The 57,140-nt window shown below is 62.4% G+C and carries 53 protein-coding genes (1 of these 53 running past the window's edge); 28 read left to right on the top strand and 25 right to left on the bottom strand.

What is annotated here, in order from left to right:
- Window positions 1-237, bottom strand: partial view of an aldo/keto reductase gene (locus RG836_RS10260; RefSeq protein ID WP_310845170.1) — the start only. 708 nt of this gene lie to the left of the window's left edge; only the first 237 of its 945 coding nucleotides appear in the window; it begins with the start codon at window positions 235-237; its stop codon lies beyond the left edge, outside the window.
- Window positions 224-1,516 (bottom strand): NTP/NDP exchange transporter, encoded by a 1,293-nt coding sequence (locus RG836_RS10255; RefSeq protein WP_310845168.1) that lies wholly within the window; start codon window positions 1,514-1,516, stop codon window positions 224-226. Before RG836_RS10255 ends, RG836_RS10260 begins: the two co-directional genes overlap by 14 nt.
- Window positions 1,517-1,653: 137 nt before the next feature.
- Between RG836_RS10255 and RG836_RS10250 the strand changes: the two genes are divergently transcribed.
- Entirely contained in the window at window positions 1,654-2,442 is a 789-nt protein-coding gene (locus tag RG836_RS10250) for an alpha/beta hydrolase (protein WP_310845167.1), read from the top strand.
- A gap of 52 nt (window positions 2,443-2,494) precedes the next feature.
- Here RG836_RS10250 and RG836_RS10245 read toward each other — a convergent pair whose 3' ends face one another.
- From RG836_RS10245 to RG836_RS10235, 3 genes are all read right to left on the bottom strand, one after another.
- Window positions 2,495-3,166 (bottom strand): ATPase, encoded by a 672-nt coding sequence (locus tag RG836_RS10245; protein WP_310845166.1) that lies wholly within the window; start codon window positions 3,164-3,166, stop codon window positions 2,495-2,497.
- Window positions 3,167-3,335: 169 nt separating this feature from the next.
- On the bottom strand, window positions 3,336-4,610 hold the full coding sequence (locus RG836_RS10240; RefSeq protein ID WP_310845165.1) for a glucarate dehydratase family protein: 1,275 nt from the start codon (window positions 4,608-4,610) through the stop codon (window positions 3,336-3,338).
- Window positions 4,611-4,638: 28 nt separating this feature from the next.
- Entirely contained in the window at window positions 4,639-5,988 is a 1,350-nt protein-coding gene (locus tag RG836_RS10235) for an MFS transporter (protein ID WP_310845163.1), read from the bottom strand.
- Window positions 5,989-6,119: 131 nt separating this feature from the next.
- Between RG836_RS10235 and RG836_RS10230 the strand changes: the two genes are divergently transcribed.
- The gene (locus RG836_RS10230) at window positions 6,120-7,022 is read left to right on the top strand and encodes a LysR family transcriptional regulator (protein WP_310845161.1); all 903 of its coding nucleotides are present in this window, start codon (window positions 6,120-6,122) and stop codon (window positions 7,020-7,022) included.
- 524 nt (window positions 7,023-7,546) lie between these two features.
- On the opposite strand, the gene RG836_RS10225 is transcribed toward RG836_RS10230, so the two are convergent.
- Window positions 7,547-8,302, bottom strand: a complete 756-nt coding sequence (locus RG836_RS10225) for an SDR family NAD(P)-dependent oxidoreductase (protein WP_310845159.1) — start codon at window positions 8,300-8,302, stop codon at window positions 7,547-7,549.
- Between the two features lie 137 nt (window positions 8,303-8,439).
- Here RG836_RS10225 and RG836_RS10220 point away from each other — a divergent pair, with 137 nt between their 5' ends.
- Window positions 8,440-9,327, top strand: coding sequence for an AraC family transcriptional regulator (locus tag RG836_RS10220; RefSeq protein ID WP_310845158.1), 888 nt, complete (start codon window positions 8,440-8,442; stop codon window positions 9,325-9,327).
- Between the two features lie 160 nt (window positions 9,328-9,487).
- On the opposite strand, the gene RG836_RS10215 is transcribed toward RG836_RS10220, so the two are convergent.
- Entirely contained in the window at window positions 9,488-10,153 is a 666-nt protein-coding gene (locus tag RG836_RS10215) for a TetR/AcrR family transcriptional regulator (RefSeq protein WP_310845157.1), read from the bottom strand.
- 139 nt (window positions 10,154-10,292) lie between these two features.
- Between RG836_RS10215 and RG836_RS10210 the strand changes: the two genes are divergently transcribed.
- Window positions 10,293-10,733 (top strand): hotdog fold domain-containing protein, encoded by a 441-nt coding sequence (locus tag RG836_RS10210; protein ID WP_310845156.1) that lies wholly within the window; start codon window positions 10,293-10,295, stop codon window positions 10,731-10,733.
- A 218-nt stretch (window positions 10,734-10,951) separates the two neighbouring features.
- Window positions 10,952-11,386: a nuclear transport factor 2 family protein gene (locus tag RG836_RS10205; protein WP_310845155.1), complete on the top strand. Its 435-nt coding sequence runs from the start codon at window positions 10,952-10,954 to the stop codon at window positions 11,384-11,386.
- A gap of 51 nt (window positions 11,387-11,437) precedes the next feature.
- Here RG836_RS10205 and RG836_RS10200 read toward each other — a convergent pair whose 3' ends face one another.
- Window positions 11,438-12,271, bottom strand: coding sequence for an SDR family oxidoreductase (locus tag RG836_RS10200; protein ID WP_310845154.1), 834 nt, complete (start codon window positions 12,269-12,271; stop codon window positions 11,438-11,440).
- 226 nt (window positions 12,272-12,497) lie between these two features.
- Between RG836_RS10200 and RG836_RS10195 the strand changes: the two genes are divergently transcribed.
- The gene (locus RG836_RS10195; RefSeq protein WP_310845153.1) at window positions 12,498-13,406 is read left to right on the top strand and encodes a LysR family transcriptional regulator; all 909 of its coding nucleotides are present in this window, start codon (window positions 12,498-12,500) and stop codon (window positions 13,404-13,406) included.
- A 93-nt stretch (window positions 13,407-13,499) separates the two neighbouring features.
- Window positions 13,500-13,940 (top strand): CBS domain-containing protein, encoded by a 441-nt coding sequence (locus RG836_RS10190; RefSeq protein WP_310845152.1) that lies wholly within the window; start codon window positions 13,500-13,502, stop codon window positions 13,938-13,940.
- Window positions 13,941-13,943: 3 nt separating this feature from the next.
- Here RG836_RS10190 and RG836_RS10185 read toward each other — a convergent pair whose 3' ends face one another.
- Window positions 13,944-14,564, bottom strand: a complete 621-nt coding sequence (locus tag RG836_RS10185) for a glutathione S-transferase (RefSeq protein WP_310845151.1) — start codon at window positions 14,562-14,564, stop codon at window positions 13,944-13,946.
- Between the two features lie 180 nt (window positions 14,565-14,744).
- On the opposite strand from RG836_RS10185, the gene RG836_RS10180 reads away from it, so the two are divergent.
- The 3 genes from RG836_RS10180 (at window position 14,745) to RG836_RS10170 (ending at window position 16,721) form a co-directional block, all read left to right on the top strand.
- Window positions 14,745-15,266 carry a DUF3455 domain-containing protein gene (locus tag RG836_RS10180; protein ID WP_310845149.1) on the top strand — a complete coding sequence of 174 codons (522 nt, stop codon included), beginning with the start codon at window positions 14,745-14,747 and terminating at the stop codon, window positions 15,264-15,266.
- Window positions 15,267-15,459: 193 nt separating this feature from the next.
- Window positions 15,460-16,005 carry a sigma-70 family RNA polymerase sigma factor gene (locus RG836_RS10175; RefSeq protein ID WP_409078072.1) on the top strand — a complete coding sequence of 182 codons (546 nt, stop codon included), beginning with the start codon at window positions 15,460-15,462 and terminating at the stop codon, window positions 16,003-16,005.
- Entirely contained in the window at window positions 16,002-16,721 is a 720-nt protein-coding gene (locus RG836_RS10170) for an anti-sigma factor (protein WP_409078071.1), read from the top strand. The genes RG836_RS10175 and RG836_RS10170 overlap by 4 nt, the downstream gene beginning before the upstream one ends.
- Window positions 16,722-16,739: 18 nt before the next feature.
- Here the strand turns inward: RG836_RS10170 and RG836_RS10165 are convergent, their stop codons facing one another.
- Window positions 16,740-17,834, bottom strand: a complete 1,095-nt coding sequence (locus RG836_RS10165) for a DUF1615 domain-containing protein (RefSeq protein ID WP_310845148.1) — start codon at window positions 17,832-17,834, stop codon at window positions 16,740-16,742.
- Window positions 17,835-18,050: 216 nt separating this feature from the next.
- Between RG836_RS10165 and RG836_RS10160 the strand changes: the two genes are divergently transcribed.
- Window positions 18,051-20,273 carry a TonB-dependent receptor gene (locus tag RG836_RS10160; RefSeq protein WP_310845146.1) on the top strand — a complete coding sequence of 741 codons (2,223 nt, stop codon included), beginning with the start codon at window positions 18,051-18,053 and terminating at the stop codon, window positions 20,271-20,273.
- A 278-nt stretch (window positions 20,274-20,551) separates the two neighbouring features.
- Here the strand turns inward: RG836_RS10160 and RG836_RS10155 are convergent, their stop codons facing one another.
- A complete protein-coding gene (locus RG836_RS10155; RefSeq protein ID WP_310845144.1) occupies window positions 20,552-21,250 on the bottom strand; it encodes a glutathione binding-like protein in 699 nt (232 codons plus the stop codon).
- Between the two features lie 323 nt (window positions 21,251-21,573).
- Here RG836_RS10155 and RG836_RS10150 point away from each other — a divergent pair, with 323 nt between their 5' ends.
- Window positions 21,574-22,245, top strand: a complete 672-nt coding sequence (locus tag RG836_RS10150; RefSeq protein WP_409078073.1) for a histidine phosphatase family protein — start codon at window positions 21,574-21,576, stop codon at window positions 22,243-22,245.
- A gap of 89 nt (window positions 22,246-22,334) precedes the next feature.
- The gene (locus RG836_RS10145; RefSeq protein WP_310845141.1) at window positions 22,335-23,390 is read left to right on the top strand and encodes a permease; all 1,056 of its coding nucleotides are present in this window, start codon (window positions 22,335-22,337) and stop codon (window positions 23,388-23,390) included.
- A gap of 114 nt (window positions 23,391-23,504) precedes the next feature.
- On the opposite strand, the gene mnmH is transcribed toward RG836_RS10145, so the two are convergent.
- From mnmH to RG836_RS10115, 6 genes are all read right to left on the bottom strand, one after another.
- Entirely contained in the window at window positions 23,505-24,605 is a 1,101-nt protein-coding gene (mnmH, locus tag RG836_RS10140; protein ID WP_310845140.1) for a tRNA 2-selenouridine(34) synthase MnmH, read from the bottom strand.
- Window positions 24,605-25,639, bottom strand: a complete 1,035-nt coding sequence (gene selD, locus RG836_RS10135; protein WP_310845138.1) for a selenide, water dikinase SelD — start codon at window positions 25,637-25,639, stop codon at window positions 24,605-24,607. Before selD ends, mnmH begins: the two co-directional genes overlap by 1 nt.
- Window positions 25,640-25,757: 118 nt before the next feature.
- Window positions 25,758-36,170, bottom strand: coding sequence for an autotransporter-associated beta strand repeat-containing protein (locus RG836_RS10130; RefSeq protein WP_310845221.1), 10,413 nt, complete (start codon window positions 36,168-36,170; stop codon window positions 25,758-25,760).
- A gap of 409 nt (window positions 36,171-36,579) precedes the next feature.
- Window positions 36,580-37,536, bottom strand: a complete 957-nt coding sequence (locus tag RG836_RS10125; protein ID WP_310845137.1) for a quinone oxidoreductase family protein — start codon at window positions 37,534-37,536, stop codon at window positions 36,580-36,582.
- A 35-nt stretch (window positions 37,537-37,571) separates the two neighbouring features.
- Window positions 37,572-37,745, bottom strand: coding sequence for a DUF1427 family protein (locus RG836_RS10120; RefSeq protein ID WP_310845135.1), 174 nt, complete (start codon window positions 37,743-37,745; stop codon window positions 37,572-37,574).
- Window positions 37,746-37,834: 89 nt separating this feature from the next.
- The gene (locus RG836_RS10115; protein ID WP_310845134.1) at window positions 37,835-38,608 is read right to left on the bottom strand and encodes an AraC family transcriptional regulator; all 774 of its coding nucleotides are present in this window, start codon (window positions 38,606-38,608) and stop codon (window positions 37,835-37,837) included.
- A gap of 142 nt (window positions 38,609-38,750) precedes the next feature.
- Between RG836_RS10115 and RG836_RS10110 the strand changes: the two genes are divergently transcribed.
- Complete coding sequence (locus tag RG836_RS10110) at window positions 38,751-38,978, top strand: DUF6555 family protein (protein ID WP_310845133.1); 228 nt, start codon at window positions 38,751-38,753, stop codon at window positions 38,976-38,978.
- A 58-nt stretch (window positions 38,979-39,036) separates the two neighbouring features.
- Here RG836_RS10110 and RG836_RS10105 read toward each other — a convergent pair whose 3' ends face one another.
- Both RG836_RS10105 and RG836_RS10100 read right to left on the bottom strand, forming a co-directional pair.
- Window positions 39,037-39,489, bottom strand: coding sequence for a DMT family transporter (locus RG836_RS10105; protein WP_310845131.1), 453 nt, complete (start codon window positions 39,487-39,489; stop codon window positions 39,037-39,039).
- Entirely contained in the window at window positions 39,486-39,986 is a 501-nt protein-coding gene (locus RG836_RS10100) for a DMT family transporter (RefSeq protein ID WP_310845129.1), read from the bottom strand. Before RG836_RS10100 ends, RG836_RS10105 begins: the two co-directional genes overlap by 4 nt.
- Before the next feature lie 111 nt (window positions 39,987-40,097).
- On the opposite strand from RG836_RS10100, the gene RG836_RS10095 reads away from it, so the two are divergent.
- Window positions 40,098-41,030: a LysR family transcriptional regulator gene (locus tag RG836_RS10095; RefSeq protein ID WP_310845127.1), complete on the top strand. Its 933-nt coding sequence runs from the start codon at window positions 40,098-40,100 to the stop codon at window positions 41,028-41,030.
- A gap of 8 nt (window positions 41,031-41,038) precedes the next feature.
- Here the strand turns inward: RG836_RS10095 and RG836_RS10090 are convergent, their stop codons facing one another.
- Window positions 41,039-42,364, bottom strand: a complete 1,326-nt coding sequence (locus tag RG836_RS10090) for an Nramp family divalent metal transporter (protein ID WP_310845122.1) — start codon at window positions 42,362-42,364, stop codon at window positions 41,039-41,041.
- Between the two features lie 97 nt (window positions 42,365-42,461).
- Entirely contained in the window at window positions 42,462-42,983 is a 522-nt protein-coding gene (locus RG836_RS10085) for a chalcone isomerase family protein (RefSeq protein WP_310845120.1), read from the bottom strand.
- A gap of 159 nt (window positions 42,984-43,142) precedes the next feature.
- Here RG836_RS10085 and RG836_RS10080 point away from each other — a divergent pair, with 159 nt between their 5' ends.
- Entirely contained in the window at window positions 43,143-43,727 is a 585-nt protein-coding gene (locus RG836_RS10080; RefSeq protein ID WP_310845118.1) for a DcrB/PsbP domain-containing protein, read from the top strand.
- A 6-nt stretch (window positions 43,728-43,733) separates the two neighbouring features.
- On the opposite strand, the gene RG836_RS10075 is transcribed toward RG836_RS10080, so the two are convergent.
- A complete protein-coding gene (locus RG836_RS10075) occupies window positions 43,734-44,450 on the bottom strand; it encodes an alpha/beta hydrolase (RefSeq protein WP_310845116.1) in 717 nt (238 codons plus the stop codon).
- A gap of 96 nt (window positions 44,451-44,546) precedes the next feature.
- Window positions 44,547-44,981, bottom strand: coding sequence for a rhodanese-like domain-containing protein (locus RG836_RS10070; protein WP_310845114.1), 435 nt, complete (start codon window positions 44,979-44,981; stop codon window positions 44,547-44,549).
- 101 nt (window positions 44,982-45,082) lie between these two features.
- Here RG836_RS10070 and ftrA point away from each other — a divergent pair, with 101 nt between their 5' ends.
- Window positions 45,083-46,075: a transcriptional regulator FtrA gene (ftrA, locus tag RG836_RS10065; RefSeq protein ID WP_310845112.1), complete on the top strand. Its 993-nt coding sequence runs from the start codon at window positions 45,083-45,085 to the stop codon at window positions 46,073-46,075.
- Here ftrA and cobF read toward each other — a convergent pair.
- Both cobF and RG836_RS10055 read right to left on the bottom strand, forming a co-directional pair.
- Complete coding sequence (gene cobF, locus RG836_RS10060) at window positions 46,041-46,799, bottom strand: precorrin-6A synthase (deacetylating) (protein ID WP_310845111.1); 759 nt, start codon at window positions 46,797-46,799, stop codon at window positions 46,041-46,043. The two genes, ftrA and cobF, sit on opposite strands and share 35 nt — an antisense overlap.
- Window positions 46,796-47,377, bottom strand: coding sequence for a histidine phosphatase family protein (locus tag RG836_RS10055; RefSeq protein WP_310845109.1), 582 nt, complete (start codon window positions 47,375-47,377; stop codon window positions 46,796-46,798). The genes cobF and RG836_RS10055 overlap by 4 nt, the downstream gene beginning before the upstream one ends.
- A 279-nt stretch (window positions 47,378-47,656) precedes the next feature.
- Here RG836_RS10055 and RG836_RS10050 point away from each other — a divergent pair, with 279 nt between their 5' ends.
- The 11 genes from RG836_RS10050 (at window position 47,657) to RG836_RS10000 (ending at window position 56,931) form a co-directional block, all read left to right on the top strand.
- The gene (locus RG836_RS10050; protein WP_310845107.1) at window positions 47,657-48,511 is read left to right on the top strand and encodes a MurR/RpiR family transcriptional regulator; all 855 of its coding nucleotides are present in this window, start codon (window positions 47,657-47,659) and stop codon (window positions 48,509-48,511) included.
- A 2-nt stretch (window positions 48,512-48,513) separates the two neighbouring features.
- Entirely contained in the window at window positions 48,514-49,158 is a 645-nt protein-coding gene (locus RG836_RS10045; protein ID WP_310845106.1) for a cysteine hydrolase family protein, read from the top strand.
- On the top strand, window positions 49,155-50,504 hold the full coding sequence (locus RG836_RS10040) for a glutamine synthetase family protein (RefSeq protein ID WP_310845104.1): 1,350 nt from the start codon (window positions 49,155-49,157) through the stop codon (window positions 50,502-50,504). The genes RG836_RS10045 and RG836_RS10040 overlap by 4 nt, the downstream gene beginning before the upstream one ends.
- Window positions 50,488-51,240 (top strand): N-formylglutamate amidohydrolase, encoded by a 753-nt coding sequence (locus RG836_RS10035; RefSeq protein WP_310845102.1) that lies wholly within the window; start codon window positions 50,488-50,490, stop codon window positions 51,238-51,240. Before RG836_RS10040 ends, RG836_RS10035 begins: the two co-directional genes overlap by 17 nt.
- A 65-nt stretch (window positions 51,241-51,305) precedes the next feature.
- Window positions 51,306-52,655: an APC family permease gene (locus RG836_RS10030; RefSeq protein WP_310845100.1), complete on the top strand. Its 1,350-nt coding sequence runs from the start codon at window positions 51,306-51,308 to the stop codon at window positions 52,653-52,655.
- 121 nt (window positions 52,656-52,776) lie between these two features.
- On the top strand, window positions 52,777-53,793 hold the full coding sequence (locus RG836_RS10025; RefSeq protein ID WP_310845099.1) for an arginine N-succinyltransferase: 1,017 nt from the start codon (window positions 52,777-52,779) through the stop codon (window positions 53,791-53,793).
- Window positions 53,794-53,854: 61 nt separating this feature from the next.
- Window positions 53,855-54,895: an arginine N-succinyltransferase gene (astA, locus tag RG836_RS10020; RefSeq protein ID WP_310845097.1), complete on the top strand. Its 1,041-nt coding sequence runs from the start codon at window positions 53,855-53,857 to the stop codon at window positions 54,893-54,895.
- A gap of 99 nt (window positions 54,896-54,994) precedes the next feature.
- Window positions 54,995-55,396, top strand: coding sequence for a hypothetical protein (locus RG836_RS10015; RefSeq protein ID WP_310845095.1), 402 nt, complete (start codon window positions 54,995-54,997; stop codon window positions 55,394-55,396).
- A 115-nt stretch (window positions 55,397-55,511) separates the two neighbouring features.
- On the top strand, window positions 55,512-55,820 hold the full coding sequence (locus RG836_RS10010; RefSeq protein ID WP_310845093.1) for a DUF2388 domain-containing protein: 309 nt from the start codon (window positions 55,512-55,514) through the stop codon (window positions 55,818-55,820).
- Window positions 55,807-55,962: a hypothetical protein gene (locus RG836_RS10005; RefSeq protein WP_310845092.1), complete on the top strand. Its 156-nt coding sequence runs from the start codon at window positions 55,807-55,809 to the stop codon at window positions 55,960-55,962. Before RG836_RS10010 ends, RG836_RS10005 begins: the two co-directional genes overlap by 14 nt.
- Window positions 55,963-56,037: 75 nt before the next feature.
- Window positions 56,038-56,931: a LysR family transcriptional regulator gene (locus RG836_RS10000; RefSeq protein WP_310845091.1), complete on the top strand. Its 894-nt coding sequence runs from the start codon at window positions 56,038-56,040 to the stop codon at window positions 56,929-56,931.
- Window positions 56,932-57,140: the final 209 nt, after the last annotated feature.

Raw genomic sequence — 57,140 nt, 5'->3', positions numbered from 1 at the left:
CGGCAACAGCTTGTACGCCGGGTCCGCAGGCGCGACGTCGAAACCGCGATAGGTGCCCAACCCGACCATCGGCAAGGGTTCGGCGCTGGAAGGGATTGGCCGTGTCTGCATGTGCGTGGCTCCGGTTACCGGTGGCGGCGTGTTGCCCGCAAGCACCGAGTCGAACGTGAACACCGCCGACATCCCGGCCGCCAGCGTCAGTAGTTGTCTGCGGCTGAAGCCGTCAGGGTCGTTCATGGTTGGCCTCCTCCTCGTTAATCACCTCGGCTTGCTCGGCCTGGCGTGCGGCCAGCCAGCCACATAGCCAGGCCCACAGCCCGACGAACGGTACGATCAGCAGCGCCACCAGGCCAAACCCGGCGCCCATGGCCGTCAAGCCGAACGACAACCAGCCACTGGCCGCATCGCCGCCGCGGTACACCAGGGTCTCGATGACGTTCTTGGCCTTGTACTTTTCCTCGCGGCTGACCACCGTCCACAGCACTTCCCGCGCCGGGCGCACGATGGCGAATTCCACCGCGCGGCGCAGCCCTTGCACCAGAATCACTGTAGTCGGCACCGGCGCCAGCGCCATGGCGGTAAACGCGACAATTGTTGCCAGTGGTAACGCGGCCAGCGCGCCACCCACACCAATCAAGCGGATCAGCGGCGCGGTCAGCAGCAATTGGAAGACCAGGGTCAGCGCCGATACGGTCAAATCCACCAGGGCAAAAAACTGCGTGCGACTGGCCACATTGGCGTAGCTGCCCTCGACGATTCGCCCCTGTTCGAAATACAGCAAGGTCGCGACGCTGGTGTGCAGCAGCATGAACAGCACCAGCCCGAGCAGGTAGCGCGAACGCAGAATCAAGGTGACCCCAGCGAGCATGCCGCCGCCCATGCGCTGTTGATCGAGCAAGTGCCCGCTGGATTGCGATTGGGTGCGCGCCAGCAACGCTCGGTAGCAACGCACCGCGACTTCCAGCAGTACCGCTGCGGCCAGCGTCAACGCCACCGGGCCGAGTCGCGTGGCCATGGTTGCTGCCAGCAACGGCCCGATGAAGGTGCCCAAGGTACCGCCGGCAGCGATAAAGCCGAACAACCGCCGGCCCTGCTCGCTGGAAAAACGGTCGACCAGCACGCTCCAGAAAATCGACACGATGAACAGGTTGTAGATGCTGATCCATACGAAGAACACCCGGCCGACCTGCACCGCTGCCACGTGATTGGCGATCAATACGCCGAACGCCAGCATCGACAGCGCGATCAGCCGGTAGATCAACGGCACGAAGCGCACCGCCGGCAGCCGTGACACTAACGCGCCGAACAATGGCACCATCAGCAGCATCACCACGAAGGTCGCGGTGAACAGCCATTGCAACTGATCGGCGCCACCCTCCAGCCCCAGCGCGTCGCGCAACGGCCGCACCAGGTAATAGCTGGCGAGCACGCAGAAGTGAAAAGCGAACCCCAACAGTAAGGCGCTGCGTTCGCCCGGCAGCAGCCTGACCCACTTCAACGGGTTGATGGAGGTCATGGGCGGTGGTTCCAGATGGCAAAGCGGGACATCGGCATCTCCCGGTAGTCGGCTACACTGCTGTTCGCCGTTGGCGCTGTTGGCTGCCGGCGTCCGACGTCGATCACGGCACCACCGCGTGTCAACCCGAGCCCTGCATGTCGCCCACTAAAGTTAGCCGAATGTCCCGTCTCTTGTTAATTGTCTTCGCCATCGTCCTCGCCCTGTACCTGGCGCTGTGCCTCGGCCTGTGGCTGTTTCAGCGGTCGCTGATTTATTTTCCGCAACCCGGCGCCCTCGACAGTTCGGCTTCGCGAATGACCCTGACGGTAGACGCGGTGCCGATCAATGTGTCGATCCGGCCACGCGATGGCCCCAAGGCGTTGCTGTATTTCGGCGGCAATGCCGAAGATGTCTCGCGCAACTTGCCTGAATTCAGCGCGACGTTTCCTGGGCATGCGCTGTATTTGCTACATTACCGGGGGTTCGGCGGCAGCGGCGGCTCGCCGTCGGAAGAAGCGCTTGCGCAAGATGCCCTGGCCTTGTTCGACGAGGTTCAGCGCACGCATCCGCAGATTGCCGTGATCGGCCGCAGCCTCGGCAGCGGCGTGGCGATTCGCCTGGCCAGCCAACGACCGGTGGCGCGGTTGGTGCTGATCACGCCCTTCAACAGCCTCGGTGAAATCGCCGCGCGCCAGTATCCGATCTTTCCGGTGCAATGGCTGTTGCGCGACCGTTTTGAATCCTGGCGCTACGCCCCGAGTATTACGGTGCCGACACGCCTGATCGCCGCGCAGCAGGACGACATCATCCCGCGCGCCAGTACTGAGCGACTGTATCGACAGTTCAAACCCGGCGTGGCTTCGCTGATCGTCCTGCCCGGCGTCGGGCATAACACGATCTCGGAGGCGCCGGAGTACCGGCGGCAACTGGCGGAAGGTCTATAAAACGCAGGCAAAAAAAAGGGCCCGATCAACGGGCCCAAAACTTACAGAGCATTCAGTTACTGGCAACGCGGTCCTTGTCACCGGCGGTCACCAGGGTTTTAAGCGAGTGGTCGAACTGTTTCAGGGCATCCAGTTGCAGCACCCGTTGCTGGTCAATCTGGGCGGCGATCTCCGGGGCCTTTTTGTCGTGCACCCAGACCGATGGCATTTGCTTGTCCACCGCGCCTTCAGCCTTGCCGATGTATTGCAGGTTGGCGTCGTAGAAGGTCGCGACGAACCGCGCTTCAACCTGATTGTTGCGTTGGGTCACCAGGCGATTGAAGGTGTCGAGCATCACCACCACGTCAGGTTTGGCCTGCACCAACTCGTCGAGACTGGCGTAGACGGTGACCGACGCGAACTGTTGCTGCAGCGAGCCGATCAAGTGGTCGATCGCCAGTTTCGGGTCGGAGCTGTTGACCAGCGCATCACGAATCCGCGAATCGAGGCCGGCATCCTTGGCGCCGTTTTGCGCCATCGAATGGTACTGCTCCAGATACTGCAAGGTAGCGACGGTGCCTTCGCTGTAGAGCACACCCACCGACTGGGTCGGTTGCAAGGCTGCGCTGCTTTCAGCGACCGGTGCGAAGTGGCACGACGCAGTGTCAGCCGCATAAGCCGGGGCGGTAACCGTAACAGTGGCAGTCAGTGCAGCGATAAAGGCCAGCAGGATAGACATTCTCATCGCCAAGATTCCTTCAAGAGCGGCTTTGGTATGTCGCTATCCTCCTCCTTTGCCGAAAAATCAGAACATGCGTTTCTTGATGGTGACTATCGACTAAACCAATGGTGGGATTCGCTGGGTTGAGCGTGTCCGTCCTCGAGGGCGCCGGGCACGCCCTCGATGACCGTAATCAGAAGCGCGGCTTGACGGTCTTCCAGTCCGGCTTGTAGCGCTGCATCTGCTTGACGTCGTCCCGCTGGCGAATGCCGCAGCTCAGGTATTGGTCGTGCAGCTTGCCCAACTGGTCGTGGTCCAGTTCCAGCCCCAGACCCGGCGCGCGGGTGATTCTCACGCAACCGTCGACGATCGGCAGCTTGCCGCCCTTGATCACTTCTTCGTCCGCTTCCTGCCAAGGGTAATGGGTGTCGCAGGCGTAATCGAGGTTGGGCACTGACGCCGCCACATGGGCCATGGCCATCAGACTGATGCCCAAGTGCGAGTTGGAATGCATCGACACGCCCAAGCCGAAGGTCTCGCACATTTTCGCCAACGCCTGGGTGTCGCGCAGGCCGCCCCAGTAATGGTGGTCGGCGAGCACGATCTGCACGCTGTTGAGCGCCACGCTGCGGCGGAACTCGTCAAAATCGGTGACCACCATGTTGGTCGCCAGCGGCAAGCCGGTGCGTTTGTGCAGTTCGGCCATGCCTTCCAGGCCCGGCGTCGGGTCTTCGTAGTACTGCAAGTCGTCGCCCAGCAGCTCGGCCATGCGGATTGCAGTGTCCACCGACCAGTTGGCGTTCGGGTCGATGCGCAACGGGTAGCCAGGAAACGCTTTTTTCAGCGCCTTGATGCACGCCACTTCATGCTCCGGCTCCAGGGCGCCGGCCTTGAGCTTGATGCTTTTGAAGCCGTAGGCCTCAATCATCCGCCGGGCCTGGGCGACGATCTGTTCTTCATTCAGCGCCTCGCCCCAGCTGTCCGGCTTGTAGGGCGAATCCACGTGCTGCGCGTACTTGAAAAACAGGTAGGCGCTGAACGGGATTTCCTCACGAATCGCCCCGCCCAACAGGTCCACCAACGGCACGTTGAGCGCATGCGCCTGCAAGTCGAGGAACGCCACTTCAAACGCCGAATACGCGTTGCTCACCGCTTTGCTCGCGTGGGAGCCCGGCGCCAGTTCGGCGCCGGCGATGCTGGTGGTTTTGTTCGCTGCCACCGTGGCTTTGACGATCGTGCGCAACTGGTTGAGGTTGAACGGGTCGAGGCCGATCAACTGGCTTTGCAGTTGTTGCTGGATCGCCAGCGCCGGGGCATCGCCGTAGCTTTCGCCGAGGCCGATGTAGCCGTTGTCGCTCTCGATTTCGATGATCGAGCGCAGCGCAAAGGGTTCATGAATCCCGCTGGCGTTGAGCAGCGGTGGATCGCGAAAGGCGATGGGGGTCACGGTGACTCTGTTGATTTTCAAACGGCTGCTCCTTGTCAGTAGCCAGGACTCAATGGGTTGCCACGGCGGCGCTGCGGGCATGGCCATTACCTTTGGGGGATTGGCTGGCCTTGGGCGTGGTGCGGGCGAAGAAGATCACGATAGCGGCCACCAGCGAGGTCGCGGCCAAGCCGTAGAGGCCACCTTCGATGGAGCCGGTGGTTTCTTCGAGGAAGCCAAACGCGGTGGGCGCGACGAAGCCGCCGAGGTTGCCGACCGAGTTGATCAGCGCAATCACCGCCGCGGCGATGCGGGCATCCAGATAGCTTTGCGGAATCGGCCAGAACAGCGCCGAGGCCGCTTTGAAACCGATGGCGGCGAAGCAGATGGCGACGAAAGCAAAGATAGGCCCGCCGGTGGTCGACATGAACATCCCAAACGCGGCGATCACCAAGGTCAGCGCAACCCAGGCTTGCTGGAATTTCCACTTGCCGGCCATTGATGCGAACCCGTACATGGCGACGATCGAGATGATCCACGGCACCGAGTTGAGCAGGCCGACCTGGAAGTCGCCGAGGTTGCCCATTTTCTTGATCATGCTCGGCAGCCAGAACGTGGCGCCGTAGATGGTCAGGGCGATGGAGAAATAGATGAAGCAGAACAGCGCGATCTGTCGGTCGGCGAGCAGCTTGAACATCGACGGCCTGACCACCTGCACGCCTTCCCGGGCCTGCTGTTCGAGAGCGATGGCGGCAATCAAGGTGTTGCGTTCTTCTTCGCTCAACCACTTGGCTTCACGCGGATGCGACTGCAGCCAGAACCAGACGAAGCCGCACAGCGCGATCGAGGCGAAACCTTCGATCAGGAACATCCACTGCCAGCCATGCAGGCTCAGGCCGCTGATGTTCAACAGTGCGCCGGACACCGGGCCGGAAATCACCGAGGCAATCGCTGAACCGCTGAGGAACACCGCCATGGTCTTGCCGCGTTCCGACGCCGGCAACCATTGGGTGAAGTAATAGATGATGCCGGGAAAGAACCCCGCCTCAGCCGCGCCGAGGATAAACCGCAGCACGTAGAAACTGGTCTCGCCCTGAACGAACGCCATGGCCATCGCGGCGGCGCCCCAGGTGAACATGATGCGGGTCAGCCACACGCGCGCGCCGTAGCGTTGCAGGAGCATGTTCGACGGCACTTCGAACAGCGCGTAACCGACAAAAAACAGCCCGGCACCGAGGCCGTAAGCGGCGGCGCCAATGCCCAGGTCGGTTTCCATGTGGCTGCGCACGAAGCCGATGTTGACCCGGTCGATGTAGTTGACGATGAACATCACCACGAACAGCGGCAGTACGTGGCGTTTCACTTTCGCGGCGGCGCGGGCCAGTACCGTGGGGTCCAGTGAGCTCTGGAGGGTATTCAAGGGGCGACTCCCGATCATTGTTTTTTTAGGGCGACTTTTAACGGTCGCGTCAGGGGTAGTCCCGATCATGGACGCCGACATTGATCCCGTCTAATCTAACTTGGCATTCGATTGATACCTGGATTAGATCAATGTTCGAACTGACGCAACTGCGCTGCTTCACCACCGTCGCCACTGAACTGAACTTCCGCCGCGCCGCCGAGCGCTTGAACATGACCCAGCCGCCGCTGAGCCGGCAGATTCAACTGCTAGAGCATCACCTCGGCGTCGAGCTGTTTACCCGCACCACCCGCAGCGTCGCGCTGACCGCCGCCGGCCGGGCGTTTTTCATCGAGGCGCAGAACCTCCTGGAGCGCGCGCAACAGGCCACGGTCACCGCCCGGCGCTTTGCCGAGGGCGACATCGGGACGGTCAATATCAGCTTCGTCGGTAGCGCGGTGTATGAATTTTTGCCCAAGGTCATCGCAGAAGCGCGGCTCAAGCAGCCGCACGTGAAAATCGACCTGTCGGAGATGAACACTTACCAGCAGCACGAAGCTCTGCGCGCCCGGCGTATCGATTTGGGCATCGTCCGCGCGCCCTTGCAGGAACCCGGCTACGCCACCGAATGCCTGGTGCGCGAACCGTTCATGCTGGCGGTGCCAAGCAGCCATCGCCTGGCCAGTGCCGAGCAAGTCACGGTCAACGATCTGGATCAACAGCCGTTCCTGATGTACTCCCACGCTGCCTATCCGCCGTTCAACGAACTGCTGACCGGCATGCTGCGCTCGGCGCGGGTGGCTCCGGATTACGTGCAGTGGCTCGGTTCGTCGCTGACCATCCTGGCACTGGTCAACGCCGGCATGGGCCTGGCCCTGGTGCCCCGGTGCGCCACCAGCGTGGTGTTCAAGAACGTGGTGTTCCGCGAGATCGATCTGGGTGAAGGGGTGCAGAGCGAGTTGCATTTGATCTGGCGCGAGAACAACGACAACCCGGCGTTTGCCATGTTGCTGGAAGGGATTCGGCGGGCGGTGAGCGAGGGTTGGGGTGGATAGGCGGATGTCCGATAACACTGTGGGAGCTGGCTTGCCAGCGATGACTTCTGCTCAGGCACTAGAGATTTGGCAGGTGTACATATCCATTACTTTGGTGATGGCCTCTATTGGTTCCGCTCTTACAGCGGGTCACTTTGAAAAGCCCAAAGTAACCAAAGGCTTTAATCCCCTCCATTCGGTGCCTCGCCTAGGCTCGGCATGCCTTCACTCCGGCCTTGCTCCGTGGGCCCGCCGCCATCGGCCATCCATGGCCGGGGGCGGCTAACCCGGCATCCATGCCGGGTTGCCCACTGCGCAAGACCTGCGTTCAGCCTCTGGTTAACGGGGCAGAGCAGATCAAGAGCCAGATCAAAAGCAGCCGAGGCGGCCTAGTAGCCGACCTGGCTTCAGGTTGTACGCCTTCGCCATGTGGGAGCGAGCCTGCTCGCGAAGGCGGCGCATCAGTCACCCAAGGTGTTGACTGGCGCACTGTTTTCGCGAGCAGGCTCGCTCCTACAAGGGTTAGGTCTGGTGTGCGGGAGTGATCAAATCCCCTGCCCGCCAGACACTTCAATCCTTTGCCCATTGACCCAGCGGTTGGCTTCCGACAAGAGGCTGGCGATCATCGGTCCGATGTCGTCCGGCACGCCGGCGCGGCCGAGGGCGGTCATGTCGGCGAACAACTGGTTGATTTCCGGGTTGTCGCGCACCGCGCCGCCGCCAAAGTCGGTTTCGATCGCGCCGGGGGCCACGGTGTTGACGGTGATGCCCCGGGCGCCCAGTTCCTTGGCCATGTACACCGAGAGCACTTCCACCGCGCCTTTCACTGCGGCATAGGCGCCGTAGCCGGGGAAGGACACGCGGGTCAGGCCCGACGACAGGTTGACGACGCGACCACCGTCAGCGATCAGTGGCAGCAGGGTTTGGGTGAGGAAGAACACGCCTTTGAAGTGCACGTTAACCAAACTGTCGAATTGCGCTTCGCTGGTTTCGGCAATCAGTGCGTAATCACCATGCCCGGCGTTGTTGATCAGGTGATCGAAGTGCTCGCGCTGCCAGGTGTCACGCAACGCTTGGCGCAGGCGTTCGGCGAAATCGGCAAAGCCACGGACGTTGCCGGTGTCCAGTTGCAGGGCCACGGCCTGGCGGCCCAGGGCGGTGATTTCGGCGACCACGGCGTCGGCGTCGGCGCTGCGGCTTTGGTAAGTGACGATCACATCGCCGCCGTGACGGGCGATGCTCAGTGCGGTATTGCGACCGAGGCCACGGCTGGCTCCGGTGACGAGGGCAATCTTGCTCATGGTGGCAACTCCTGGTGGGTGTGGCGCCCAGAATAGGACGCCAAAGCGCGAACGCCGTTGCCAGAACCTCGACGTTGTTTGCCTAATCCTCCAAGCCCAATAGCAGTAACGCGCGATGATCGACTAGCATAAGTCCCATGACCGAGACCCTGTTGACCACCGTTCGCCGCTATGTCGACCAGCACGCCGACACCAGCGGCCTTGCCCAGACGCCCATCGCAGGCCTGACCACCATCCGCTCGACCACGCCCACTGAACTGGTGCACTCGATCCCGCGGCCGCTGGTGTGCCTGGTGTTGCAGGGCAGCAAACGGGTGGCGATGGGCGCCCGCACCTACGACTTCGAGGCCGGCGATTCGCTGCTGATTACCGCCGATGTGCCGACCCTCAGCCAAGTGACCCGCGCCAGTGTCGACCAACCGTACCTTTCACTGGTGCTTGAGCTGGACGTGGCGGTAATCGCCGAGCTGAGCCTGGAGATGCAACCGGGAGCGGCGGCCGATCACGCGCCGGTGCTGTCCGAACCGACCGATGTGGAAGTCGCCGATGCGGCACTGCGCCTGATGCATTTGCTGGATCGGCCATCTGCGGTGCCGGTGCTGCACGCGCAGCGGATTCGTGAGCTGCATTACTGGTTACTGGAGGGCCGCCACGGCGCGGCGATCCGCCAGCTCGGCTGGCCACAGGGCCCGGCGCAACGAGTGGCGCGGGCCGTGGCAATGTTGCGCGAGGCGTTCACCCAGCCGCTGCCGGTCGAGCGCCTGGCCGCAACGGCGGGCATGAGTCCGTCGTCCTTCCATCAACACTTTCGCCAAATAACATCGCTGTCGCCGCTGCAATTCCAGAAGCAACTGCGCCTGATCGAAGCCCGCCGGCAGATGATGGCCGAAGGCAAAACCGCCAGCAGCGCGGCGTTCTCGGTGGGCTATGAAAGCGTCTCGCAATTCAGTCGCGAATACGGCCGAATGTTCGGCCTGCCGCCGAGCAAAGACATGGACATGGTGAAGCGCCTGGCGCAGGTTTGAAGGTGGAGTGTCAGTTGCTCATGCCCGCCAGCAAACTTCGCGAGCAGGCTCGCTCCCACAGGGTTGGCTGGTGTTCGCAGTTGCCATGAACACTGGAGCTCATTGTGGGAGCGAGCCTGCTCGCGAAAGCGTCAGTCCGGCCAACGCACCCATACCTGACTCAGCGTAATACTCCTGACTCGGCAATCGGTTCGTCGCTCACGTGCACCTCTTCCCCACTCACCGAGCGCCACGCCGCTTCGGCCAACGCATCGCGGTAATACCCCGGCCGATTGTTGACGCGACCGGACAGCCAGGCGCGGCAGTAGCTTTCCGCAGGGCCAATCATCAGTGAGGGCAGCAATTCTGCCGGCAGGCGACGCAGGGATTCGGCGCCAGCGGCGCCGACCAGCCAGTCGCGCAGTTGGCCGTTGCGGGTTTTGTTGCGCGCCACCAGTTCTTCCTTGAACGGCCCCCTGGTCACGGCGAACCGCGCGTGGTACTGGAAGCGCGCCCATTCCGGCTGGCTGTCGACCCAGTCCACGTAGCTTTGGACCAACGCGTACACCCCCGCCTGCGTGTTGTCAGCCTCGGCCAGATAACGCTCGCGCAGTTGCGCCTGATCGTCCAGCGCGGTGAAAAACAGCGCCGCGACCAAGCCTTCCTTGTTGCCGAAATGGTGGTAGATCGCGCCGACACTGGTCTGGCATTCGGCGCGGATCATTTCGATGGTGGTGGCTTCAATACCCTGCTCGTTGAACAGCGCCAGAGCCTTTCTGAAGATGTCGCGCTTGAGTTCGACGCGGCGACCGGGATAGGCGCGCTCGAGTAAATCCAAGGTTTCCATGCGGTAAACACACCCGAAGCTCAGGGGAAAAGAGAGCGCAGCTTGACAGATTTCGGGGAAACAGAATACCGTTCCGTTACAGAACATTATTCTGTTAAAGAACATTATTCGGTAATTTCTCTCTCTTACGAGGCGATCTATGAGCCAGTTTCTCAGCATGTTCAACAGCGTCGGTCCGCAAGCATTCAGCCAGATGGCCGGCCAGGTCGCGCCCTATTTCAGCACCATCAACCCGCTGGTGACGGAACTGCGGCCGGGCCGGGCGACAGTGCAAGTGCCGTTTCGCCGCGAAATCACCAACCACCTTGGCACCGTGCACGCCATCGCCATGTGCAACGCCGCTGAACTGGCGGCCGGGATGATGACTGACATATCGATCCCCGCAGGCGCGCGCTGGATTCCCAAGGGCATGACCGTGGAATACCTGGCCAAGGCCAAGAGCGATGTGACGGCCGTGGCCGAGGGTGAAGGCATGGATTGGCTGACCGAAGGCGACAAAATCGTTCCGGTCAACATCGTCGACAGCGAAGGCAAAACAGTGTGTGCGGCGCGAATCACCATGAATGTGAAATTGGCTTAATCATCACTGACCAGAGGCTGAGCTCCCCTCGGCGCCATGGCCAACACATGGCGACCGAGCCCGGCGAAACGCGTGGGCACCGGCCGATCTGTGAACTACCAGGCATTTGCACCCCGGCGGTTTATCTTTGCTTTTTTTCTATGCTAGGTTGTACGACGACCGATGAATGATCACAAAATATTTCAACAGTCGCCTCTAACAACAACAAGGAAACACCCATGAAAAAAACAACGGTACTGATTGGCTTCCTGTTTCTGTTCAGCGGCTACGTGGCCGCCGCGACGCCCGCCGCCAGCGACAAAGACGTGGCGACCGCAGTCGACCACCTGACTCAGGCCATGCTGCACAAGGACATCGCCCAGTTGAAAGCCCTGACGGCCGACAGCCTGACCTACGGCCATTCCAGCGGCAAAATCCAGGACAAAGCGGCGTTTATCTCCGACATCGAAACCGGCAAGAGCGCGTTCAAGACTCTGGAGATGCAGAACCAGACCATCACCGTGAATGGCGACGTGGCGCTGGTCCGTCACCACTTCTCCGCCCAGGCGATCAAGGGGGATGAAATCATCCCGACCGAAATCGAAAACTTCCAGATCTGGCAGAAGCTCAAGGGCAAGTGGCTGCTGGTAGGCCGCCAGGCGTTCAAGGCCTGATAAACGGCTGAAGCGTGGCGAGGGGCGCGCCCTCTCGCCACTGACAACGATCTACCCCGCCGCCGGCGTGAACCGTTCGCGCATCAGCGCCATGTAAGCCTCTTCCGACGTTTCGCGACGGGCCCGCACCAGCGGCTCAATATCTTGGGTGGCGACGTAACGCAGGCGATCGCTGCCATCGTTGGCCGCATCGATGATCACTTGCGCGACGTCCTCGGATGTCGCCAGTCGCTGCCCGCGCAGGCCTTCGAAGGTTTGCAGCGCATGGCTGACAAAAGCGTCGTAATCGCCCGGCGTCGACAGGTGCGACGCTTCGCTGGCCGAGCGCGCGCCGAACTCGGTGCTGATCACCCCGCCCGGCTCGACGATTTTCACCACGATGCCCTGGGACGCGAGCTCATACGACAGCGATTCAGAAAAGCCTTCCAAGGCGAACTTGCTGGCGGTGTAGGCCGAGATCATCGGCAAGCCAAACACCCCAGCGCCAGAACTCACGTTGATGATCACCCCGGCCTGACGCTGGCGCATGTGCGGCAGGATTTGCCGGGTAACGTCCATCAGTCCGAACAGGTTGACGTCGAACTGCTCGCGGATCTTCTCCCGTGTAGTGCCTTCAAACACTCCGAACAAGCCGAACCCGGCGTTATTGACCAGCACGTCGATCTGGCCGAAACGGGCGATGCCGGCGTTGATGGCGGCATCGATGCTGGCCAGGTCCTGCACGTCGAGGCGGGTGACCAACACGTTGTCCAAAGCAGCCAGGTCGGCGCCGGCCGCCACGTTGCGCATGCTGGCGATGACATTCCAGCCTTGAGCGGCGAATAACTGAGCGGCGGTGCGGCCGAAGCCGCTGGAGGCGCCGGTGATGAGAACGGTTGAGGTCATGGGGATTGTCTCGGTTGGATGAGTAGAGGTTTAGAGACCACTCTCTTGTGGGAGCGAGCCCGCTCGCGATGAGCCATATCTGTCAACACTGCGTTGATTGACCCGACGCCATCGCGGGCAAGCCCGCTCCCACAGGGTCAGCGGCGAATTCGAGTCCACGATAGGCCGCACTCATCATTCAAACAATCGAGCTAATATGGGATGAACTGATGCAGGAACCCGCACAATGCAGAAAGCCGGATTGCTCGAACTCAATGCCGTGGTGGCGCTGGCCAATCACCGCAACTTTCGTCGCGCGGCTGCCGAATTGGGGCTATCGCCCTCGGCCATGAGCCACGCGATTGCCGCACTGGAACAACGCATGGGTGTGCGCCTGTTCAATCGCACCACCCGTAGCGTTTCCTTGTCTGAGGCGGGCGAGCAGTTTCTGGCGCGGGTGCGGCCGGCGTTGCTGGACATTTCCAGCGCCATGGAAGCGGTCAACCAGTTCCGCGATACGCCCAGCGGCACCCTGCGCATTAACGCCTCCGAAGGCGCCGTACAAATGCTCATGAGTTCAGTGGTGGTGGAGTTTTTGCGGCGTTACCCGGACATGCGCCTGGAGATCGTCACCGACACCGCTCTGGTGGACATCGTCGCCGAGGGCTTCGACGCCGGCATTCGCATGGCCGAAAGCGTGCCGCTGGACATGATCGCCGTGCCCTGCAGCCCACCGCTGCAATTTGCCGTGGTCGGTTCGCCGGCCTACTTCGCTCACTACCCGACACCGAAAACCCCGGCCGACCTTGCCGCGCACCGCTGCATTCGCACGCGCTTCGCCAGTGGCGCGTTGTACCGCTGGGAATTCGCCAAACGCGGGCAGCAGCAGATTATCGATGTCGACGGCCCGATCACTCTCGACAGCCACCAGTTGATCGTCGAAGCCGCGCTGCAAGGAGTCGGCCTGATCTGCACCAACGAGTCGTCGATTGATGAGCATCTGGCCGCCGGACGACTGGTTCGCGTGCTGCGCGACTGGACGCCGCCCTACCCCGGCCTGTGCCTGTTTTACCCGGCCAGCCGCCACGTTCCGGCAGGCTTGCGCGCGTTTATCGAGCTGATTCGCGAGGTCAACCAGAAAAAACCGGGCAAATGACGTTTTTCGCTGGGTATCTGCCGCTTTGCGCCTTGCTCTAACAGCCACTGTCTACGATTCTTCTAGAACAACGACAACAACCGGAACACCGCCATGAAAACCGTCGCGCAACTCCTTAAGCTGAAGGACGAAAAGAATCAGACAGTCCATACCATCCAGTCCCATCAAATGGTTCTGGAAGCACTGATGCTGATGGCCGAGAAAAACGTCGGTGCGTTGCCGGTGGTGAAAAACGACGAAGTGGTGGGCATCATCAGTGAGCGCGACTATGCGCGCAAACTGGTGCTGCACGGTCGCTCGTCCGTGGGCACGCCAGTCGAGGACATCATGGTCACGTCAGTGATCACCGTGGACACGCACCAGAGCGTCGAAACCTGCCTGGGCATCATGTCTGACAAACGCTTGCGCCATTTGCCAGTGGTCGAGAATGGCAAACTGATCGGCCTGCTGTCGATCGGCGACCTGGTTAAGGAAGCGATCGCCGAGCAGGCCGAGCTGATTCGCCAATTGGAGCAATACATTCGCGGTGAGTGACGGTCAGTCCGGCCAGTGGCGGGCAAACACCGGCGCCAGGGTCGGGTGCCGGTCGATGCGCTCCAGCCAGCCGAAAAACCCCGGGCGGGCCTGGCGCAAATGCTCACGGGTGCCGGCCCAGCGGGTCACCACCGCCGCCAGCACATCCAGCGCGCCGGGGGTTTCGTCGCCCAGGTACAACTCGGCGGAGAACTGATCGGCGAATACTTCCCAACTCCAGTGCAAACGCTCGCGAGCGCCGTTGATCAAGGCCTCGCTAGCGGCTTGATCGGCAGGCAACAGCCAACGCTCCGGGTAATCGATGATGCCGATCGCCGCGTAACAGTTACTGACGATGTACACCAGGCCGCGAATCGCCTGGTCGCGCTCCGCCGCTTTTGGCGGCAACAGGCTCGATTTGGGGAAACTCAAGCCCAAGTGAATCAGGATCGCCGCACTTTCAGTAAGAACGCCGCCGTCGGGCAATTGCAGCGTCGGAATCTGCTTCAAGGGGTTGAGCTTGGCCAAGGCTTGCTCGCCATCCTCCGCCGTCACGTCGATAAAGCGATAAGGTACTTCGCACAGTTCCAGCGCCGCTTCGATGGCCGCCGCCCCCGAGTCCTTTTGTCCGTAAAGTTGATACATAGCCCCTCCTGTCTTCACCACCAGCTTAGTCAGTAGAGCCACCACCTGCCGAGGGCGTTCCCTCGGATTGTTCGTGTTCAGGCCCGTTGAATTTTTTTTGCGGTGCCTGCATCCAAAGCCGCCTCTGCCGGGTAGTACCTGTAGCAGCGCCTGACGCTGCCCACCGACGGAGAGCTTTTTATGAACGCCAAACAGCTGCTTTGCCTTGCTACCGTGCTCGTTGCCGCCCCGGCCGCGTTTGCCCAGACTAGCCTGCCAGAAACCATCCAGGTGCCCGCCGGCCACAAAGTGGCGCTGGAAACCACCGGTGTCGGCGAGATCACCTACGAGTGCCGCGACAAAGTCGACGGCGCCGGCCAGACCGAGTGGACCTTCGTGGGCCCGAAAGCCGTGCTCAATGACCGCAGTGGCAAGCAAGTCGGCACCTACTTCGGCCCGCCCGCCACCTGGCAAGCTGTCGACGGTTCGAAAGTCACCGGCACCCAACTGGCCGTAGCACCGTCCGGCGCCGGCAACCTGCCGTATCAACTGGTCAAGGCCAACCCGGCTGAAGGCAAAGGCGCGATGAGCGGCGTCAGCTACATCCAGCGCGTGGCGCTCAAGGGCGGTGTCGCGCCAAGTAGCGCCTGCACCACTGCCAATAAAGGCGCCAAGGAAGTCGTCAAGTATCAAGCGGACTACATTTTCTGGGCCGCGAAATAACGCAGAACCCTGTGGGAGCGAGCTTGCTCGCGATCGCGACCGTTCAGACGACCACTTTGTTGAACGATGCGCTGTCACCAACAAGCTCCCCCACCCTCGGGTTGTATGGTGATGTTTCACCGGCAAGCAGACCCGGGAATCTTTGCTAGATTGCAAAGCACCTGTCCTCACTTGCCACCGACGGCTGAACCGAGTGTCTCTACCCGAAACCTTTTTTGATTACGAATCCCGCCTGCTGCGCTGTGCCCACGGCGAGCGTGCGGCCCTGCGCGAATTGTATGAGCAGGAAGCGCCGCGCCTGCTGGGCGTGGCGCTACGCCTTGCCGGGGATCGAGCGTTGGCCGAAGACATCGTCCACGACGCGTTCTTGAAGATTTGGGCCGGGGCTGGCGGCTTCGACCCGGTGCGCGGATCGGCGCGGGGCTGGATGTTCAGCATCACCCGGCACCTTGCGCTAAATCTGATCCGGCGCAATGGTCGGGATGTGGCGCTGGACGAAGACCACGAAGCGCTGCTGGAAACACCTTCACCGAACGACGAGCATGACGGACCGCTGCAGGCCGGACGCCTGTTTAGCTGCCTCGATCAACTGGAACCGGCACGCCGCGAATGCATCGTGCTGGCCTATGTCGACGGCTATACCCACGCGCAGTTGGCGGAACGCCTCGGCACGCCGCTGGGCACCGTCAAAGCCTGGATCAAACGCAGCCTGGCGGCTTTGCGGGAGTGCATGGGATGAGCGACACCACCCCGGGCGAAAGCCCTGAAGCACGGGAGCAACTGGCTGGCGAGTACGTGCTGGGCACCCTCGATGCTGCACAGCGGGCGGAGGTGCAACAACGGCTTGAATACGATCAACCCTTGCGGGCCGCAGTCGACGCCTGGGAGCAACGCTTGCTGGCGCTGACCGCCCAGGCCGAGCCAGTGGCGCCTTCCGCGCTGTTATGGAAGCGCATCGAGCGCAGCCTCAATCTTCCAATCGGCCAGCAAATGCCGGGCACCATATGGTGGAATCGTCTGCCGCTGTGGCGCGGGCTGGCCGGCGCCGGGCTGGCGGCCAGCCTGATTCTTGGCACGCTGTTATGGACGCAGAGTGCGACGGTCAGCCCGCCGACTTATCTGGTGGTGTTGGTGGCGCCGCAGGACAAAGCGCCGGGCTGGGTGATCCAGGCGAGCCACGCCAACGCGCAGGAAATTCAGTTGATCCCGCTTGGTGCCTTTGAGGTGCCGGAGGACAAAGCCCTGGAGTTCTGGACCAAGGCCGATGGCTGGCAAGGACCGGTATCGCTGGGCTTGGTCAAACCGGGGCAAACCCTGTCGGTGCCGCTGGATAAACTGCCGCCGCTGCAACCCAACCAACTGTTCGAGCTGACCCTCGAAGGCGCCAACGGCTCACCGATCGGCAAACCGACTGGGCCGATTCAGTTCATTGGTCGCGCGGTGAAGGTGATTTGACTTTCGGCGTTCCATGGCTCAGGAACCCGCGCGTTTCATGCAGCGCTGATAACGCTCATCCACCCGTTTGGCGAACCACGCGGTAGTGAGCTTGCGGGTAATTTTCGGGCTCTGCAGCACGATGCCCGGCAGCAACGCACGGGGCAGCGCTTTACCCTCGGCACGCTCCGCCAGGGCAAAGACTTTTTCATAGAGTTCGGTTTGCTCGAAGTCGAGACTGTCGCCCTTCTCCAATTGACTGCGAATGGTCGGGTTGCGCAAACCTAGCGACTTGCCCAGGGTGCGCGTCGCCAATTCGGTGCTGCCGGGCATGATCGAGCCGTGGCTGATCAAGTCACCGTCCACCGCCAGGCGAATGCCCGAGGCGCGGCTTACCGCGTTCTGGAATGCCGCATTACGGCTGGCGTACCAGCCGGCATTGAAGTCGGCGAAGCGGTACAGCGGCTCGCGGTAACTCACCGGATATCCGAGCAAATGGGCGATGCCGAAGTACATGCCGCCACGTCGGCTGAACACTTCGCGACGTACGCTGCCGTCGACCGCATACGGATAGTCCTGCCCGTGCTGCTCGGCGAACGCGATGCTGACCTGCATCGGCCCGCCGGTGTGCACCGGATTGAACCCACCAAACAGCGTCTGCCCCAAGGGCACCATACCGATGAAGTCATCGAAGATCGCACTCAGCTCTTTCTCGCTGCGCGCCGCGCTCAGCCGCTCGCTGTAACTCTTGCCAGTGGGTGAGCGCACTTGCAGCGCAGCGCTGACCAACAGACCAGGGATATGCACTTTGGCCGCGCGGCGGTCGATCTCGTCACGAGCAATCTTGCCCAGGCCTGGCACAGCCGGATCGCTCTGGAAAGTCGATTCCTGCTCAGTGACCGCCAGCACAGAACAGAGATTCTGCGTCGTGGGCGAAAGTTTCTGCGCGGCGAACGCAGCATAAATATCTGCCGCCCAACCCTGGCGATCCTTGGTAGTGGCCGGCAGCAACTGGACGATTTGCGCCTTGACCTCGGCCGCCGGGCGTTCAGGTTCCTGAGGTGTGCGCTGGGTGGCGCAACCGGCCAATGCCAGCAGTGCGAGCGTGCTGGTAAATACACGTTGAACGCGCATGAATCTCCCGAAAATGACCTGATCCGTGAAGCCTGATGGACGACTACCTGAGCCTTATGACCAAAAATGTGCGCAAACGCTCGCGCTGATGACAAATTGATTGCATGTCATTACTGAGAAACACTACCATTTGCGTCTGGAGTCGCATTTGCGCAATGGATATACGCGCCGTACAGCCCATCTTACTTATCGGCGGCGCGCCGCCAGGATCGAAACATGCTCACTCCAGCCCGACTCGGCGTCCCTTTTCGTCCGACGCTACTCGCCCTCTTCTGTTCGTTGTCTGTTACCGCCCATGCTGCCACACCCGAGGCGGCCACCAACAGCAACGGTAAATCGCTGGTCCTGGACGACGTCAACATCAATGCCCAGGCCGTTTCCCCTTCCGCACTGCCCCCGGTCTATTCCGGCGGTCAGGTTGCGCGCGGCGGGCAGTTGGGCGTGCTGGGCAATCAGGACGTAATGGACGTGCCGTTCACCATGAGTTCCTACACCGAACAACTGATCCAGGATCAGCAAGCCGAAGACGTTGCCGACGTGCTGGCCAACGATTCCTCGGTGCGCCAGGCTTCCGGGTTTTCCAACCAGGCGCAGGTCTTCATGATCCGCGGCCTGCCACTGAACGGTGATGATATTTCCTACAACGGTCTGTACGGCGTCCTGCCGCGACAGATCATTTCCACTGACGCCCTGGAGCGCGTGGAAGTGTTCAAAGGCCCGAACGCCTTCATCAACGGCGTGACCCCGACCGGCTCTGGCATCGGCGGCGGCGTCAACTTGCAGCCCAAGCGTGCCGGCGACGTGCCGCTGCGCCGCTTCACCACCGACATCAGTGACGAAGGCCGCGTGGGCCAGCACCTCGATCTTGGTCAGCGTTTCGGCGAAGACAACCGCTTCGGCGCGCGGACCAACCTGGCCCAGCGCGAAGGCGACACCGCCATCGACCACGAAAACCAACGCTCAAAACTGTTCGCCATCGGTCTCGATTACCGTGGCGACGCGTTACGCGTCTCCGGCGACTTCGCCTACCAGAAACAACGGGTCAACGGCGGCCGCAGTTCGGTCAACGTCGGCACCGCCACGCACCTTCCGGACGCGCCCTCGGCCGACACCAACTACGCACAGAAGTGGGGCTTCACCGAAATCGAAGACACCTTCGGCATGGTCCGCGGCGAATATGACTTGAACGACGACTGGACGGTGTATGCCGCCGGTGGCGCCAAGCACACCCGCGAAGTCGGCAACTACGACAGCACCACCCTGGTGGGCAATGACGGCGCATCCACCACCAGCGGCTCGTTCATCCCCCACGACGAAGACAACAAAAGCGTGATGGCCGGCCTCAACGGTCGCTTCATCACTGGTCCGGTCAGTCACAAATTGAATTTCGGCCTGACCGGGATCTGGACCGAACAACGCAGCGCCTACGATTTCGACCTGACCCGCTACCCGAACAACATCGACCACCCGGTTGATACCCCGTCGCCAGTGGGCAACTTCGCCGGTGGCAACCTTAACGATCCGGGCATTCTCGGCAAAAGCTTCGCCCGCAGCGCAGCGGTCTCCGATACCTTGGGCTTCTTCGACGATCGCCTGCTGGTGACCGTCGGCCTGCGTCGCCAGCAACTGGTGGTGCAAGGTTACGGCTACGCCGCCTACGGCTCCGGCGGCCGCACCTCGTCCTACGACGAATCCATCACCACCCCGGTGTACGGCGTAGTGTTCAAGCCATGGGAACATGTGTCGTTCTACGCCAACCGCATCGAAGGCCTGGCCGAAGGCCCGACCTCGCCGACTTCCGCCGCGGGCCGGGTGATCGTCAATGGTAACGAAGCTTATGCGCCAGCGCGGTCGAAACAGATCGAAGCAGGGGTCAAGGTCGACATGGGCACCTACGGCGCCACGCTCGGCGTGTACCGCATCGAGCAACCGAGCGACGGTTACACCGAGATCATCGACGCCACCACCGCCCGTTATGTGCGTGAAGGCGATCAGGTCAACAAAGGCGTGGAACTCAACGTATTCGGCGAGCCGATCAGCGGCCTGCGCCTAATCAGCGGCGTGACTGTGATGGACACCGAGTTGAAGAAAACCCAGGGCGGCCTCAATGATGGCAACGACGCGATTGGCGTGCCGAGCTTCCAGTTCAACGCCTCGGCGGATTGGGACGTGCCCGGCCTGCAAGGCGTGGCACTGAATGCGCGGATGTTGCGCACCGGCGGCCAGTACGCCGACGCGGCCAACAACCTCAGCCTGCCGAGCTGGAACCGCTTCGACGCCGGCGCCCGCTACGCCTTCAAGGTCGAGCAGAAAGACGTGACATTGCGCCTGAACGTGGAAAACCTGGCCAACAAGAAGTACTGGGAATCGGCCCAGGGTGGCTACCTGACTCAGGGCGAACCACGGGTGGCCAAGTTGTCGGCTTCCATCGACTTCTAACCAAGCGATGCTCCTGCCACATCCAAGCCTTCGCAGCCGCTGTTCTTCGAAGGCGTCCGGTCAGCCACATTGATAGCGGCTGACACCGCGCAGTCGCGAGCAAGCTCGCTGCCACAGGGTTATCGGCTAGCCGCAAAAGTTTGCGACCACCACAAACTACTGTGGGAGCGGGCTTGCCCGCGATGGCGTGCGGTCAGCCACATTGATAGCGGCTGACACGCCGCCTTCGCCGGCAAATCGATGTTCATCAGCCGATCTCTAAGGCGCAGGGCGAAGGCTCAGCTCGGAATGGTCAGACCTTTGATTACCGCCGGCCGCGCGAGGAAGCGTTCGAGCACGCGGGTGACGTTCGGGAACTGGCTGATCCCTACCAGATCACCGGCCTCGTAAAGGCCGATCAGGTTGCGCACCCAAGGGAAGGTGGCGATGTCGGCGATGGTGTAACGCTCGCCCATGATCCAGTCTCGGCCTTCCAGACGCTGGTCGAGCACCTTGAGCAGGCGTTTGCTTTCCTCGACATAACGGTCGCGCGGACGTTTGTCTTCGTAGTCCTTGCCGGCAAATTTATTGAAGAAGCCCAACTGGCCGAACATCGGGCCGATCCCGCCCATTTGGAACATCAACCACTGAATGGTCTCGTAGCGCGCGGCGGAGTCCTGCGCGAGCAGTTGGCCGCTCTTGTCGGCCAGATAAATCAAAATCGCCCCAGACTCGAACAGCGGCAGCGGCTGATCGCCCGGGCCGTGCGGGTCGATGATCGCCGGAATCTTGTTGTTCGGGTTCAACGACAAAAACGCAGGGGAAAGCTGATCGTTGCTGGCGAAATCGACCTTGTGTGGTTCGTAGGGCAAGCCGATCTCTTCAAGCATGATCGAGACTTTCACGCCATTGGGCGTCGGCAGTGAGTACAGTTGAATCCATTCCGGGTACTGCGCCGGCCATTTCTGGTGGATCGGGAACGCGGACAAATCGGTCATGAGAAGCATCCGGTGACAAATAAAGTCACCAGCATAATCCACCCTCAGCCCTGAAGGGCACTGGTTCTTCCCGAGCACGGCGGCGAAGGACTTAAATCCGCAACATCCTGTCGATAAGCTTCCCGGCAACCCATGATCGGTTGCCGCTAGAGTGCCGTGCAACTGCTCGGATCGAACCAAATCGGCTTCAGAGGACTCTGAGCTGTGCCTTTTATGGAAACGGACCGACTCACTGACAGGGAAATCACCCGATGCTGGACGCTCGCGGTGTAAAGGTTTGTCAGCCTTAATCGAAATGAGCTGAAGAATTCCTTATTCAAATGATGAGCCTTGTGAATTTCGCCAAACGTTTCAAGCAACGTGCGTATGTCGTCCTGCCGTCCCTGGTCGCGGTGAGCGCGTTGTTCCTCTCGCTGGAATCCAGTGAAAGCCGCGCACAACCGGTCGACGGCACCCAAACCCTGGTGTTCCTGCGCCACGCGGAAAAACCTGAAGGCGGTCTCGGCCAGCTCAATTGCCAAGGCCTGAACCGCGCCATCGACCTCGCCACGCTGCTGCCGGAAAAATTCGGCAAGGCCGATTACGTTTTTGCGGCGAACCCAACGCGCAACGTCGAGGAAGGCGAACTCGACAACTCCTACAGCTACATTCGTCCGCTAATGACCATCAGCCCTAGCGCGATCAAGCTCGGCCTGCCGGTCAATATCGAGTTCTCGGCCAACGACACCAGCGATCTGGCGGATGAACTGCTGCACAACAAGTATCACAACTCGACCATCTACACAGCGTGGTCCCACGGCTACCTGCCGGAGCTGATCAACAAGGTCGCCGGCGAAGCGCTCGGCAAGAAGCAGAAGATTACCGAAGACTGGGAATCCAGCGATTTCGACTCGTTGTACGTGCTGACGCTGACCTGGCATAACGGCAAGGCCAGCCTTGAAAGCCGCACCTACAAGCAAGGCCTGGATAACGGCCAGGAGTCGTGTCCGACGTAACGGGGCGAATCGTCCTGCACAGGGCGATGACACGAGAGCCACGGCGCTGAGCTATCATGAGCGCCTCTCACTCTGGCCAGGTTCTCGTCATGTCCGTTTCGTCTGCTGCTGTCCCCGTCCGGGGCTGGTCATTCTGGTGGAAACCGCTGCTGTTCGTATTGGTGGCCTGTATCGGTCTCTACTACGTCAAGTGGTCGCCCTACTACCTGAAAGCCTTCGTGGCCGCCGATAACCACACTATCGGCGCTTCCATTCTCAACGATGCGCAAACCGATCCCATCGTCGCCGCGCTGACTTACGCTAAGGTGTACTTCCTGGCGATCTGGAAAGCCGCGGTGCTGGCGGTGATCCTCGGCTCCTTGCTGCAAGTGCTGATCCCCCGCGACTGGCTGCTGCGCCTGTTCGGCCGCGCCGGGTTTGCCTCGACTTTGCGTGGTGGCTTGTTCGCTCTGCCGGGCATGATGTGTTCCTGCTGCGCCGCGCCAGTGGCTGCCAGTATGCGTCGGCGCAATGTCTCGGTGGGCGCCGCGCTGGCGTTCTGGATCGGCAACCCGGTGCTCAACCCGGCGACCCTGGTGTTCATGGGCTTCGTGCTGGGTTGGGGCTTTACCCTGCTGCGCCTGATCGCGGGGATCGTGCTGGTATTCGGCGTTTCAATGATTGCTCAACGCGTCGCCGGGCCGGAAAACCTTCCGGAAGCGGCGGTTGAAGCGGTGGCGGAAGCCAGCGAGACCGATCATCAACCCTTCCTGACACGCTGGGGCCGGACCCTGTGGCAACTGTTCTGGAGCACCATTCCGATCTACGTGCTGGCAGTGCTGGTACTGGGCGCGGTGCGGGTCTGGGTGTTCCCGCACATCGACGGCGCGATGGCCAACAGCTTGCTGTGGCTGGTGCCACTGGCGATCATCGGCACCTTGTTCGTGATCCCTACCGCCGCTGAAATCCCGATCGTGCAAACCATGATGACCCTCGGCATGGGCACCGCACCGGCGGTGGCGCTGCTGATGACCCTGCCGAGCATCAGCCTGCCGTCGTTGCTGATGCTGCGCAAAGACTTCGACGCCCGGGTGCTGGTGACTGTTGCGGTGCTGACCATGCTGGTGGGGGTGGTGTTTGGCTTGATTGGGGCGGCGGTGCTCTAGATGCATTAGTGCCTGCCAAGGCCTCTTCGCGAGCAGGCTCGCTCCCACATGAGTGGTTCAGTGCCGGACATGTGTGGGAGCGAGCCTGCTCGCGAAAGAGTCATTCAATTCAGCTCAAGCTCGCCGACTGATTCGCTCGCGCAAGTACGCCACCACCGCCTGCTGTTCGCCGACAAACTCGATGCGCGCGCCTTTTTTTTCGCGCTGGAAGGCATACATCGGGTCGTAATATTCCTTCAACAATCCTTCGATCCAGCCTTTGTGCAAGTCGACCGCACCGCTGCGACCCTGCTCGGCCAAGGCCTGTTCCATCAGCAGCATCATCCGCCGATGGCGTTCGCCGCCGAGGCGTTTCTGCACGTTGTTGAGGCTCGCCAGCAACCGCTCGGAAAACAGCGCAAAGCCTTCATCGCCATGCACGGCGATAAATTCGGCGCACAGGTCGACCACGTAATCGCGCAGAATCCGCTCGACCCGACCTTCCAGGCTGTCTTCCAGCCAGACCATCGGATACCGCTGCATCCCTTGATACAGCGGCAGCGGCAAGGCGCAACTGCCGACCATGCGACTTTCGTCCTCGACCACGAATTGCTCGATCCCGAGCGCACGCTTTTTCAGCAGGTCAACCGCCAGGCGATTCTCAAAGTCGATAGTGGACGGCTGCCCCGTGGCACGTTTGCCGAAGCTGGAACCACGGTGGTTGGCGTGGCCTTCTAGGTCGAGGCCGTTAGCCAGTTGCGGCAGCACTTCAGTCTTGCCGGTACCGGTCATCCCACCCAGCAGGATGAAGTCGCATTGGGCCACTGCCTGCTGGGTCGTATCCAGCAAAAAGCTGCGCATCGCTTTGTAGCCGCCGCCGATACGCGGGTAATCGATGCCCGCCTCCTTGAGCCACTGCTGCACGATCTGCGAGCGCAGGCCGCCGCGAAAACAATACAGATAACCGTCGGGATGGGCCCTGGCGAACTCAACCCAAGCCTGGACCCGTTCGGCTTTGACCGCGCCCGACACCAGGTCATGCCCCAGCGTAATGGCCGCTTGCTGCCCCTGTTGTTTGTAACAGGTGCCGACGCGCTGGCGCTCCAGGTCATTCATCAGCGGCAAGTTGACCACGCCGGGGAACGCGCCTTGTTGAAATTCGATCGGCGCCCGGGCATCCATCATGGGTCGATCATTGAGAAAAATGTCGCGGTAATCGGTGAAGTCCCTCGACATCAAAACACCTCGACCGCGTTGCTCTGTCGCTCCACCAGTTCGCCGATCGGCGCAAGGCTCAGGCCCAGCTCGCTGGCCAGCGCCAGGAACCGCCCGTTGCCTTCCGGCGTCACCGCCACCAGCAGGCCACCACTGGTTTGCGGATCGCACAGCACCCGTTTATGCAGTTCTTGAAGCCGTCCCAGTTTGCTGGCGTAGCTGTCGAAGTTGCGCAAGGTGCCGCCGGGCACGCAGCCTTGGTCGAGGTAATACTCGACGCCGGGCAGGCGCGGCACGCGGTCGTAATAAATATTCGCGGTCAGGCCGCTGCCGTCGGCCATTTCCACCAAGTGTCCGAGCAGGCCGAAACCGGTGACGTCAGTCATCGCCGCCACGCCGTCGAGCTTGCCGAAACGGCTGCCGGGTTTGTTCAGAGTGCACATCCAGTCGCGCGCCAGGCCGATGTCGGCATCGCGCAATTTGCCCTTCTTCTCGGCGGTGGTAAGGATGCCGATGCCCAGGGGTTTGGTCAGGTACAGCAGGCAACCGGCCGTCGCCGTGTCGTTGCGCTTCATGTGGCGCTTTTCCACCAGACCGGTCACGGCCAGGCCGAAGATCGGCTCCGGCGCGTCGATCGAGTGCCCGCCCGCCAGTGGAATACCCGCCTCATCGCAGACTGCGCGGCCGCCGCGAATCACCTCACGGGCGATTTCCGGGGCCAGTACGTTCACCGGCCAGCCGAGAATGGCGATGGCCATCAACGGATCACCGCCCATGGCGTAGATGTCGCTGATGGCATTGGTCGCGGCAATGCGGCCGAAGTCGTAGGGATCATCGACGATCGGCATGAAAAAATCGGTGGTCGAGACCACGCCACGCTCTTCATCAATGGCATACACCGCCGCATCGTCACGCGATGCATTGCCGACCCACAGCTTGGGATCGAGGTTTTGCGCCCCGCTGCCGGCCAGGATCACTTCCAGCACCTGCGGGGAAATTTTGCAGCCGCAACCGGCGCCATGGCTGTATTGGGTCAGACGAATCGGCTCGCTCATGGGGCTTTCTCTCAGGATCAAGGTAACCAATCCTACAGCAACCAGGGATTGCGAGCCGCACGCTGGCCAGGCAAAAAAAAGCCGCCCTTACGGACGGCCAAGGTTTACACCGCGAAAATCAGAAGCCGAGGCTGAAACTGATGGTCATGGCGTGGTCTTCGTTTTTGCCGGAAACCTGCCCTGAATAACCGATACCAAGCTTGCCGGTCGGGCTGATCTGGAAGTCCACTCCGGCTTCGAGCAGTGCGCTGTCTTCGGCAATCGGTACGCCTTGCGTGCTGAACGAAGCACCGCCGTCGATGAAGCTCAGATCGGCGTCCGGTTGGGTGTCGCCGAAGGCGTGGCGCCAGCCGATGGCCGCGCGCGGGGTGAATTGCCCGCCGTTGGCCAAGGTGATGCGTTTGCCGGCACGCAGGCCGAGGGTCGAGAACGTGATGTCCTGATCGGCATCGGCCTTCAGCCGCCCCACTCCGCCTTTCTCATGGGCGGTATCGCTGTCGTAGTTGACGTAAGCCAGGCCGGCGAACGGCTCCAGGGCAATGCCCGCCGCTTCGATCGCGTAACCCACTTCGCCGAACACCTGGGCGCTGCGGGCGTCGTAGTTGGCTTCCAGGCGATCGTTGTAGGCACCGACGCTGACGTCGCGTTTGCTTTCGATGTCGTGCCAACTGTAAGCCGCGCCAAGGCGTACTGCCAATGCATCGAATTGCGAGTTGAGGTACGCCGCCAAGTGGTAGCTCTCGACCGTGGCGTCGGAGCGCCGGTCGTGAGCGTCGAGGTCGCTACGGGTATAACCGGCGGCCATGCCGACGCGCCACTGATCGTCGAGCTGCTTGTCGGTGCCGAGCAGGAAGCCACTGAGGTTGCGGTCCAGGCTGGCGCTGTTGCTGTCGCCATCCATTTCGCCCCAGGCGCCGAGGGCGCGGATCCAGCCAACCATCTCACCGTGGCAACCGCCGCTGCTCAAACGGTTGTCGCTCGGTGCCAGGGTGGCCCGTGGATCGTCCGGCCCACTGCATGAGGGTTGGCGCATGCGGTCGTTGAGCGCGTCGCGCAGGTAACGCGAGTCTTCAAGAATCGCGCCGGCGGTGCTGGCGTGAATCTCCCCGGACAGGCTGTCGAAGGCATTGCGCGCGCCGCTGACACTGAGGTTAACGATCTCATTCGCCAAGGTTGCGCCCGCCGGGCCATTACGGCTCAACGCCGAAGCGGTGGCCCGTTGGTTGCCGGTCGCGGCCACATCGGCAAACGAGCGCTGGTTGCGACTGACCGCGAGGTCGACCGCGTTGGCGTTGTACTGCAGCGAGGTGTTGAGGAACGCCAGCTCCGGCAGGTCGGTGACGCTGAATGTGCCGTCGATACCACCGCCCGCAGTGATCAGCGAGTACGTAGTGTTGCCGGTGAACGGTGCCAGGCTGCGCACTTGCAGCGCGCCGCCGAGGGTGGCGGTGCCGCCGACAATGAACGGCGTGGCGGTCGGTGAGGATACGGTCAATGCCAGCAAGCCGTTCGAGGCATTGGCGAAGTTGCCCGCCACGCGCAGATTACCGGCCGTTGCGCCGGATTCGACCACGCCCTGGTTATTGATCGATCCGACGCTGCCGTTACCGCTCAAGCGTGCGCCGCTGGCCACGCTGATCTGCCCACCAAAGGTACTTGGGGTGGCGCGATCACCGACTTGCAACTCGCCCTGCTCCACCGCCACCGTGCCGCTGAACGGTTGGTCGCCGGTCAGTAGCAACAGGCCCCGGCCTTGCTTGAGCACGGTACCGGTACCGCTCAGCACACCGGCGAAACGACCATTGCTGGCCTGGGCGAACAACAAGCGCGCGTTGTTGAGGATGCGCCCTTGCAGGCTGGTGGTGTTACCCACCAGGGTGCCGCCGCTGACGGTGGTTCCGCCGCTATAGGTATTGGCACCGCTCAGCACCAGAGTGCCAGAGTCGAGCTTCTCGATACCGCCGGTGCCCACCAGCGGCGCCGAAATTTCCGTGGTCACCGAGCCGTTGACCCGCACCGGCGCCAAGCTGCCATTGATTCCGTTGACTGGCATCAGGCTGCCACCGGCGCCAGGCACCAGGCTGTAGCCGCTGTCGAGGAACTGCAGACCCGTGAAGCCCTGGTTGCCCACAACGGTGACCGTGCCGCCCTGCCCGCCAAACACCGCGAACTGGTTGTTGGTGCCCATGCTGACCGTGCCGTTCGGATCGGTCCAGTTAGTGCCTGGCCCCCACACGCCGCTACCACCACCAATGGTCCCGTCGGCATTGGTTTTGTCGCCGTTCCAGAATTGCACTTCACCCGGCGTGCCTTGCACTAACAGGTTGACCTGCTTGGCCAGTGCGGTCTGCAAGGTCAGGCTGGCCGGTAGCACGCCGCCCGGCAGGCTGCCGTAAACGAGGCCGTTATCGGTCAGCCCGCCGCCGTAGCGGAACAGTTGATAGACGCCGGTGCCGAAGCCGCCAGCATTGCTGATATTGAGCGTGCCATCGAGGGTCAGGTCGCCCGCGACATTGACCACCGTGGTCGAACTGCTGGCCGATCCAAGGCTGAAGTCCAGGTTGGTGCCTGACGCCAATGCCAGTGAACCCACCGACAACGGCGAGGCGCTGCCGCCGCCGATCAGTGTCGTGCCGTTGGCCATCTGCACCGCACCACCGATCTGCCCGCCGCCACCGAGCTTGGCACCGCTGCCCACCGCCACATTGGCGCTGTTCAGCGAACCGTTGACCAGCAGCGTCCCGGCCTGCACGTCAGTATTGCCGGTGAAGGTACTGCTGCCGGTCAACAGCAACTGGCCGCTGCCGGTTTTGGTCAAGCTGCCGTTACCGCTGAGATTACCGGTGTAGCTACCGTCACTGTTTTGCTCGAAGGTCAGCGCGGCGTTGTTGAGGATCGCCCCTTGCAGGCTGCTGGCGTCGCCACGGGTGCTACCGCCATTGAGGACGGTGCCGCCGCTATAGCTGTTGGCGCCGCTGAGCAGCAATTCACCGTTGCCGTTTTTCACCAGGCCGCCGCCACCGCTGATCGCACCGCTGAGGGTGGTGTCCTGGGTACCGGCCAGGGTCAGCTGCGCGCCAAGGTTGATTCCGTTCGCCAGTTGCAAAGCACTGGTGCTGTCGAGTTGCCCGTTGCCGTTGACCGCCAATGCGCCGCTGCCGAGCGCTCCGTTATTGCCGAGCAGCAGTGTGCCGCCCGCCAGTTGAGTGCCGCCGGTGTAAGTGTTGGCGCCGTCGAGGGTCAGGGTCGACGCGCCGCTCTTGACCAGGCTGCCTGCGCCGCTGATCACGCCGCCGAGGGTCAGCGCGTTGGAGCCCGCCACGTTCAGTGCGCCATTGAGCACCACGGCGTTGGCGAGGCTGACCGCAGTGTTGCTGTCGAGCGCGGTGCCGTTGGCGGCGGTCAAAACGCCGCTGCCCAGCGCCGAGTTATTGCCGACCACCAGGGTGCCGCCATTCAGCGCGGTGCCGCCGGTGTAACCGTTGGCGCCGTTGAGCACCAGGGTGCCGCTGTCGTATTTACCGAGAGTGCCGGCGCCATTGATCGCTACGCCAATGGTCGCGGTGGCGTTCGGGTCGACGCGGATCGACGCGTTGCCCATGCCGCCGTTGACCAGGTTAAGTGAACCCGCCGTACCGTTGACCAGGCTGTAGCCGTCGCTGACGAACTGCATGCCGGTGATATTCTGTGCGCCGTTGACCGTGACCGTGCCCGCAGAGTTCTGGAACACCGCGAAACTGTTGGCCCAGCCTTGGTTGAGCGTGCCGTCGACATTGGTCCAGTTGGTGGTACCACTGCCCCAGGTGCCGCTGCCCCCACCGATCGCGCCATCCCCGACCAGTTGCCCGCCGTCCCAGAACTGCACCGTAGTGTTCGGTGCGTTGACCAGCAGGTTGATCTGATTGGCCAGCGCAGTCTGCAAGGCCAGATCCCCGGGGGTAACGCTGCCCGGCAGACTGCCGATCAACACGCCGTTGTCAGTCAAGCCGCCGGTATAGTTGATGATTCGGTACACGCCGCTGCCAAAACCGCCGATGTCACTGACGTTCAAGGTGCCGTCGAGGGTCAGGTTGCCGCCGACGTTGATCAGCGCATTGCCGCCACCGCTGACCGGGGCGCCGAGACCGATATCGAGGTTCGAATTGCCGCTGAGCGCCAGTGAGCCCACCGACAAGGTCTGGCCAGTGGCCGCCGCCAGATGGCCACCGTCGGCGACGCTGACCGCCCCCAGCAGGCTGCCCCCGCCGGTCAGCGTGCCGCCGCTGTTGACCAGCACATTGCCGCTGGCCAGGGAGCCGCTGACGTCGAGAACGCCGGCGTTGATCTGAGTGTCACCGGTCAGGCTGTTGACGCCGTTGAGCGTCAGGGTGCCCGTGCCGAGTTTGTTCAACTCGCCGGCACCGCTCAACACGCCGTCGAACACACTGCTGGCGTTGTTGCCGCCCAGGCTCAAGGTGTTACCGCCGCTGACCTCGGCCCCGCCGCTGCCGGTCAGGCTGGCCAGGCTACCGGAGGCGTTCATGAGCAGTTGACCGCTCGCCCCGAGGTTAACCCCGGCGTTAGTGCCCAAAGCATTTGCGCTGAGGCTGATGAGCGTGCCGTTTTGCACATCGAAGGTGCCGCTGAAGGTGTTGTTGCCGGTCAGGGTGAGGTCCGCGCTGCCGCTTTTGCTCAGGGTGCCCGCACCAGCAATGACGCCGCTCAGTGTCAGGTCATTGCTACTCGCGACATCCAGCGCGGCATTGAGATTGAGGTCGTTGGCCAGCAACATCGAGGCGGCGGAGGTGTCCAGGGTCGAGGCACCGGCCACGGTCAGCGCGCCGCCGCCCAACGCCGAAGCATTGCCGAGGGTCAGGGTGCCCGCGTTGAGGGTGGTGCCGCCCTGGTAGGTGTTGACGCCGTTAAGCGTCAGATTGGCCGCACCGTCCTTGATCAACCCGCCCGCGCCGCTAGCCACGCCGCTAAGTGTCAGGTCGTTGCTGCCGGCCGCTGTGAGGTTGGCGTTGAGTACCAAATTATTCGCGGCGTTCAACGATGCGGTGCTGTCGAGGGTCGAGGCACCGCTGACAGTCAGGTTACCCAGGCCGAGGGCCGACAGGCTGCCCAGGGTCAGGGTACCGGCGTTCAGGTTAATGCCGCCGAGGAAGTTGTTAGTCCCGGTCAGCGTCAGGTTGGCCGCGCCGCTCTTGGTCAGGCTGCCGGCACCGTTGACTGACCCGCCAAGGGTCAGGTCAGCGCTGCCAAGGATGCCGAGGTTGCCCGCGAGGTTGATGTTGTTGCCGACACTGGTGACGCTCGACGCATCCAGCGTGGTGTTACCAGCCGCGTTGAGCGTGCCCGAGCCGAGCGCCGAATTCGACGCCAGGATCAGCCCGCCCGCGTTCAGTGCTACCGGGCCCAGGAAGCTGTTGTTGCCGCCGAGAGTGAGGCTCGCCGCGCCGTTTTTGATCAGGCCACCGACGCCGCCAATCGCGCCGTTGAGGGTCAAGGCGTTGCTGCCGGCGATCGTCAGGTTGCCATTCAGGGTGATCCCGTTACTGAGGGCCACCGCGGTGTTGCTGTCCAGTCGGGTGCCCGCTGAGCTGGTCAACTGCCCCGAACCCAGCGCCGTGTTGCTGCCGACCACGAGGGTACCGCCGTTGAGCTCGGTGCCGCCTGCGTAGCTGTTGGCGCCATTGAGCACCAGAGTGCCGCTGTCGAGTTTGCTGAGGGTGCCGGCACCGCCGATGTCGACGCCGATGGTAGCGGTAAACGTCGGATCGACGCGGATCGCCGTAGTGCCACCGCTGCCGTTGACCGCCGTCAGTTGTCCCGCCGTGCCGTTGACCAGGCTGTAGCCGTTGGCGGCGAATTGCAGGCCGGTGAAGGTTTGCGTGCCATCCACCGCGACCGTGCCGCCGACGTTTTGGAACACGGCAAAATCGCTGGCCCAGCTTTGATTGGTCGAACCGTCGGCCGTTGTCCAGTTGTTGCTGGCGGCGTTCCAGGTACCGCTGCCGCCGTCGACGTTGTTGTTGGGAATGGTCTGGCTGCCGTCCCAGAAACGAATCAACGCATTCGGCGCTGACACCAGCAGGTTCACTTGTGTGCCGATCGAGGTTTGCACCAGCAAGTCGCCCAGGCCGTAACCCGACGGCGCGCTGGCAACGTTCAGGCCCAGATTGGTCAGGCTGCCGGTGTAGTTGATCAATCGATAGACACCGACGCCGAAGCCGCCGGCATCGGTGACGTTGAGGTTGCCATCGAGGGTCAGATTGCCATTGACGTTCATCAGCGAGTTGGTCGATGGCGCCCCGAGTGCGACGTCGAGGTTGGCGCCGCTGCCCAGCACCAGACCGCTAGCGGACAGCGTATTGCCGCTGCTGAGGGCCAGGTGACCGCCATTACCGACGTTCAGCGTGCCCAGCAGCGAACCGGTACCGGTCAAGGTGCCACCGCTACCGACGTTGACCTGCGCACTGGCCAGCGAACCGCTGACGTCAAGCACCCCCGCGTTGACCTGAGTGTTGCCGAGGTAGCTATTGATGCCGGTGAGGTTCAGTGAACCGCTGCCGACTTTGGTCAAGCCGCCGTTGCCGCCAATGCTGCCATCGAACGTGCTGGTGGTATTGAGGCCGCCAACCGTCAGGGTGTTGCCGGGGGTGATGTCGATAGCGCCACTGCCACTGAGCCCTGCGACACTGGCATTGGCGCCAAGGATCAGGCTGGCGCCGGCGCCGATCGTGGCCCCGGACGTATTGCCCAGCGCCCCGGTGCTAAGGGTGGTGACGCTGCCGGACAGGATGTCCAGGGCACCGGTAAAGGTGTTGTTGCCGCTGAGGGTCAGGTCGTTCAGGCCACTTTTCGTCAGGCCACCGGCACCGCTGATCACTCCGCCAAGGTCCAGGCTCGCGTCGCCCGAGACGTCAAGGTCGGCGTTCAGCACTAGATCGTTTGCCAGGTTCAAGGCACCGGCGTTGACCAGGCTCGAGCTACCGCCGACCGTCAACGCGCCACTGCCCAATGCGCCGGAATTGGCTACGGTCAAGGTCCCCGCGTTGAGGGTGGTCCCTCCCTGATAAGTGTTGTTGCCACTGAGGGTCAGGTTGGCCGCGCCATTCTTGATCAACGCGCCGGCGCCACTGACCACGCCGCTCAGCGCCAGGTTTTGCGTACCGCCGACCGTCAGGCCGGCATTTAGCGCGATGGCGTTGGCCAAAGTCACCAAAGGGCTGTTGCTGTCGAGGGTGGCGGCACCGCCGACGGTCAGAGCGCCCGCCCCCAGTGCCAGGCTGTTACCGACGGTCAAGGTCCCGCTATTGAGCGTGGTGCCGCCCAAGTAGTTGTTGGCGGCGTTCAGCACCAGATTGGCGGCGCCCGCCTTGATCAGCCGCCCGGTGCCGCTCACCAGCCCCGACAGGGTCAGATCGGCGCTGCCGCCGACGTTCAATGCGCCGGCCAGGTTGACATTGTTCGCGAGGCTGACGGCGGTGTTGGCGTCCAGACTGGTGTTGTCCGCAGCATTGAGGATGCCGGAACCCAGCGCGGTGTTCGAACCGACGATCAGCTTGCCGGCGTTGAGCGTCGTGTTACCGAAGTAGGTGTTGTCGGCATTGAGGGTCAAGTCGGCGTTGCCGTTCTTGATCAGGTTGCCGATCCCGGCCAAACGACCGTTAAGGGTCAGTGCATTGCTGCCGTCCACGTTAAGGGTGCCGGCCAGGTTCAGGTTGTTGGCCAGTGTCACTGCGGTGCTGGCATCGAGGTGGGTGCCATTAGCCGCGTTTACCGGGCCGGTGCCCAGCGCCGTGTTGGAGCCGACAATCAAGGTGCCCGCATTAAGTGCGGTGGTGCCGGTATAGAGGTTGTTACCGGACAGGGTCAGGCTCGATGCGCCAGTCTTGATCAAGCCATTGCCACCGCTGATGATGCCTGCGAGGGTCATGGCGTTGGCGGTGGTGGCCGTCAGGTTGGCGTTAAGGGTGATCGCATTATTCAGGGTCAACGCCGAGCTGCTGTTAAGGGAGCTGGCACCCGCCACGGTCAACACGCCAGTCCCGAGAGCAGAACCATTTCCGACGGTCAATTGGCCGCCATTGAGGGTGGTGCCCCCTTGGTAGGTATTGGCGCCGTTAAGGGTGAGGGTTGGCGCCCCGCTCTTGATCAACTGGCCGGTGCCGCTGATCACGCCGCTCAGGGTCATCGGGTTATCGCCGGTTACAGTCAGCGCATTGTTGAGGGTAATGGCGTTGGCGATAGCGAGGGCTGTGTTGCTCTCCAGAGTTGCCGCGCCGCCCACGGTCAACGCGCCGCTGCTCAAGGCGCCGGCGTTGCCGACGGTCAAGGTCCCGGCGTTCAGAGTGGTGCCGCCGAGGTAGGTATTGGCGCCGTTGAGGATCAGGTTGGCCGCGCCATTTTTGGTCAGCCCGCCGTTGCCGGCAACGACGCCACCGAGCGTCAGGCTGGAGGTGCCGCCAATGTTCAGGTTGCCGGCGACATTCACCGCATTGCCCAGCGTGACCGACGTGCTTGCATCCAGCGTGGTGCCGTTGGCGGTGTTCAACGCACCGAGACCCAGTGCGCTGCCGGAGCCGACAATCAGCGAGCCATTGTTGAGCGAGGTGTTGCCGAGGTAGCCGTTGTTGCCGCTCAAGGTCAACGCCGCCGCGCCGTTCTTGATCAGCCCGCCAGCACCGCTGATGACTCCGCTCAGCCCCAGGCCTTGGGTGCCGCCGATCGCCAGGTTGCCCGCCAGGTTGATCGCGTTGGTCAGGGTCACGTTGGCGCTGGAGTCCAAGGTAGTGCCAGCCGCGGCGTTCAACGCGCCGCTGCCCAGCGCGCCGTTGTTGCCGACCACCAGCCCGCCTGCGTTCAATGCGGTCCCACCGGAGTAGGTGTTGGCACCGCTGAGGGTCAGGTTGGCCACGCCATTCTTGATCAGGCTGCTGCCGCCACTGATCACCCCGCCAAGGCTCAAGGCATTGCTGCCGAGCACTGTCAGGTTGGCGCCAAGCGCTACGTTATTGGCCAGAGTGACGTTGGCCGTGCTGTCCAGGCTCGAGGCGCTGGTCACACTCAGCCCGCCCGTGCCCAGCGCGGTATTGCTGCCGACTTGCAACGTGCCGCCGCCAAGGCTGGTCGTGCCGCTGTAGCCGCTGTTGTTGCCGCTCAGGAGCAGCGCGCCCGTGCCACTTTTGGTAATGCCGCTGGCACCGCCAATCAGACCGGACAGGGTCAGGGATCCGCTGCTGTTGACGGTCATGGCGCTGTTGAGGGTGATCGCATTGTTCAGGCTGACGGTGCCCGGCGTGACGAGGCTGGCGCCGGAGCCGTTCACCGTGACAGCGCCGGTGCCGAACGCCTGATTGTTCCCGAGCAAGATGCTGCCGTTGCTTAACGTCGTGTTTCCGGAGTAGGTATTGGCGCCGCTGAGGCCCAGTTGACCGGTGCCGGTTTTGTTGAGGCCGCCGGTGCCGGAGATCACCCCGGCCAGCGTGGTGTTGTTGGCGCCGGCAATGGTCAGGCCGCCCGCCCCGAGGGTTACCAGGTTCGTGAGGGTCAGGCCGCCCAGGTTGTCCTGGATCGTTCCGCCGTTGGCGGTCAACACGCCGCTGCCGAAGGCGCCGGCATTGTTGTAGCCGGTGATGCCGCCGTTCAGCGTGGTGCTGCCGGTGCCCATCAGCGCACCTTGCAGCGTCCAGGTGCCGCTATTGACGATGAGGTTGTTGAAGTTGATGTAGTTGTTGCTGCTGGCAGTGCCGGTGCCACTATTCCCGCCGCCCGGCCCGAGCTGATTCTGCAGGATCAAAGTATTGACCCCGCCCGCGCCGCCGTCGATCTTGCCGGTGGGGGCAAACGCCAGGTTAACGCCGAGCAGGCCGCCAAGGCTAATGCCGATACCGCCATCGCTGAGCAGGCGCGAGCCAGTAATGGCCGTGAAGGTGTTGGTACTGCCAGCACCCAGGGACACGCCGCCGGTGATGTCGCCGGCGTTGGTAAAGGAGTTGCCGCCCGCGGAAGACTCAAACGCGACCCGACCGACAATCGCCCCGGTGTTGGTCATGTTGATCTGCGAGCCGCCGCGAACCGCCACCACCGGCACATCCGACGCCAGCAAAGTGATGCCCAGCAACGGCGACGAGCCGATTTCGCCATTGTTGACGATGGTGGTCGTGCCTGTGGCGCCATTGTTGATATTCAGCGCCATGCCATTGAGCGTCGTGAGGTTCAAACCCAACAAGCCGGATGTGCCATTGATCGTGGCGCCGCTGGCGTTGGTGACATTGACTGTGCCCACTGCGCCGTTACCGATGATCACGCCGTTGCTCAGCACACTGATCAACCCCAGCAATGCCGGGTCGATGACGCCGTTGTTGTTCAACGTGATGTTGTTGCCGGTCAGGTTCATCGCCGTACCGCCCAATGCGGCATTGACCTCGGCGGTGGCGTCGACGTCGACCCTGAGGTTGTTGGTCGCACTGGAAAAGGTGATCAGCGAACCGGTACAGGTCACCGTCGCCCCCGGCGTAGGGAGCGCCGGCGTACACGCAGCCATTGCCGACGGGCTGGCAAGGCTGACCAACGCCCCGACGATACCGAGGCGAACAGCGAGAGAAAGTGGGGAAATGGACGAATTGGGGGCGATGGCAGATCTGAAAGCCACGTGATACTCCTTTCGTGGTTGGCGCTACTCTTCCTTGAACAACGTGCCGCATCAGCCGGCCTGGCCCTGTCACTGATGAAACGCGTATCAAGACTGCGACGGCGTGCACGGCCGTTTCATTCTTGACACACGGTAGATGACCTATTTCGATTAGGCATTAAACGGCGCAGGTTAATTAGTATTAATACTTTAGTTTTTTTGAGCGTTGAGCCCGGCCGGGCTTGGCTCGAGACACCGATAAAATTTCCATTGCCTGATATGACGCCTTCGCGAGCAGGCTCGCTCCCACGCATCGGGCCTGTTACGGCACCAGAATATTCTTGTCCCCTCCACCCTCATTGACTTCCGCATAACGCGCCACGCCATCCGCCAACGGCGTTTCCACCAACCCCTGCGGCAAGGGCAGCAAGCCTTCGTCGAAACAATTGCCGAACTGATCGAGCATCGCCGCGCAGGCTTCGACGCCGTATAGCAGCGAGTTGATGCCCACCACCGAGCCGCCCTTGCGATACAGGCCCAAGGCTGGCAAGTGCACCAGGCCGTCCACTGGTGCGGCGATGATGGCGATGCGGCCGAAGGTGGCCAGTGCCGCGACCGAGGCCGGGAGCCAAAACCCGGTGGTGTCGAAAATCACCTCGGCGCCGCCTTGATACACTTCGTTGACTTGCGCGCCCAGGGCTTCCGGTTCGCCCAGTTGCAGCGTTGGGTAGCCGGCGTTTTGCAATGTCTTGACCTGCTCCGGGCGTCGCGCCGCCGCGAGGATTTGCGCCCCGCGCACCTTGGCCAGGGCCAGGGCGGCGGTGGCCACCGCGCCGCCGCCAATCACCAGCAAGCGCGTCTGCGCGGTCACGCCGCTGCGCTCCAGGGCATCCCACGCCGTGGTGTAGGGCACGCCAAGGCTGGCGGCCTGGGCGAAACTCAAGTGGTCCGGTTTGATCGCCACGCCTTTGGCCGGCAGTGCGACAAACTGGGCGTGCGCGCCGTCGGCGAAGAAGCCCAACTCGCGGCCGGTGCCCCACACCGCATGCCCGATCAAATGCTTGGGGCCTTGCACCACCACCCCGGCGAAATCCCGTCCGGGGATCCGCGGCAAGGTGGTGTACGGGAAGCGCCCGAGGACGTTTTTCACGTCGCTGGGGTTGAGCCCGGCAGCCTTGATTTCCACCAGCACGTCATCCGCGCCCGGCACCGGGGTGGGTACCTCCACGTAGCGCAGCGCCGCGAGGTCGCCAGTCTTGTCGAATTGCAATGCTTTCATGGCACGTCCATCCAGTAAAAAGATTCAAGACAGGGTTAAGACACCCAACCGCTGACGAGTTCGCGACCCATGGGCCAGAGCTTCTCGCCCGCCAGCATGCCGAGCAGACCCACCAGCGCGATGGCCGGTGGTGCCGGCGACCGGAAATCCAGCGCGCCGTAAAGCAAGCCGACGCCCAGGCCGATGGCCAATGAAATGAGGTAACTCATGGCAGACTCCGAGAAAATGAGGAATGCGTCGAGTGTAAGGACGCGCCGTCATCGTCATCGGCCAAATGCTTCTGAATTTCGGCCAACACTCAGCTCGACTGGCTGAGGAACCGCGACGGCGCCACGCCGAGGGCCCGGCGGAACATGTCGCTGAAGCTGCTCGGCGAATAACCCAATTCGCGGGCGATAGTGCTGACCGGCACGCCCTGGATCAGCTCCGCCACGGCGGTGGCCAGTTGCACCTGACGCCGCCATTCGGCGAAGCCCATGCCCAAATCTTCCTTGAACAGCCGCGCCAGGGTCCGCACGCTGGCCCCGGCGCTGTCAGCGTGTTGTTCGAAAGAGATCGCCAGGGACGGTGTGGTCATCACCGCCTGACACAGATTGAGCAAGCGCCGGTCCGACTGCGCCGGCAACGCAATCTTCAGCAACGAGCGCTTGGCCCGCCGCAACTCCAGCAACGCCAGGCCGACCAAGGCATCGTAATAGGCCGCCTCACCGTCTTCGCCCTGCTCCACCAGGCCGAGGATCAACTCCCGCAGTAAGCGGCCCACTTCGATCACTTGCACGTCGGCGTCGAGGGTAGCGGCCAAGGCCGGACGCAAGTAGATGTTGCGCATCTGCAGGTCCGACACCACGCGAATCCCGTGCGACACCCCCGGTGGCAACCACACCGCTCGTTGCGGCGGCACCACCAGCGCTTCGCTCGGCGTCTCGACCCACATCACTCCGCTGGTGGCGTACAGCAACTGCCCCCACTCATGGGCGTGCGGCTCGATATACAAACCCCGCGCGTAGGTGCGTGCCACCCGTTGCACGGGAATATCGGTGTCGCTGAGGTCCGGGGGCGCGGCAAGGGCCATGGCGCAAATGACTCGTGTGACGAAGCGCCTAGGGTAGCCAGACGCGACCGACAACGCCATCGACGGCAACCATCTGAGAATCCGAGTGAATTTTCCGCAGCCCCGACGATCACTCTCTTACCACAGGGAGATTCACGGCTTTATGAACAACGCAAAACTCTACGTCATTGAGTACACCCTTCATGGCGCACCCAAATCTTTCATCATCCGCTCCGATCGAATGGATAACGCGGAGGCCTGGCATTGGGCAAGTTGCGACGCCGGGGTGGGACGCATTGGCCGATTCGGACGCGAGCAGGTAAAAAAGACCAGCAAGCCGGTGGCGGAGAAATTCGGCATCGAAAACGTTTCGTGGCGACTCTCCAGTTGACGTGCGCGCCATAAAAAATGGAGCTCGAACGCTCCATTTTTTTTGCCTGCAATACGGCTTACGCGTCGCGTGTACTGCTGCGGTACATGAACACCAGCGCCAGGGCCAGACAGGCCATCGCCAACATCCGGCTGCCGGACAACTCAATCGCCGGGTTGCCCAGCCAGCCAAAGTTGTCGATCAACATGCCCATGCCCAGTTGCCCGACGATCACCGCCACCGTGGCGACTGCGGCACCGATCCGCGGCACTGCGCCGACCATCACCAGCATGTAGGTCACGCCAAACAACGCGCCGCTCAGTTGCCACTTCGGCACGTCCATCAGGCTCACAGCCTGGGCCGGTTCGAAGAATACGATGAGCAACGCGGTAATTACCGCGCCGACCACAAACGTCAGCAGGCTGCTGCGCAACACGCCGACGCTCTGCCCCAGTTTGCCGTTGATCGCCGCTTGCACGCTCAACACGGCGCCGGCACCCACTACCACCAGCAACAACAGAAACAGGCTCATGCGTCACCTCGGGCAATCAGCACCAGGGCCACGACGATCAGCGCCAGGGCGATCCAGCGTTCGGTATTGACCGGTTTGCGCGTGGCGCCAAACCAGCCGAAATGGTCGATCAATACACTCTTGCCAACCTGGCCGCAGAGAATGGCGATCATGGTCATGGCGATGCCGATCATCGGCGTCACCAGGGTCAACACCACCACGTACACCGGGCCGAGAAAACTGCCCATCAGTTGCCAGCGAGGCAGGTCACTGAGCGCCGGCCCCGGACGCGGGCCGCTGAGCAAGGTGAACAGAAACAGGATGGCCGAGCCGACACCGAAGATACTCAGGGTGGCCCACAAGTGGCCCACCTGTTCGCCCAAAGGCCCGAGTACCCCGGCTTCGACCGACAAACCCATGCCGGCCAGAATCACCAGCGGCAGCAGTAACAACCGCACCCCAGGCCGTGGAACCGGGGTGGCGGCCGGCACCGCTTTGATAGATGAAGTGTTTTGCATCATGAATACCTTGGACCAATAGACTGAGGCGTATTGTCGACTGGCAGCGCTGTGCGATAAATGGGATGCTGCCCACAACACTTTTGCGCATTACGCACAGCGGGCAGGTTTATGCAGGGTCTCAACGCGCTCAGTTTCAAAGCATTGCGGTTGTTCGTCGCCGTCCTCGACCACGGCAGTTTTTCCGAAGTCGCTCGCCGCGAGGGCGTGGCGCCCTCTTCCATCTCCCGGCAAATCCAATTGATGGAACAAGGTTTGAACCAGCAATTGCTTTACCGCCACACCCGCGCCGTATCCCCCACCGAGGCCGGGCGCGTGCTTGGGCTGCACGCGCGCCTGATGCTCGGGCAACTTGAAGAAGCCGAGCAGGCGTTACAGGAACAACACAGCGAGCCCAGCGGACTGGTGCGGATCAACGCCCCGGTGGTGTTTGGCCAGCTTCACGTTGCACCGTTCATGGGTGAGCTGTGCAGACGCTTTCCCAAACTGCAATTCGACGTGCAGCAGACCGACCACTATGTCGATCCGTTGCAGGACGGCACCGACCTGCTGTTCCGCATCGGTCCGATGCACGATTCCAGCATGCAGGCGCGGATCATCGGCCCGCAGCGCTATTGCGTCGCCGCCAGCCCCGACTACCTGGCCCGCCACGGCACGCCGCAACACCCGGAGCAACTGATCGACCATCAATGCCTGGCCTACAAAGGCTTCGCCGGCCAGCAGCGCTGGTTTTTTCGCAACCAACAACTGGAGTGGACGCCTTATACGGTGCGTGGCGCGATCACCAGCAACCACGCCGACACCCTGGCGCAAGCCGCCGAGCGTGGTTCAGGGCTGGTGATGTTCCCGTCGTGGCTAATCGGCGAAGCGCTGCATGCCGGACGCCTGGTCAAACTGTTTGACGATTACCACGTCTCCAACAGCCTCGAACCGCAGCAGATCGCCCTGTTGTGGCCCGGTAGCCGACGCCTGTCGATCAAGGTCCGCACGGTGATCGACTTCTACCTCGAACAGTTCGGCGAGGTGCCGTACTGGGATCGCTGAAGCACGCCTCAGTCGCCGACCGCCATCTGCAAGATCAACCAGGCGTTCGCCCCGCTGATCACCACAAACAGCCCCCACGCCAGCACGCGGGTATACAGGGCGTTGACGAACGGCCCCATCAGTTGTTTGTCGCTGGTCATGCGAATCAGCGGGTACAGGGCGAACGGCAGTTGCAGGCTGAGCACTACTTGGCTCAGCACCAGCAGCTTGCCCACCGCGCCATCGCCCAGCAACCACACGCCGATAAACGCCGGAATCAGCGCCAGGCCTCGGGTAATCAAGCGCCGCTGCCAGCAGGGAATCCGTAGGTTGAGGTAGCCCTCCATGATCACCTGGCCGGCGATGGTGCCGGTGAAAGTCGAACTTTGCCCAGATGCCAGCAGCGCCACACCGAACAACACACTGGCCAGTGCCCCGCCCACCAGCGGATCGAGCAGGTGATACGCGTCCTGGATTTCCACCACCTCGGTGTGCCCGGACTGGTGAAACGCCGCCGCCGCGAGAATCAGAATCGCCGCGTTGACCATCAACGCCAGGGCCAACGAGCCGATGGTGTCGATGCGCGCCAGTTTCACCGCCTCCTGCTTGCTCGCCAGGTCTTTGCCGATCAGCCGCGTCTGCACAATTGAGGTGTGCAAGTACAGGTTATGCGGCATCACCGTCGCGCCGAGAATACCGATCGCCAAATACAGCGGCGCCGCGTCACTGATCGCCGACAACGACGGCGTAAAGCCCCGCGCCACGTCCGGCCAATACGGTTTGATCAGTAGCAACTCAACGAAAAAACACGCGCCGATGGTACTCACCAGCACCAGCATGATCGCTTCCAAGCGGCGAAAACCCCGGTTCTGCAAGGCCAGCACCAGCAAGGTGTCGAACGCGGTCAGGGCAATGCCGACCGTCAGCGAGCAGCCCAATAACAAATGGAATGCCAAGGCGCAGCCCAGCACTTCGGCGAGGTCGGTGGCGATGATCGAGATTTCCGCCAGGACCCACTGCGTGCGCGCAGTGCGGGTGCTGTAGCGTTGGCGCGAGAGTTGCGCCAGGTCGCGGCCGGTGGCGATGCCCAGCCGCGAACACAGGCACTGCACCACCATGCCCGCCAGACTGGCCAATAGCACCACAAACAACAGGCTGTACCCGAACTGCGAACCGGCGCCAATCGCCGTCGCCCAGTTGCCGGGGTCCATATAGCCGATCGAGACCAACAGACCGGGGCCGGCAAAACGCAGCAATTTCTTGAAAAAAGACGCGGAGTTGTCCACTGCGACGGAGCCCGCCACTTCCGGCGGACAGAAAGGCGCGGTGGCAATACGGGGCAAACTGAATTTCACACGAACGTCCGTCAATCGGGGGGATGACGCAGCTTAGACGTTTCGCCGGCCTCACCCAAGGCGCAAATGCGCCGAAATCCTGCCAAGGTTGGGGTTTTCAAGGCATGGCCACGCCCAACAGCTGTTCGCGCAGTGTCGGGTTGCGGGTGCGCGGGTCAAGCCAGATATCGAAAAACGCTCGGGCGAACTGCGGATCGTTGATTTCGTGTTGCATCCGTTGCCCGACGTAAAACCGCGCGCCGCGCCCCGGCAAGTAGACGCCGGTGATCCGCATGCCGGCCTGGACATCGACGAAGGCTTGCTGCATCTGTGTCTGCCAGGCCGCCAGCTGTTGCGCGCTCACCGCTGCCCCACCCAGACGTTTCAGCTCATTGACGCTGGCCTCCACCAGGTCGTCGCGGGAAATCGTGCGCTGGTAGATCAACTCCAGTGCAAACGGCTGGCCGTCGCCAAGGGATTGCGTTGCACTCCACAGCCGAGCGTTATAGATGTGGAAGCCGAACATCCGAAACTCACCGGCCCCCATCAGTCGCGCGCCCGGAACCGCCTCCTGCCAATTGGCCCACGCTGTTTGCGCAAGAAACAGCATCAGCCACAGGACGTGCCGAAATCGACTCATGTGTTGCTCCGGTGCCTGTGGGGGTTCCTAAACCGTATACGCAAACCAGCCCGCCGTACACTCGCCCGGGTGCAGACCCGAACCGCGACTACTGATCGACGACCCGCGGCCTCCGTGGGATGATCGCCGCTCACGTGCGATAAGCCCCTGGAGAAATCAATGTCATCGTTTAGCAAGAAAGCCGCTGTCCTGTTGCTGGCAGCGGTCGCCGGTTGTATTTCGGTCAGCGCCTTCGCGGCCAAGGCCACGGCCAAAGAACCCGCGGCACAGAAAGTCTCGATCCTCGGCGGCAAATTCACCTTCACCCTGCCCAAGGGTTTCACCGTCACCGCCCTGCCCGGTGGCGACGCCGCCAGCGGCACCGCCGGCGCCACCGGCACCATGTACACCAATGCCACCAGCAAAACCGTGGTGATCGTCGCTGAAAACACCATCCCCGGCGGGGTGACAGTGAAAGACAACGACACCGAGTTTCTCGACGCGGCACTGGTCCAGTTCATCGAGAAACAGAGCCAAGCGCTGCCCGACTTCAACAAGCTCAGTGAAAAAAGCATGAGCCAGCGTGGCGCGGGTCTCGGTCTGCGGCAGGTGGACAGCACCGCAACCCAGGGCGGCGGCCCGACGTTGGACACCACCCTGCTGACGGCCTCAGGCACCCGCACCGCACTGGTCCAGGTGGTGTCCCGGGCCAGCGACAAAGTCGGTCATGAGGCGCTGGTCAAACAGATCCTCGCCGAGAAATAAGGGGTTTCAGGGATTCAAGCGCTGCAACCAAGTGTTCAGGTCCTGCACTTCCTCGGCACTGATGCTGTGGCCAACACCTTGGTAGGCATGAAACTCCGGCGTGAGTGACAAGGTTTTGAGCAGGCTATTGGCCTCGGTCCCGTCGCTGTAGGGCAAGCGCCGGTCGTCGGTGCCATGGCCAATGAAGATGTTCAGGCTCTGGCGCGCGGCGTCGGGTTTCAATTCTGCCTTGAGCACTGGCAGGATTCGCCCGCTCAAAGCGGCAATCCCGCCCAACGCCTCGGGATGACGCAACCCGACCTCATAGGACATGATCGCGCCCTGGCTGAAACCGACCAAAAACACCTTGTCCGGTGAGGTGTGATATTTCTTCGCCGCTGCGTTGATAAAGCTCAACAAGGTCTGGCCGCTGGCCTTCAGATCATCAGTCTCGCCGTTGTAGGCCCCTTCGCCCTTTTTACGAAACCACTGGTAACTGCCTTCCTCCAGGGTGATCGGCGCCCTTACCGACAAATAGTTGTAGGTGGCTGGCAATCCCTCCTTCATGCCAAACAGATCCTGCTCGTTGCTGCCGTAACCGTGGAGGAAAATCACCAGCGGCTGGTTCTGCGAATCGGCACTGGCCTGCTCCAGGTATTTCAGCGGCAGGTCAGTCTGGAGCGGGGTTTGCGCCTGGACGGCGCTGGCGGCGAACAGTGTCAACAAGGCGAGGAGTTTGAGCATGGGCGTTCCTTATTCGGTGGCAGGGCGCGAGTGAGCCTACCACTGTGAGACCGCGCTGACGGTGATCGTTCCGCCGGAGCGATCCGCCCATTTTCCTCAGCAATCGCAGGCAACTGTTGGATTGGCCTGGCGCTGCACGGCCCGCGTCAGATCAAAACCTTCATCCAGCCAGCCCATGACTCCGCCGATCATTTCCTTGACCGGGTAACCGAGGGTCGCCAGTTTTACCGCAGCCTTGTTCGCGCCGTTGCAGTGCGGGCCCGCGCAATACACCACGAACAGGGTATCGGGCGGATACGCGGTCAAGGTCTGAGCGTCGATCAACCGGCCAGGCAGGTTGATCGCACCCGGCACATGCCCGCGTTCGAACGCCACGGGGCCGCGCACGTCCACCAGGACGAAATCGACGTCGCCTGCCTCCTGGCTCACCTGAACGTCGGAACAATCGGTTTCGAACGTCAGGCGTTGCTGGAAATGCTGCAGGGCGAGGTCTGAGGCGGCGGCCGGGATTGCGCGAACGAGGCTGGTCATGGGTCGAACTCCAAAGCAGTGGTGGGTGTGGGAAGACTTTATCCAGCGCTCGCCAATCGCTACAGTGGCGCACACGACACTCACTGGGAAGTTTCCGCCAAATGCACGCCTCCCCCGGCCTCGTCGCCATCCTCGCCTACGATGGCCTCTGCACCTTCGAGTTCAGCATTGCCTTGGAGATCTTCGGCCTGCCGCGCCCCGAATTCGACTTTGCGTGGTACCAGCACCGGATCGTCGCGGTGGATGCCGGACCGATGCGCGCCATGGGCGGGTTTCAGGTGTTGACCGATGGCGGCATGGAGCTGCTGCAGGACGCGCGTACCATTATCGTTCCGGGCTGGCGCAGCCGCACCGAGGCGATACCCGACCAATTGCTGCAAGCGTTGCGCACGGCCCACGCCCACGGGGCGCGGCTGGTGTCGATCTGTTCCGGTGTGTTCGTGCTGGCGGCGGCGGGCCTGCTGGCCGGGCGCGGCGCCACCACACACTGGCGCTACACCGATGAACTGGCGGCGCGCTACCCGGACATTCTTGTCGACCCCGACGTGCTGTATGTCGATTCCGGCCAGGTGATTACCTCGGCCGGCAGTGCCGCCGGCATCGACGCCTGCCTGCATCTGGTGGCGCGGGACTTTGGCACGCAAGTCGCCAACAGCGTGGCGCGGCGCCTGGTGATGGCGCCGCAACGCAGCGGCGGCCAAGTGCAATTCATTCCCGTGCCGGTGGGTCGCACGCCGCGCAGCGACCTGTCGCAGGTCATGCAATGGGCCCGCGAGCGTCTGCATCAGCCGCTGGAAGTGCGTGAACTGGCGAGCCAGGCGGCGATGAGTGAACGCACGTTTTTGCGCCGTTTCAGCGACGCCACCGGGCTGACACCCAAGGCCTGGCTGCAACATGAACGCCTGGCCCGAGCCCGGGAATTGCTCGAAAGCACTACGCAAAAAAGCGAAGCCATCGCTCACCAATGTGGCTATCGCACCGTGGAAAGTTTTCGCGTGGCGTTTCGCAGCGTAGTGGGGCTACCGCCGTCGGTGTATCGCGAGCGATTCGGGCGCCGCCCTACTCCGGCTTGCGCAACAAATACGTATCCATGATCCAGCCATGCTGCGCCCGCGCGGCTTTGCGCACGCGTTCAATTTCATCGGCCACTTCGCGCAATGGGCCCTGGATGAGGATTTCATCCGGCGTGCCCAGGTAGGCGCCCCAGTAAATCTCGGTATCGCGGTCGGCCACTTGTTGGTAGGCGTCCTGCGCATCGAGCATCACCACCAGGCTGTCGGCGTCGCTCGCCTTGCCGGTGGCCAGGCGCCGGCCGGTGGTGACTTCAAAGGAGCGGCCGATGCGGTTCAACGGCACTTTATGCTGGGCGGCCAGGGCCTGCACGCTGGTGATGCCGGGGATCACTTCGAACTCAAAGGCGCAGCGGCCCGAGGCGAGAATTGCCTGCAAGATGCGCACGGTGCTGTCGTATAAGGCCGGGTCGCCCCACACCAGAAAACCACCGATCTGGCCGTCCGCCACTTCGTCGTTGATCAAACGCTCGAACGTCGCCTGCTTGGCCCGGTTCAGGTCATCGACGCTTTGCGCGTAGTCGACATCACCGCGTTCGCGCTCGGGACTGTGAGCCTCGACGAACCGGTAGCCAGGCTCGGTGATGTAGCGCTCGCAGATTTCCCGACGCAGGTCGATCAGCGAATCCTTGCTCTGGCCCTTGTCCATCAGGAAAAACACGTCCGCGCGGTTCAGCGCTTTCACCGCCTGCATCGTGATGTAGTCAGGGTTGCCAGCGCCGATGCCGATGACCAACAGGGTTTTCATTCCAGCTCCTCTTCAAAATCCATGGCCGCCAGGCGCAACCGCCAGCGACCATTGAAACGCAATTCCACGGCCGCCAATGGTTCGACATCCAGGGTGTTAAAAGCAACAGGCAACGCATGCATGACCTTGCACAACGCCGCGCGAATGACAAAAGGATGGGTGATCGCCAGCACATGCCCGGTCTGACCTTGCAAGCTCTGTAACCAGTCTTCGACCCGCGCGCACAGCTGCGCTACTGATTCGCCACCATGCGGCACAACGTCGCGGTCGGCCAGCCATGTTTGCAAAGCCTGCGGTTCATCACGTTGAAGGTCGTTGATTCGCACGCCTCGCCAACGACCGAAATCGCAATCGCGCAGGGCGTCGACCACGGTCGCCGGCCCGGCGAACAGTTCGGCGGTTTGCCGGGTTCGTGTTTCCGGGCCGCAGAGCAGCGTTGGCGCACGTTTATAGCTAGCCGCGCGGCTGCCGCGCAGAGCCTGCCAGTCGAGCTCCACCGGTTCATCCAGGGGGAAACGCGCGACTTTCTGGGCGGCGGTTCGGGCGTGACACATCAAGGTAAGACGCAAAGCCTGCACGAAGGAATTCTCAGTTGTGAGCGTGGGCAAAGCCTACACCGTTGCGGGATTTGCAGGACAATTTCCCTAGCTATAGGCGACCTTTCCTACACCATTTTTGAACCTTGCCTACACAAGATTCAGAAACCCTCCCAGGCCACGTCCCACAAGGCTTCCAGCCAATTTTTAGCCAGCGTAAAACGGTACAAAAAAACGCTAGACATGTAGCGAAAGTTACATAAATACTAATTTGGCAATTTGTGAAAGAAAACCTACATAGACCATCCAGCAGGAGCCCGGATGCCCTCTCTCAGAGACCTGATTACCCATCCCGGACTGGATCTGACGCCGTCGGAACGCAAGGTCATTCGCGCCTTGCTCGACCAATATCCGCGCAATGGCCTGGGGCCGATGTCTCGTCTGGCCGACCACGCCGGAGTCAGCGACCCAACCATCGTGCGGCTGGTGAAGAAACTCGGCTACGGCGGTTACGCCGAATTCCAGGATGCCCTGCTGCGGGACATGGACCATCGCCTGCGCTCGCCCATTACGCTGTTGCTGCCAAGGGCACATCTGCAACGGGGCGATGCCTGGAGCCAATTCCTCGACCAGAGCCATCGCGCCCTGCTGGAAACCCAGGCCCTGACCCAACCGGAAGACGTGCGCATCCTCGTGCAATGGCTGCTCGACAGCCGTCATCAGGTGCACTGCTTCGGCGGGCGCTTCAGCGGCTTGCTGGCCAGTTATCTGCTTAACCATCTGCGGCTGCTGCGCCACGGCTGCTTCGCCCTGGAAGACAACGCGCAATTGCCCGATCGGCTGTTCGAGGTGCAGCGCCAGGACTTGGTACTGGTGTTCGATTACCGGCGCTACCAGGCCCAGGCTTTTCGCGTGGCCAGCGTCGCCAAACAGCGTTCGGCGCGGGTGGTGCTGTTCACCGATATCTACGCCTCACCACTGCGGGAACTGGCGGACATGATCATCAGCGCGCCGATCGAGTCGGTGTCGGCATTCGACACCTTGGTGCCCGCGCTGGCCCAAGTCGAGGCCCTGATTGCCTGTCTGACCCTGCAATGCCCTCAACTGGCCGAGCGCCTCGAGGGCATCGATGCCCTGCGTGGCGAATTCACTACTCATCTTCTGGAGGAAAAATAAGGATGTTTGCACTTCCCCATCAATCACCCCGTGACCTGCCGCTCACCAGGGACCAGAGCGCACTGTTGCTGGTCGACATGCAACGGGCCTGGATGGAACCGCAATTCGATCCGCACCTGCGCGAGCCTGACGCCGATTATTTCCTTCGGCGCGTGCACGGCCAGGTCATTCCCCGCCAACGGCAGTTGCTCGCCGCGATGCGCAACGCCGAGCAGAACGTGCTGCACACCCTGATCGAAAGCCTGACCGTCGACGGCCGCGACCGCTCGCTGGACCACAAGCTGTCGGACATCCACGTTCCGAAGGGCAGCCCGCAGGCGCAGATCATTGCCGACCTGACGCCGTGGGAGAACGAAATCGTCCTGCCGAAAACCTCCTCGGGGGTGTTCAATTCCACGGCGATCGACTACGTGCTGCGCAACCTCAATACACGCCATCTGATCATCGCCGGGGTGGTAACGGATCAATGCGTCGACATGGCAGTGCGCGATGCCGCCGACCGTGGTTACCTGGTGACCTTGGTGGAAGACGCCTGCGCGACCTACAGCGATGCTCGCCATCAGGCCTGCCTGAACGCCATCGAGGGTTATTGCTGGATCACCGACACCGAGACCGTGCTCGGGCGCCTGCAGGGTTGGCAGCGATGAGTGCCGTATGGCCAGGCCGACGCCTGACGCCGTTGCCCATGACCACTCTGGTCACCACCGACCTGATCGGCGTCACCCGCGGGCGCTCGTTGCCCAGTGATGAACTGGACGGTTATCGCTTGGCCGGTTGTGGCTGGGTGCCGGCCAACAGCGCCTTGACCCCGCAGGATGTGATCGCCGCCAGCAACCTCTGGGGGGCGCACGGCGACTTGCGGCTGATTCCCGACATGGCCAGCCGCGTGACCCTCGGTAACGGGCCAGACGCCCACGCCCCGGTGCTGGACTTCATTCACGGCGACCTCTGCGAAACTGACGGGCGCGAATGGTCGACCTGCCCGCGCACTCTGCTGCGCCATGAGCTGCAACGCTACCGCGAGGAACTCGGGGTGCAGGTGCTGGCGGCGTTTGAACATGAATTCAACCTGACAGACACCCGTGGTGCCGAGGCACCGGCGTTTTCCCTGCAGGCCCAGCGCCAGGGTGCGGAATTCGGCGGTTGGCTGCTGAGTGCTCTGCGGGCTGGCGGTGTCGAGCCGGAGATGTTTCTGCCGGAATACGGCAAGCAGCAATACGAAATCACCTGCCGCCCGGCTCTCGGTGTCGCCGCTGCCGATCGCGCAGTCAACGTGCGGGAAATCAGCCGCGAAATCGCTCGTCAATTGGGCCTCGGCTTGAGCTTCTCACCCAAGACCTCCGAGCAGGCCACCTGCAATGGCGTGCACCTGCACATCAGCCTGCAAGACCTCGAAGGCCAGCCACTGCTGTATGACGACCATCGGCCCGACGGCTTGTCGACCCTAGGCCAGCACTGGGCCGCGGGGATCCTGCACTGCCTGCCGGCGCTGTGCGCAATCACCGCACCGACGCCGGTGTCCTACCAGCGTTTGCGCCCCCATCACTGGAGCGCATCCCACGCTTGCCTCGGCCTGCGCAACCGTGAAGCAGCGCTGCGCATTTGCCCGACCGTGACCCTGGCCGGAAAACCGCTGGCGTCGCAGTTCAACCTGGAATTCCGCGCCATGGATGCAACGTCGTCACCGCACTTGGCCATGGCCGTCCTGCTGATCGCCGGACGCCTGGGCATCCAGCAAGAGTTGGCGCTCAGCACCACCGCCGAGGCACCCAGCGCTCCACTCAATGGCGAGCCTCTTCAAGCCCAGGAGATCGAAGCGCTGCCGGCTTCTCTGGCGGAAGCACTGGACTGTTTACGGCGTTGCGAGCTGCTGGTCCAAGCCCTGCCGGCGCCGCTGCTCAACACCTATTTCGCCCTGAAAACCGAAGAACTGGCCTTGACCCAGGCCCTGTCCACCGCCGAGCTGTTTGAGCACTATGCCCGACTTTATTGAATCCACCGAATCGGGCCTGTTTACCAAGCCAGCCTTTCGTCTGACCCGTGAAGCGTCAACGCACCCGTTGATTCTGGTGTGCGAGCACGCCAGTCGTTATATCCCACCGGCCCTGGATAACCTGGGCCTGAACGCCGACATCGCCAGCAGCCACATCGCCTGGGACATCGGCGCCCTGGCGTTGGCCGAGTCGCTGGCCGAGGCCTTGGGAGCGACTTTGCTCTCAGCCACCTACTCGCGACTGTTGATCGACCTCAACCGGCCACTGAGTGTCGCCGATAGCATCCCGACGCGCAGCGAGGTGCATGCCGTGCCGGGCAATCAATGCCTCGACGACGCCACTCGGGAACATCGGCGCCAAAGCCTGTACCAGCCGTTTCACCAGCGCCTCAAAGGCCTGATCGACCAGCGCCTGGCCCAGGGGCGAACCGTGCGCCTGGTGGGCATTCACAGTTTCACCCCGGTGTACTTCGGCCAACCACGGAGCCTCGACATCGGTGTGTTGTTTGGCCAGGCCGACGCCTATGCCGGGCGCATCATCGCCGGCCTCAGGCGCCCCGGCCTCAGCGTCGCCGCCAACCAGCCGTATAAGGTCACGGCGATCGACGACGTCACCGTGCCCGTGCACGGCGACGGTCGGGGGCTGGACTCGGCGTTGATCGAAGTGCGCAACGACCTCTTGCGCTACCCGGAGCAGATCAGCCACTGGACCGATCTGCTCGCCCCGCTGCTGTAGCGACGCCCTCGTCCCTGCGCAGCAACCCCTCACTCACCCTTGCTTAAACCCTGGAGTTTTTTTTCATGGACCTGAACGAGTTCGGCTACAAACAGGAACTCAAACGCAGCCTCACGCTCACTGACCTGGTGGTGTACGGCATGATCTTCATGATTCCCATCGCGCCGTTCGGCGTGTATGGCTATGTCAACGCCCAGGCGCCCGGCAGCGTGCCACTGGCCTACCTCATTGCGATGGCGGCCATGCTGTTCACCGCCCTGAGTTACGGCAGCATGGCGCGGGCATTTCCGATTGCCGGCTCGGTGTATTCCTACGCGCAACGGGGTTTGCATCCGCAGATCGGCTTCATCGCCGGTTGGGTCATGCTCCTCGATTACTTGCTGATCCCACCGCTGCTGTATGTATTTTCGGCGATGGCGCTCAACCATCTGTACCCGGACATACCCAAGGTCGGTTTTATTCTGGCGTTCCTGGTCAGTGCCACCCTGGTCAACTTGCGCGGCATCACCTTCACCGCGCGGATCAACATTGTGTTCCTACTGGCGCAACTGTTGGTGCTGGGGATTTTCCTGGTCTACGCCTGGAATGCCCTGCATGACGGCGGCGGTAACGGCGAGCTGACCCTGGCGCCGCTGTACAACCCGGAAACGTTCGACCTCACGCTGCTAATGCAAGCGGTGTCGATCGCGGTGCTGTCGTTCCTCGGCTTCGATGCCATCTCGACCCTGGCCGAAGAAACCAAAGGCGATCCGGGGCGCAGCGTCGGTAAGGCCTCGCTGCTGACGCTGCTGGTGATGGGCGCGATATTCATGGTCCAGACCTGGATCGCCAGCGACCTGGCGGCCGGCATGGGCTTCAAGTCCGCCGACACCGCGTTTTATGAAATCGCCGAACTCGCCGCCGGCAGTTGGCTCGCCACCCTGACGGCCATCGCCACCGCACTGGCCTGGGGCGTGGCGGTCGCGGTGGTTTCGCAAGCGACAGTCTCGCGCCTGTTGTTCGGCATGGCCCGCGACGGTCAGTTGCCGAAAGTGCTGGCCAAGGTGCATCCGACACACAACACGCCGTACTTGAGCATTTACCTGGTGACCCTGCTGTCGCTGGTGATCTGCTACCTGTTTATCGATGCAGCGGACACCCTCACGTCCTTGGTCAATTTCGGCGCGTTGAGCGGCTTCATGCTGCTGCACCTGACCGTGATCAATCATTACTGGCGGCGCAAACGCTCCGGGCAGGTGATTCGCCATGTGCTTTGTCCGGTCATCGGTTTCCTGATCGTCGCGGCGATCATGTACAACATGGGGGTTGAGGCGCAGAAGCTGGGGCTGATCTGGATAGCGCTGGGCGTGGCGTATTTGTGCCTGCTGAACAAACTGGGCGCGCGCACGGCGCTGAGCGATCCGTCCAACGTCTGACAAGAAATCGGGCAACTACTGACAACAGGATCGGAAGGTTGCGGCTTTATCGCGTGGAAACTGACAGTGATAGTCAGGCTCGGGAAAAGACTCCCGAGCCGTTAGATACAGGAGTGCATCCATGCTGGTCTTGCGTCCAGTTGAACCTGCCGATCTTGCACCATTGCAACTGCTGGCCCGCGACAGCACGGCCGACATGTCGTCGCTACCGGATGACCGCGAACGACTGCGAGCGAAAATCGCCGATTCCCGTGTCTCGTTCAGCAGCGACGTGCAGGCACCCGGCGGGCAAAGTTACCTGTTTGTGCTGGAGGATCCGCGCCAGGGCACACTGCTGGGCTGTTCGGAAATTCTCGCCACGACCGGGTTCACCGAACCCTTCTACAGCCTGCGCAATCGACGGTTCACCAGCACCTCGCGAGAGTTCAATATCGAGCACGGTGTGCAGGCGTTGTCGCTGTGCCACGACCTGAGCGGGCACACCTTGTTATGCGCCTTCCACATCGATTCAGCGTGGTTGCGAAAGCCGCCGGCCGAGTTGCTGTCACGCGCGCGGTTGCTGTTTATGGCTGCCCATGCCCGGCGCTTTGCCGAAGCGGTGGTCAGCGAGATGGTTGGCTACAGCGATAGCAACGGCCAGTCACCGTTCTGGGACGCCGTGGGCAAACATTTTTTCGATTTACCCTATGCCGAGGCCAAACGCCTCTGCGGGCCGGAGAGTCGGCGCTTCCTGGCCGGCCTGATGCCGCAATATCCGATCTACCTGCCGATGCTGCCGCAAGCGGCGCAGGACTGTGTCGGCCGGGTGCATCCGGACGCCCAGGAAGCGTTCGACATCCTGCAACGCGAGGGCTTCGAAGCCAGTAGTTACGTCGACCTGTTCGATGGCGGCCCCACCCTGTACGCCCGCACCGCTCAACTGCGCTCGATTGCCCGCAGCGTCACCGCCACGGCGCGTTACGCCACGCAGATCGACGCCACGGGTCACTGTCTGGTGAGCAACGAGGGCCTGGAAGACTTTCGCGCGATCATCGCCGAGCGGGATGGGCAGGCGGGTCAGACTCTGGCACTGACTGCCGAGATGCTCGCGGCCCTGCGCCTGAACGAAGGCGACCCGGTGCGCTGGGTATCGCTGTGAAAGCCAATCTTCCTTGTACCCAGCGACAGCGCCGGAACAGGCGCGCTGAAGGAGCCACTCCATGATTGTCCGCCCGGCCACTATTACCGACACCCCAGCACTGCTGGCCCTGGCCCTGGCCGAGCGTGCGGGGCCGGGGTTCTGCACCCTGCCTACCAATGAAGAACACGTCGCGCATCGGGTCCGTTGGGCACAGCGCACCTTTGCCGAGCAGGTTGAGCGCTCGGACGCCGATTACCTGTTTGTGCTTGAGGATGATGACCAGCAAGTGCTGGGTGTCAGTGCCCTCAGCGGCGCCGTCGGTTTGCGCGAGCCGTGGTACAACTATCGGGTCGGCGTCAGCGTCCGGTCAGCGCCTGACCTGGGCATCGCGCGACAGATTCCGACGCTGTTCCTCAACAATGAAATGACCGGCCAATCCGAGGTCTGCTCGCTGTTCCTGCGCCACGACCAGCGCCACGGCCACAACGGTCGCCTGCTGTCCCTGAGCCGCCTGTTGTTTGTCGCCGAGTTCCGCCACCTGTTCGGCGACAAACTGATTGCCGAGTTACGTGGCAGGGCCGACGCGCAAGGCTGCTCGCCGTTCTGGGACAGCCTGGGGCGGCACTTCTTCCAGATGGACTTTCATCAGGCCAATCATCTGGCGGGCCTGGGCAACAAAGCGTCGATCGCCGAGCTCATGCCGCGCCAGCCGTTGTACACCTGCCTGCTCAGCGAACAGGCGCAGGCGGTGATCGGCAAGACGCATCCGCACAGCGAAGCGGCGTTGAAGATCCTGCGAGCCGAGGGTTTTGCGCACAAGGGTTACATCGACATTTTCGATGGCGGGCCCGTCGTCGAAGCCCAGGTATCGAAAATCCGCGCTGTGCGTGACAGCCAGACGTTGAGTCTGAGCATCGGCACGCCGGACGAACAGGCACCCGTGTGGCTGCTCCATAATCGGCGCATGGAAAACTGCCGGATGACCGCGGCCCAAGCTCGGCAGATAGGCAGCCATCTGGTGGTTGATCGCCTGACCGCCAGACGCTTGCAACTGCAACCCGGCAACTCGGTGCGCGCGGTTCCGCTGCTGGCCGCGCAACGACAGGCTGCGGCGGCGTGAAGGCTGATTATCACTGAGGGCGTCGTCTGGCGGCGCCCGTTGAGACACGGTCCGCACACGCCATAGGCAAGCTGCAACAGCTTGGCTATATTGGCGACCATGACGTTCACGCCGCCCCTCCGCCAACCCTGCCCGCCCGGTGCCTGCGACTGCGACCGCGAACGCCTGCTGGCCGCTGCCGACAGCGACCTGCGAATCCTGCGCCTGACCCGCCAGGAAGAAAAAGTGCTGGTCGAGCGCCTGGAGCGCATCGATAGCCTCGCCGACCTCGAACGCCTGCAGGAGAAAATGTACGCCCAACTCGGCATCCGCCTGGAAATCACCCCCAGCCTCAAAGAAGTGAAAACCATGCGCGGCATCCAGATCCGCGTCGAAGACTTGCCTGGCCTATGTCGCAAAACCCGACTCGCCATTCCCAAGGCCATCCGACGTGCGCTGGAGCAACGGCCGGAGATCGCGTTTGAATTGCTCAACGCACGGGATTTGTTGCGGGATGCGTAAGCGCAAATTCAAACGGCAAACACCCGCGCATCACTCCAAGGGAACTCTCACCCACTGGCACCGCTCCTACCCGTAGAGGGATTTCCTTTGTGCTGTGCTATTGGAGGACGCCACTATGCGCCGTCTGCTACTCGTTTCGTCGCTCGTGCTTTGCCTGCCCTTCGGTTCCGCCATGGCCCGTGTCGACGCGGGTGATGTCGCGACATCAGCAGGTGTTTCGGCTTCGCTGTATTCCACCTTCAAGGACGACAAATTGCTGATTCCGGCCCGGGACGATGCGTCCAGTTTCGTTGCCAGCGACGGTGCCATTCGTGGTGTTTATCTGGAATCGGTGATGAACCGCGTTCGCCAGGAAAACCCAGGCTTGAATGCCAGCGATGAAGAGCTGGCGCGGGCGATCCTGATTCAGGATGAAGCTCGCTAAACGCATCGAGAAAAAATGCATTAAGCAAAAGGGACAGCTTCGGCTGTCTCTTTTTTTTTCGCTGGGCTGGACGCTCAAAACGCCGCTGGTTGCGCTCGCCAAAGCAGATTGGCCGGGGGTGTCGGTATCAATCGTGAGCTGATCCCTCGACGGCCAGCATTGCGCGAGCGCCGGCAACCGCGCCAGACTGCGCCAGTTTTGGTTGGGGGAAAATCGAATGGATCGTCTCGGCGCAATGCAAACCTTTGTCTGTGTGGTTGAGACCGGTTCGTTCTCGGCGGCGGCGCGACGCTTGCGGATCGGTCAGCCCGCGGTGTCGAAAACCGTCGCGCAACTGGAAGATCGCCTGAGGGTGCGCCTGCTGACGCGCTCGACCCGAGGCTTGATGCCCACCGAAGCCGGGCAGGCATTTTTCGAACGGGCCAAACGCACGCTGGAAGAAGCCGACGAAGCGGACAACGCCGCTCGCGGGGCAGCCGCCGGGCTCAGCGGCACCTTGCGGGTCAGCGCCCCGGTCACCTTCGCGCGGATGCACATCCTGCCGCACTTGGCGGCTTTCCTGGAACAGCATCCGCACCTGGACATCGACCTGCAACTGGATGACCGCCTCGTCAATCTGGTCGAAGAAGGCATCGACGTCGCCTTGCGCCTGGGCGACCTGCGCGACTCGGGGTTGACTGCACGCAAAATCGGCGCCTGCCGACGCCGGGTACTGGCGACGCCGAGGTATTTCGAGCGTTACGGCGAACCCGGATCTCCTGAGGACTTGGCCAATCATCAAGCAGTGATCTATGGCCTGGGCGTCGGGCGGGCCACTTGGCAATTTATGCAAGGCGACGTCGAGCAGTCGGTGACGGTCAACGGCCGCGTGCGCGTGTCCGCGGCCGAGGGTGTCCGCGTCGCGGTGCTTGCGGACCTGGGCCTCAGCCTGTCCTCCGAATGGATGTTCGCCCCGGAACTGGCCAACGGCACCGTCCGCCCGACACTGCAAGACTGGCAACTGCCTGACATGGACCTCTGGGCCCTGCTGCCCGCCGGTCGCATGGCCAGCGCCAAGGCGCGGGCTTTTATCGGGTTTGTCGAGCGACTGCTCAGTACCTCGCACGAGTAACACCCGCTATACCCTGTGGCGAAGGCGCTTGCTCCCGCTCGGCTGCGCAGCAGTCGCCCAACATCGGGGGCCGCTGCGCGACCCAGCGGGAGCAAGCGCCCTCGCCACAGATTTGGGGACATTCAGATGCAATGGGTTCACAACCCGTGTCGGCGATACCAATGACCAGACCCTGCCCGCGCGACACATACTTTCCCCTGTGGCGAGGG

The organism is Pseudomonas rhizozeae (genome assembly GCF_031583775.1).
In the GTDB taxonomy this organism is placed as follows: domain Bacteria; phylum Pseudomonadota; class Gammaproteobacteria; order Pseudomonadales; family Pseudomonadaceae; genus Aquipseudomonas.
This window is presented reverse-complemented; position numbering and strand designations above follow the sequence as displayed.

Coding starts and splice junctions, on each gene's coding strand:
- RG836_RS10255 (WP_310845168.1), bottom strand. CDS start 1,516: ATGACCTCCATCAACCCGTTGAAGTGGGTCAGGCTGCTGCCGGGCGAA.
- RG836_RS10250 (WP_310845167.1), top strand. CDS start 1,654: ATGTCGCCCACTAAAGTTAGCCGAATGTCCCGTCTCTTGTTAATTGTC.
- RG836_RS10245 (WP_310845166.1), bottom strand. CDS start 3,166: ATGAGAATGTCTATCCTGCTGGCCTTTATCGCTGCACTGACTGCCACT.
- RG836_RS10230 (WP_310845161.1), top strand. CDS start 6,120: ATGTTCGAACTGACGCAACTGCGCTGCTTCACCACCGTCGCCACTGAA.
- RG836_RS10225 (WP_310845159.1), bottom strand. CDS start 8,302: ATGAGCAAGATTGCCCTCGTCACCGGAGCCAGCCGTGGCCTCGGTCGC.
- RG836_RS10220 (WP_310845158.1), top strand. CDS start 8,440: ATGACCGAGACCCTGTTGACCACCGTTCGCCGCTATGTCGACCAGCAC.
- RG836_RS10215 (WP_310845157.1), bottom strand. CDS start 10,153: ATGGAAACCTTGGATTTACTCGAGCGCGCCTATCCCGGTCGCCGCGTC.
- RG836_RS10210 (WP_310845156.1), top strand. CDS start 10,293: ATGAGCCAGTTTCTCAGCATGTTCAACAGCGTCGGTCCGCAAGCATTC.
- RG836_RS10205 (WP_310845155.1), top strand. CDS start 10,952: ATGAAAAAAACAACGGTACTGATTGGCTTCCTGTTTCTGTTCAGCGGC.
- RG836_RS10200 (WP_310845154.1), bottom strand. CDS start 12,271: ATGACCTCAACCGTTCTCATCACCGGCGCCTCCAGCGGCTTCGGCCGC.
- RG836_RS10195 (WP_310845153.1), top strand. CDS start 12,498: ATGCAGAAAGCCGGATTGCTCGAACTCAATGCCGTGGTGGCGCTGGCC.
- RG836_RS10190 (WP_310845152.1), top strand. CDS start 13,500: ATGAAAACCGTCGCGCAACTCCTTAAGCTGAAGGACGAAAAGAATCAG.
- RG836_RS10185 (WP_310845151.1), bottom strand. CDS start 14,564: ATGTATCAACTTTACGGACAAAAGGACTCGGGGGCGGCGGCCATCGAA.
- RG836_RS10180 (WP_310845149.1), top strand. CDS start 14,745: ATGAACGCCAAACAGCTGCTTTGCCTTGCTACCGTGCTCGTTGCCGCC.
- RG836_RS10170 (WP_409078071.1), top strand. CDS start 16,002: ATGAGCGACACCACCCCGGGCGAAAGCCCTGAAGCACGGGAGCAACTG.
- RG836_RS10165 (WP_310845148.1), bottom strand. CDS start 17,834: ATGCGCGTTCAACGTGTATTTACCAGCACGCTCGCACTGCTGGCATTG.
- RG836_RS10160 (WP_310845146.1), top strand. CDS start 18,051: ATGCTCACTCCAGCCCGACTCGGCGTCCCTTTTCGTCCGACGCTACTC.
- RG836_RS10155 (WP_310845144.1), bottom strand. CDS start 21,250: ATGACCGATTTGTCCGCGTTCCCGATCCACCAGAAATGGCCGGCGCAG.
- RG836_RS10150 (WP_409078073.1), top strand. CDS start 21,574: ATGAGCCTTGTGAATTTCGCCAAACGTTTCAAGCAACGTGCGTATGTC.
- RG836_RS10145 (WP_310845141.1), top strand. CDS start 22,335: ATGTCCGTTTCGTCTGCTGCTGTCCCCGTCCGGGGCTGGTCATTCTGG.
- mnmH (WP_310845140.1), bottom strand. CDS start 24,605: ATGTCGAGGGACTTCACCGATTACCGCGACATTTTTCTCAATGATCGA.
- selD (WP_310845138.1), bottom strand. CDS start 25,639: ATGAGCGAGCCGATTCGTCTGACCCAATACAGCCATGGCGCCGGTTGC.
- RG836_RS10130 (WP_310845221.1), bottom strand. CDS start 36,170: ATGGCTGCGTGTACGCCGGCGCTCCCTACGCCGGGGGCGACGGTGACC.
- RG836_RS10125 (WP_310845137.1), bottom strand. CDS start 37,536: ATGAAAGCATTGCAATTCGACAAGACTGGCGACCTCGCGGCGCTGCGC.
- RG836_RS10120 (WP_310845135.1), bottom strand. CDS start 37,745: ATGAGTTACCTCATTTCATTGGCCATCGGCCTGGGCGTCGGCTTGCTT.
- RG836_RS10115 (WP_310845134.1), bottom strand. CDS start 38,608: ATGGCCCTTGCCGCGCCCCCGGACCTCAGCGACACCGATATTCCCGTG.
- RG836_RS10110 (WP_310845133.1), top strand. CDS start 38,751: ATGAACAACGCAAAACTCTACGTCATTGAGTACACCCTTCATGGCGCA.
- RG836_RS10105 (WP_310845131.1), bottom strand. CDS start 39,489: ATGAGCCTGTTTCTGTTGTTGCTGGTGGTAGTGGGTGCCGGCGCCGTG.
- RG836_RS10100 (WP_310845129.1), bottom strand. CDS start 39,986: ATGCAAAACACTTCATCTATCAAAGCGGTGCCGGCCGCCACCCCGGTT.
- RG836_RS10095 (WP_310845127.1), top strand. CDS start 40,098: ATGCAGGGTCTCAACGCGCTCAGTTTCAAAGCATTGCGGTTGTTCGTC.
- RG836_RS10085 (WP_310845120.1), bottom strand. CDS start 42,983: ATGAGTCGATTTCGGCACGTCCTGTGGCTGATGCTGTTTCTTGCGCAA.
- RG836_RS10080 (WP_310845118.1), top strand. CDS start 43,143: ATGTCATCGTTTAGCAAGAAAGCCGCTGTCCTGTTGCTGGCAGCGGTC.
- RG836_RS10075 (WP_310845116.1), bottom strand. CDS start 44,450: ATGCTCAAACTCCTCGCCTTGTTGACACTGTTCGCCGCCAGCGCCGTC.
- RG836_RS10070 (WP_310845114.1), bottom strand. CDS start 44,981: ATGACCAGCCTCGTTCGCGCAATCCCGGCCGCCGCCTCAGACCTCGCC.
- ftrA (WP_310845112.1), top strand. CDS start 45,083: ATGCACGCCTCCCCCGGCCTCGTCGCCATCCTCGCCTACGATGGCCTC.
- cobF (WP_310845111.1), bottom strand. CDS start 46,799: ATGAAAACCCTGTTGGTCATCGGCATCGGCGCTGGCAACCCTGACTAC.
- RG836_RS10050 (WP_310845107.1), top strand. CDS start 47,657: ATGCCCTCTCTCAGAGACCTGATTACCCATCCCGGACTGGATCTGACG.
- RG836_RS10045 (WP_310845106.1), top strand. CDS start 48,514: ATGTTTGCACTTCCCCATCAATCACCCCGTGACCTGCCGCTCACCAGG.
- RG836_RS10040 (WP_310845104.1), top strand. CDS start 49,155: ATGAGTGCCGTATGGCCAGGCCGACGCCTGACGCCGTTGCCCATGACC.
- RG836_RS10035 (WP_310845102.1), top strand. CDS start 50,488: ATGCCCGACTTTATTGAATCCACCGAATCGGGCCTGTTTACCAAGCCA.
- RG836_RS10030 (WP_310845100.1), top strand. CDS start 51,306: ATGGACCTGAACGAGTTCGGCTACAAACAGGAACTCAAACGCAGCCTC.
- RG836_RS10025 (WP_310845099.1), top strand. CDS start 52,777: ATGCTGGTCTTGCGTCCAGTTGAACCTGCCGATCTTGCACCATTGCAA.
- astA (WP_310845097.1), top strand. CDS start 53,855: ATGATTGTCCGCCCGGCCACTATTACCGACACCCCAGCACTGCTGGCC.
- RG836_RS10015 (WP_310845095.1), top strand. CDS start 54,995: ATGACGTTCACGCCGCCCCTCCGCCAACCCTGCCCGCCCGGTGCCTGC.
- RG836_RS10010 (WP_310845093.1), top strand. CDS start 55,512: ATGCGCCGTCTGCTACTCGTTTCGTCGCTCGTGCTTTGCCTGCCCTTC.
- RG836_RS10005 (WP_310845092.1), top strand. CDS start 55,807: ATGAAGCTCGCTAAACGCATCGAGAAAAAATGCATTAAGCAAAAGGGA.
- RG836_RS10000 (WP_310845091.1), top strand. CDS start 56,038: ATGGATCGTCTCGGCGCAATGCAAACCTTTGTCTGTGTGGTTGAGACC.